The organism is Mycolicibacterium hippocampi (assembly GCF_010723735.1).
GTDB lineage: Bacteria > Actinomycetota > Actinomycetes > Mycobacteriales > Mycobacteriaceae > Mycobacterium > Mycobacterium hippocampi.
Genome location: NZ_BLLB01000002.1, coordinates 3,871,337 through 3,926,122 on the forward strand (window position 1 = coordinate 3,871,337; position 54,786 = coordinate 3,926,122).

62 protein-coding genes and 1 pseudogene (1 of these 63 running past the window's edge) are annotated in these 54,786 nt (G+C 67.2%); 30 read left to right on the plus strand and 33 right to left on the minus strand.

Annotation, left to right across the window (positions count from 1 at the left end; translation table 11 throughout):
- A protein-coding gene (locus G6N53_RS19635) for a hypothetical protein (RefSeq protein WP_163891170.1) crosses the window boundary here: on the plus strand, window positions 1-23 show its 3' end. Its footprint begins 202 nt before the window's first position; the window shows 23 of its 225 coding nt (coding positions 203-225); its start codon lies beyond the left edge, outside the window; its stop codon occupies window positions 21-23.
- A gap of 10 nt (window positions 24-33) precedes the next feature.
- Here G6N53_RS19635 and G6N53_RS19640 read toward each other — a convergent pair whose 3' ends face one another.
- The 3 genes from G6N53_RS19640 to G6N53_RS19650 all read right to left on the minus strand — a co-directional run bounded on the left by G6N53_RS19640 (window position 34) and on the right by G6N53_RS19650 (window position 1,684).
- A complete protein-coding gene (locus tag G6N53_RS19640; RefSeq protein WP_163891171.1) occupies window positions 34-963 on the minus strand; it encodes an alpha/beta fold hydrolase in 930 nt (309 codons plus the stop codon).
- Between the two features lie 108 nt (window positions 964-1,071).
- Window positions 1,072-1,431 (minus strand): hypothetical protein, encoded by a 360-nt coding sequence (locus tag G6N53_RS19645; RefSeq protein ID WP_163891172.1) that lies wholly within the window; start codon window positions 1,429-1,431, stop codon window positions 1,072-1,074.
- A 4-nt stretch (window positions 1,432-1,435) separates the two neighbouring features.
- Window positions 1,436-1,684, minus strand: coding sequence for a hypothetical protein (locus G6N53_RS19650; protein ID WP_163891173.1), 249 nt, complete (start codon window positions 1,682-1,684; stop codon window positions 1,436-1,438).
- Window positions 1,685-1,834: 150 nt separating this feature from the next.
- Between G6N53_RS19650 and G6N53_RS19655 the strand changes: the two genes are divergently transcribed.
- Window positions 1,835-2,335, plus strand: coding sequence for a hypothetical protein (locus G6N53_RS19655; protein WP_163891174.1), 501 nt, complete (start codon window positions 1,835-1,837; stop codon window positions 2,333-2,335).
- 20 nt (window positions 2,336-2,355) lie between these two features.
- On the opposite strand, the gene yaaA is transcribed toward G6N53_RS19655, so the two are convergent.
- The 6 genes from yaaA to G6N53_RS19685 all read right to left on the minus strand — a co-directional run bounded on the left by yaaA (window position 2,356) and on the right by G6N53_RS19685 (window position 8,314).
- On the minus strand, window positions 2,356-3,102 hold the full coding sequence (yaaA, locus tag G6N53_RS19660) for a peroxide stress protein YaaA (RefSeq protein ID WP_163891176.1): 747 nt from the start codon (window positions 3,100-3,102) through the stop codon (window positions 2,356-2,358).
- A 42-nt stretch (window positions 3,103-3,144) separates the two neighbouring features.
- Window positions 3,145-3,708, minus strand: coding sequence for an NlpC/P60 family protein (locus G6N53_RS19665; protein ID WP_163891178.1), 564 nt, complete (start codon window positions 3,706-3,708; stop codon window positions 3,145-3,147).
- A gap of 268 nt (window positions 3,709-3,976) precedes the next feature.
- Window positions 3,977-5,113, minus strand: coding sequence for an alkaline phosphatase family protein (locus G6N53_RS19670; protein ID WP_163891180.1), 1,137 nt, complete (start codon window positions 5,111-5,113; stop codon window positions 3,977-3,979).
- Window positions 5,114-5,115: 2 nt separating this feature from the next.
- Window positions 5,116-5,556 carry a response regulator gene (locus tag G6N53_RS19675; RefSeq protein ID WP_163891182.1) on the minus strand — a complete coding sequence of 147 codons (441 nt, stop codon included), beginning with the start codon at window positions 5,554-5,556 and terminating at the stop codon, window positions 5,116-5,118.
- Window positions 5,553-7,145 carry a sensor histidine kinase gene (locus G6N53_RS19680; protein WP_163891184.1) on the minus strand — a complete coding sequence of 531 codons (1,593 nt, stop codon included), beginning with the start codon at window positions 7,143-7,145 and terminating at the stop codon, window positions 5,553-5,555. The genes G6N53_RS19675 and G6N53_RS19680 overlap by 4 nt, the downstream gene beginning before the upstream one ends.
- Complete coding sequence (locus G6N53_RS19685; RefSeq protein ID WP_163891187.1) at window positions 7,142-8,314, minus strand: PP2C family protein-serine/threonine phosphatase; 1,173 nt, start codon at window positions 8,312-8,314, stop codon at window positions 7,142-7,144. Before G6N53_RS19685 ends, G6N53_RS19680 begins: the two co-directional genes overlap by 4 nt.
- Window positions 8,315-8,564: 250 nt before the next feature.
- Here G6N53_RS19685 and G6N53_RS19690 point away from each other — a divergent pair, with 250 nt between their 5' ends.
- The 3 genes from G6N53_RS19690 (at window position 8,565) to G6N53_RS19700 (ending at window position 10,936) form a co-directional block, all read left to right on the plus strand.
- Entirely contained in the window at window positions 8,565-9,770 is a 1,206-nt protein-coding gene (locus G6N53_RS19690; RefSeq protein WP_163891188.1) for an acyltransferase family protein, read from the plus strand.
- Between the two features lie 63 nt (window positions 9,771-9,833).
- A complete protein-coding gene (locus G6N53_RS19695; RefSeq protein ID WP_163891190.1) occupies window positions 9,834-10,523 on the plus strand; it encodes an Rv0518 family GDSL lipase in 690 nt (229 codons plus the stop codon).
- A 119-nt stretch (window positions 10,524-10,642) separates the two neighbouring features.
- Window positions 10,643-10,936, plus strand: a complete 294-nt coding sequence (locus G6N53_RS19700) for a Dabb family protein (protein WP_163891192.1) — start codon at window positions 10,643-10,645, stop codon at window positions 10,934-10,936.
- Window positions 10,937-10,942: 6 nt separating this feature from the next.
- Here the strand turns inward: G6N53_RS19700 and G6N53_RS19705 are convergent, their stop codons facing one another.
- Window positions 10,943-11,680 (minus strand): glutamine amidotransferase, encoded by a 738-nt coding sequence (locus tag G6N53_RS19705; protein ID WP_163891195.1) that lies wholly within the window; start codon window positions 11,678-11,680, stop codon window positions 10,943-10,945.
- 100 nt (window positions 11,681-11,780) lie between these two features.
- Here G6N53_RS19705 and G6N53_RS19710 point away from each other — a divergent pair, with 100 nt between their 5' ends.
- Window positions 11,781-12,722 carry an enolase C-terminal domain-like protein gene (locus G6N53_RS19710; RefSeq protein WP_163891197.1) on the plus strand — a complete coding sequence of 314 codons (942 nt, stop codon included), beginning with the start codon at window positions 11,781-11,783 and terminating at the stop codon, window positions 12,720-12,722.
- 75 nt (window positions 12,723-12,797) lie between these two features.
- Here the strand turns inward: G6N53_RS19710 and aceA are convergent, their stop codons facing one another.
- The 5 genes from aceA to tenA all read right to left on the minus strand — a co-directional run bounded on the left by aceA (window position 12,798) and on the right by tenA (window position 19,097).
- Window positions 12,798-15,095, minus strand: a complete 2,298-nt coding sequence (gene aceA, locus G6N53_RS19715) for an isocitrate lyase ICL2 (RefSeq protein WP_163891199.1) — start codon at window positions 15,093-15,095, stop codon at window positions 12,798-12,800.
- Between the two features lie 60 nt (window positions 15,096-15,155).
- The gene (gene upp, locus G6N53_RS19720; protein ID WP_163891201.1) at window positions 15,156-15,797 is read right to left on the minus strand and encodes a uracil phosphoribosyltransferase; all 642 of its coding nucleotides are present in this window, start codon (window positions 15,795-15,797) and stop codon (window positions 15,156-15,158) included.
- A gap of 16 nt (window positions 15,798-15,813) precedes the next feature.
- On the minus strand, window positions 15,814-17,040 hold the full coding sequence (locus tag G6N53_RS19725) for a URC4/urg3 family protein (RefSeq protein WP_163891203.1): 1,227 nt from the start codon (window positions 17,038-17,040) through the stop codon (window positions 15,814-15,816).
- Window positions 17,037-18,311: a GTP cyclohydrolase II gene (locus tag G6N53_RS19730; protein WP_163891205.1), complete on the minus strand. Its 1,275-nt coding sequence runs from the start codon at window positions 18,309-18,311 to the stop codon at window positions 17,037-17,039. The genes G6N53_RS19725 and G6N53_RS19730 overlap by 4 nt, the downstream gene beginning before the upstream one ends.
- A 78-nt stretch (window positions 18,312-18,389) precedes the next feature.
- Window positions 18,390-19,097: a thiaminase II gene (gene tenA, locus G6N53_RS19735; protein WP_205390418.1), complete on the minus strand. Its 708-nt coding sequence runs from the start codon at window positions 19,095-19,097 to the stop codon at window positions 18,390-18,392.
- 87 nt (window positions 19,098-19,184) lie between these two features.
- On the opposite strand from tenA, the gene G6N53_RS19740 reads away from it, so the two are divergent.
- From G6N53_RS19740 to G6N53_RS19755, 4 genes are all read left to right on the plus strand, one after another.
- Window positions 19,185-19,886, plus strand: a complete 702-nt coding sequence (locus G6N53_RS19740) for a DUF899 domain-containing protein (RefSeq protein WP_163891209.1) — start codon at window positions 19,185-19,187, stop codon at window positions 19,884-19,886.
- A 51-nt stretch (window positions 19,887-19,937) separates the two neighbouring features.
- Window positions 19,938-20,435, plus strand: coding sequence for a thiol peroxidase (gene tpx / locus G6N53_RS19745; RefSeq protein ID WP_163891211.1), 498 nt, complete (start codon window positions 19,938-19,940; stop codon window positions 20,433-20,435).
- 195 nt (window positions 20,436-20,630) lie between these two features.
- Window positions 20,631-21,284, plus strand: a complete 654-nt coding sequence (gene ripD / locus G6N53_RS19750) for an NlpC/P60 family peptidoglycan-binding protein RipD (protein WP_163891213.1) — start codon at window positions 20,631-20,633, stop codon at window positions 21,282-21,284.
- A gap of 98 nt (window positions 21,285-21,382) precedes the next feature.
- Window positions 21,383-23,203, plus strand: coding sequence for a fatty acyl-AMP ligase (locus G6N53_RS19755; protein WP_163891215.1), 1,821 nt, complete (start codon window positions 21,383-21,385; stop codon window positions 23,201-23,203).
- A gap of 5 nt (window positions 23,204-23,208) precedes the next feature.
- Here the strand turns inward: G6N53_RS19755 and G6N53_RS19760 are convergent, their stop codons facing one another.
- Together G6N53_RS19760 and G6N53_RS19765 are read right to left on the minus strand one after the other, a co-directional pair.
- Entirely contained in the window at window positions 23,209-23,916 is a 708-nt protein-coding gene (locus G6N53_RS19760) for a CPBP family intramembrane glutamic endopeptidase (protein WP_237166578.1), read from the minus strand.
- Window positions 23,917-23,934: 18 nt separating this feature from the next.
- Window positions 23,935-24,540 carry a YdcF family protein gene (locus G6N53_RS19765; protein ID WP_163891217.1) on the minus strand — a complete coding sequence of 202 codons (606 nt, stop codon included), beginning with the start codon at window positions 24,538-24,540 and terminating at the stop codon, window positions 23,935-23,937.
- Between the two features lie 122 nt (window positions 24,541-24,662).
- Here G6N53_RS19765 and G6N53_RS19770 point away from each other — a divergent pair, with 122 nt between their 5' ends.
- Both G6N53_RS19770 and G6N53_RS19775 read left to right on the plus strand, forming a co-directional pair.
- The gene (locus G6N53_RS19770; RefSeq protein WP_163891219.1) at window positions 24,663-25,163 is read left to right on the plus strand and encodes a hypothetical protein; all 501 of its coding nucleotides are present in this window, start codon (window positions 24,663-24,665) and stop codon (window positions 25,161-25,163) included.
- A 242-nt stretch (window positions 25,164-25,405) separates the two neighbouring features.
- Window positions 25,406-26,812 carry a hypothetical protein gene (locus G6N53_RS19775; RefSeq protein ID WP_163891221.1) on the plus strand — a complete coding sequence of 469 codons (1,407 nt, stop codon included), beginning with the start codon at window positions 25,406-25,408 and terminating at the stop codon, window positions 26,810-26,812.
- A gap of 9 nt (window positions 26,813-26,821) precedes the next feature.
- Here G6N53_RS19775 and G6N53_RS19780 read toward each other — a convergent pair whose 3' ends face one another.
- Window positions 26,822-27,574, minus strand: a complete 753-nt coding sequence (locus G6N53_RS19780) for an alpha/beta hydrolase family protein (protein WP_163891222.1) — start codon at window positions 27,572-27,574, stop codon at window positions 26,822-26,824.
- A gap of 126 nt (window positions 27,575-27,700) precedes the next feature.
- Between G6N53_RS19780 and G6N53_RS19785 the strand changes: the two genes are divergently transcribed.
- A complete protein-coding gene (locus tag G6N53_RS19785) occupies window positions 27,701-28,582 on the plus strand; it encodes a TIGR03854 family LLM class F420-dependent oxidoreductase (protein WP_163891223.1) in 882 nt (293 codons plus the stop codon).
- Between the two features lie 29 nt (window positions 28,583-28,611).
- On the opposite strand, the gene G6N53_RS19790 is transcribed toward G6N53_RS19785, so the two are convergent.
- Complete coding sequence (locus G6N53_RS19790; RefSeq protein ID WP_163891224.1) at window positions 28,612-30,156, minus strand: class I adenylate-forming enzyme family protein; 1,545 nt, start codon at window positions 30,154-30,156, stop codon at window positions 28,612-28,614.
- Between the two features lie 33 nt (window positions 30,157-30,189).
- Window positions 30,190-30,762, minus strand: a complete 573-nt coding sequence (locus G6N53_RS19795; protein ID WP_163891225.1) for a class I SAM-dependent methyltransferase — start codon at window positions 30,760-30,762, stop codon at window positions 30,190-30,192.
- Window positions 30,763-30,875: 113 nt separating this feature from the next.
- Here G6N53_RS19795 and G6N53_RS19800 point away from each other — a divergent pair, with 113 nt between their 5' ends.
- Window positions 30,876-31,514: a maleylpyruvate isomerase family mycothiol-dependent enzyme gene (locus tag G6N53_RS19800; RefSeq protein ID WP_163891227.1), complete on the plus strand. Its 639-nt coding sequence runs from the start codon at window positions 30,876-30,878 to the stop codon at window positions 31,512-31,514.
- Window positions 31,515-31,536: 22 nt separating this feature from the next.
- Here the strand turns inward: G6N53_RS19800 and G6N53_RS19805 are convergent, their stop codons facing one another.
- Window positions 31,537-32,484 (minus strand): aminoglycoside phosphotransferase family protein, encoded by a 948-nt coding sequence (locus G6N53_RS19805; RefSeq protein WP_163891230.1) that lies wholly within the window; start codon window positions 32,482-32,484, stop codon window positions 31,537-31,539.
- A gap of 82 nt (window positions 32,485-32,566) precedes the next feature.
- Here G6N53_RS19805 and G6N53_RS19810 point away from each other — a divergent pair, with 82 nt between their 5' ends.
- Window positions 32,567-33,934, plus strand: a complete 1,368-nt coding sequence (locus G6N53_RS19810; RefSeq protein ID WP_163891232.1) for an NAD(P)/FAD-dependent oxidoreductase — start codon at window positions 32,567-32,569, stop codon at window positions 33,932-33,934.
- An 18-nt stretch (window positions 33,935-33,952) separates the two neighbouring features.
- Complete coding sequence (locus G6N53_RS19815; protein WP_163891234.1) at window positions 33,953-34,186, plus strand: hypothetical protein; 234 nt, start codon at window positions 33,953-33,955, stop codon at window positions 34,184-34,186.
- Between the two features lie 63 nt (window positions 34,187-34,249).
- On the opposite strand, the gene G6N53_RS19820 is transcribed toward G6N53_RS19815, so the two are convergent.
- Window positions 34,250-35,200 (minus strand): esterase family protein, encoded by a 951-nt coding sequence (locus tag G6N53_RS19820; RefSeq protein WP_371870842.1) that lies wholly within the window; start codon window positions 35,198-35,200, stop codon window positions 34,250-34,252.
- A gap of 250 nt (window positions 35,201-35,450) precedes the next feature.
- The gene (locus G6N53_RS19825; RefSeq protein ID WP_163891238.1) at window positions 35,451-35,816 is read right to left on the minus strand and encodes an Hsp15 family ribosome-associated heat shock protein; all 366 of its coding nucleotides are present in this window, start codon (window positions 35,814-35,816) and stop codon (window positions 35,451-35,453) included.
- Between the two features lie 77 nt (window positions 35,817-35,893).
- Between G6N53_RS19825 and G6N53_RS19830 the strand changes: the two genes are divergently transcribed.
- The 4 genes from G6N53_RS19830 (at window position 35,894) to G6N53_RS19845 (ending at window position 38,791) form a co-directional block, all read left to right on the plus strand.
- Complete coding sequence (locus G6N53_RS19830) at window positions 35,894-36,208, plus strand: ArsR/SmtB family transcription factor (protein ID WP_163891241.1); 315 nt, start codon at window positions 35,894-35,896, stop codon at window positions 36,206-36,208.
- Complete coding sequence (locus G6N53_RS19835; protein ID WP_163891243.1) at window positions 36,177-36,566, plus strand: VOC family protein; 390 nt, start codon at window positions 36,177-36,179, stop codon at window positions 36,564-36,566. The genes G6N53_RS19830 and G6N53_RS19835 overlap by 32 nt, the downstream gene beginning before the upstream one ends.
- Before the next feature lie 200 nt (window positions 36,567-36,766).
- Complete coding sequence (locus G6N53_RS19840) at window positions 36,767-37,267, plus strand: gluconokinase (RefSeq protein WP_163891245.1); 501 nt, start codon at window positions 36,767-36,769, stop codon at window positions 37,265-37,267.
- Window positions 37,268-37,351: 84 nt separating this feature from the next.
- Window positions 37,352-38,791: a GntP family permease gene (locus tag G6N53_RS19845; RefSeq protein ID WP_163891247.1), complete on the plus strand. Its 1,440-nt coding sequence runs from the start codon at window positions 37,352-37,354 to the stop codon at window positions 38,789-38,791.
- A 137-nt stretch (window positions 38,792-38,928) separates the two neighbouring features.
- Here G6N53_RS19845 and G6N53_RS19855 read toward each other — a convergent pair whose 3' ends face one another.
- Window positions 38,929-39,750 carry a formate/nitrite transporter family protein gene (locus tag G6N53_RS19855; RefSeq protein ID WP_163891249.1) on the minus strand — a complete coding sequence of 274 codons (822 nt, stop codon included), beginning with the start codon at window positions 39,748-39,750 and terminating at the stop codon, window positions 38,929-38,931.
- A gap of 95 nt (window positions 39,751-39,845) precedes the next feature.
- Between G6N53_RS19855 and G6N53_RS19860 the strand changes: the two genes are divergently transcribed.
- The 3 genes from G6N53_RS19860 to G6N53_RS19870 are packed head-to-tail and all read left to right on the plus strand — an operon-like array spanning window position 39,846 to window position 41,054.
- The gene (locus tag G6N53_RS19860) at window positions 39,846-40,190 is read left to right on the plus strand and encodes an ArsR/SmtB family transcription factor (protein ID WP_163891251.1); all 345 of its coding nucleotides are present in this window, start codon (window positions 39,846-39,848) and stop codon (window positions 40,188-40,190) included.
- Window positions 40,168-40,536: a DUF1801 domain-containing protein gene (locus tag G6N53_RS19865; RefSeq protein WP_163891253.1), complete on the plus strand. Its 369-nt coding sequence runs from the start codon at window positions 40,168-40,170 to the stop codon at window positions 40,534-40,536. The genes G6N53_RS19860 and G6N53_RS19865 overlap by 23 nt, the downstream gene beginning before the upstream one ends.
- A gap of 20 nt (window positions 40,537-40,556) precedes the next feature.
- Complete coding sequence (locus G6N53_RS19870) at window positions 40,557-41,054, plus strand: SRPBCC family protein (RefSeq protein WP_163891254.1); 498 nt, start codon at window positions 40,557-40,559, stop codon at window positions 41,052-41,054.
- 31 nt (window positions 41,055-41,085) lie between these two features.
- Here the strand turns inward: G6N53_RS19870 and G6N53_RS19875 are convergent, their stop codons facing one another.
- From G6N53_RS19875 to G6N53_RS19895, 5 genes are all read right to left on the minus strand, one after another.
- Window positions 41,086-41,727, minus strand: a complete 642-nt coding sequence (locus G6N53_RS19875) for an FKBP-type peptidyl-prolyl cis-trans isomerase (protein WP_205390419.1) — start codon at window positions 41,725-41,727, stop codon at window positions 41,086-41,088.
- Window positions 41,728-41,752: 25 nt separating this feature from the next.
- A complete protein-coding gene (locus G6N53_RS19880) occupies window positions 41,753-42,547 on the minus strand; it encodes an EamA family transporter (RefSeq protein ID WP_371870843.1) in 795 nt (264 codons plus the stop codon).
- Window positions 42,548-42,633: 86 nt separating this feature from the next.
- On the minus strand, window positions 42,634-43,608 hold the full coding sequence (locus tag G6N53_RS19885) for a helix-turn-helix domain-containing protein (protein WP_163891256.1): 975 nt from the start codon (window positions 43,606-43,608) through the stop codon (window positions 42,634-42,636).
- A gap of 90 nt (window positions 43,609-43,698) precedes the next feature.
- Window positions 43,699-44,190, minus strand: a complete 492-nt coding sequence (locus G6N53_RS19890) for a DinB family protein (protein WP_163891258.1) — start codon at window positions 44,188-44,190, stop codon at window positions 43,699-43,701.
- Window positions 44,191-44,228: 38 nt separating this feature from the next.
- Window positions 44,229-46,046 carry a serine/threonine-protein kinase gene (locus G6N53_RS19895; protein WP_163891260.1) on the minus strand — a complete coding sequence of 606 codons (1,818 nt, stop codon included), beginning with the start codon at window positions 46,044-46,046 and terminating at the stop codon, window positions 44,229-44,231.
- A 263-nt stretch (window positions 46,047-46,309) separates the two neighbouring features.
- On the opposite strand from G6N53_RS19895, the gene G6N53_RS19900 reads away from it, so the two are divergent.
- Window positions 46,310-47,383 (plus strand): M42 family metallopeptidase, encoded by a 1,074-nt coding sequence (locus G6N53_RS19900; RefSeq protein ID WP_163891262.1) that lies wholly within the window; start codon window positions 46,310-46,312, stop codon window positions 47,381-47,383.
- A 179-nt stretch (window positions 47,384-47,562) separates the two neighbouring features.
- Here the strand turns inward: G6N53_RS19900 and G6N53_RS19905 are convergent, their stop codons facing one another.
- Window positions 47,563-48,171 (minus strand): TetR/AcrR family transcriptional regulator, encoded by a 609-nt coding sequence (locus tag G6N53_RS19905; RefSeq protein WP_163891264.1) that lies wholly within the window; start codon window positions 48,169-48,171, stop codon window positions 47,563-47,565.
- A gap of 88 nt (window positions 48,172-48,259) precedes the next feature.
- Here G6N53_RS19905 and G6N53_RS19910 point away from each other — a divergent pair, with 88 nt between their 5' ends.
- From G6N53_RS19910 to G6N53_RS19920, 3 genes are all read left to right on the plus strand, one after another.
- Complete coding sequence (locus tag G6N53_RS19910; RefSeq protein WP_237166579.1) at window positions 48,260-49,204, plus strand: aldo/keto reductase; 945 nt, start codon at window positions 48,260-48,262, stop codon at window positions 49,202-49,204.
- A gap of 77 nt (window positions 49,205-49,281) precedes the next feature.
- Window positions 49,282-49,545: a hypothetical protein gene (locus G6N53_RS19915; protein ID WP_163891266.1), complete on the plus strand. Its 264-nt coding sequence runs from the start codon at window positions 49,282-49,284 to the stop codon at window positions 49,543-49,545.
- On the plus strand, window positions 49,542-49,925 hold the full coding sequence (locus G6N53_RS19920; RefSeq protein ID WP_237166580.1) for a type II toxin-antitoxin system VapC family toxin: 384 nt from the start codon (window positions 49,542-49,544) through the stop codon (window positions 49,923-49,925). Before G6N53_RS19915 ends, G6N53_RS19920 begins: the two co-directional genes overlap by 4 nt.
- 63 nt (window positions 49,926-49,988) lie before the next feature.
- Here G6N53_RS19920 and G6N53_RS19925 read toward each other — a convergent pair whose 3' ends face one another.
- A complete protein-coding gene (locus G6N53_RS19925) occupies window positions 49,989-50,798 on the minus strand; it encodes an LLM class F420-dependent oxidoreductase (protein WP_163891268.1) in 810 nt (269 codons plus the stop codon).
- A 216-nt stretch (window positions 50,799-51,014) separates the two neighbouring features.
- On the opposite strand from G6N53_RS19925, the pseudogene G6N53_RS19930 reads away from it, so the two are divergent.
- Window positions 51,015-51,858 (plus strand): annotated as a pseudogene (locus G6N53_RS19930) (epoxide hydrolase family protein).
- A gap of 241 nt (window positions 51,859-52,099) precedes the next feature.
- On the opposite strand, the gene G6N53_RS19935 reads toward G6N53_RS19930, so the two are convergent.
- Together G6N53_RS19935 and G6N53_RS19940 are read right to left on the minus strand one after the other, a co-directional pair.
- Window positions 52,100-52,951, minus strand: a complete 852-nt coding sequence (locus tag G6N53_RS19935; RefSeq protein ID WP_163891270.1) for a virginiamycin B lyase family protein — start codon at window positions 52,949-52,951, stop codon at window positions 52,100-52,102.
- Window positions 52,952-53,353: 402 nt separating this feature from the next.
- On the minus strand, window positions 53,354-53,590 hold the full coding sequence (locus G6N53_RS19940) for a hypothetical protein (protein ID WP_163891272.1): 237 nt from the start codon (window positions 53,588-53,590) through the stop codon (window positions 53,354-53,356).
- 354 nt (window positions 53,591-53,944) lie between these two features.
- On the opposite strand from G6N53_RS19940, the gene G6N53_RS19945 reads away from it, so the two are divergent.
- The gene (locus G6N53_RS19945; protein WP_163891274.1) at window positions 53,945-54,181 is read left to right on the plus strand and encodes a type II toxin-antitoxin system Phd/YefM family antitoxin; all 237 of its coding nucleotides are present in this window, start codon (window positions 53,945-53,947) and stop codon (window positions 54,179-54,181) included.
- 20 nt (window positions 54,182-54,201) lie between these two features.
- Window positions 54,202-54,600, plus strand: a complete 399-nt coding sequence (locus tag G6N53_RS19950; protein ID WP_163891276.1) for a type II toxin-antitoxin system VapC family toxin — start codon at window positions 54,202-54,204, stop codon at window positions 54,598-54,600.
- Window positions 54,601-54,786: the final 186 nt, after the last annotated feature.

Genomic DNA, 54,786 nt, shown 5'->3' on the forward strand with positions numbered 1-54,786 from the left:
TGCGCGGCTGGTTGAAGCGCTGACGAACGTCGGTCACCTGCGGGCGTCGGTGCCCTCGAAGGCGTCCCACATCTCGTTCATGGTGGTCATGATCGCCTCGGCTTCGCCCAGCCCACCCAGGTGACTCTCGCCGGGCAGCGGGTAGAGCTCGGCATCCGGCAGCATCGCGACCACATGCTGGCCGTGGGAGTACGGCACGATGTGGTCGCAGTCGCCGTGCCACCAACGCACCGGGACCTTGACCTCGTCCAGGCGGAACCCCCAGTCGCGGGCGAACACCACGACGTCGGCGAACGGTGCGGACAGTTGTTTGCGGCTGCCGTTGAGCAGGTCGTCGAGGAACATCGCCTTGAACTCCGGCCTCACCAGTAACCGGCGGTCGCCCTCCGGGGAGATGCTGGCGTACAGGTACAGGGCAGGTTCGGCGATCGGCTTGATCAGCCGGATCATTCCGGTGGCGACGATGCTCAGCGGCGTCCCGGCCTTCTCGAGCACCGGGGCCACCGGAAGGCCGACGTTGCCCATCAGCCCGCCGCCGATGCCGTCGCTGCCCCGGGTCGGCGCGACACCGCCGAGCACCCCGACGGCGACCACCCGCTCGGGCATGGCGGCCGCGCAGCCCAGCGTGTACGGACCGCCCCCGGACAAGCCGATGATCTCCATCTTGTCGATACCCAGGGTGTCGGCGATGGTGCGCAGGTCGTCGGCGAAGTCGATGACGCTCGCGTACTCGTGCGGTGTCGACGAGCCGATGCCGGGTCGGTCGACACCGATCAACCGGATGCGGTTGTGCTCGGCGTAGAGGCGCGCCTCGACGGGGATCTGCCGGCGCGCGCCGGGGGTACCGTGCAGCCAGAAGATCGCCCTGCCCTGGGGGTCACCGAACTCGGCGAAGCCGATGCGACGGTCGGAGCCGACGGCGACATTGCCCTCGAGCTTGGGACGGGCGATCTCGACAGACATGAGCAAAGTGTCCCACGCGGGCGTCCGCAGCCGATTCGCTACGGCGACAATGGACGCTCGGTGCGGGGTATCCATGACGCGTTCCTGCGGCCGGCGGGAGCCGGCAACTCAGCCGACGGCCGCGCCGTACCCGATAGCGCCGACGAACAGCACCATGGCGCACACCACCAGGGTGCCGACGGCGACCGGCCACCCGGTCTTGCGTGAGGCCAGCAGCACGATCGTCAACACCATGCCGGTCAGCCCGATGCCGGCCGCGGCGAGAAGCGACAGGAACACCGCGTTGACCGCGCCGTCCACACTGCACGTCGCGGGCGGGCAGTGGTCCAGGAACGCCAGCGAGAACAGTCCGAAGAACGCGGCCGCGGCGCCCAGCAACACCGTCAGCGTCAACGCGGCGATGGAGACCGCCAGGTCCACACCCGACCGTGGCGGCCGAGTGGGTGGTGGGTAGCCGGGGTGCACCACGACGTCAGACCTCCCGGGAGTGCAGCGCTTCGGGGGGCACTTCGTGGTCACGGCGTCCTGCGTGCACTGCCGAGTCGACGATCGCGAGAGCGATCAGGATGTCTGCGGTGGTGATGAACAGACCCCACCAGTACATCCACCGCAGGGTGGGGTCGGGCTGGGCGGTGAAGTACACGATCAGAAAGATCGGGCCGACGATCCCGAACACCAACGTCATCGCCTGGATACGCAGATACAGCCGAAGTGTGGACATCAACAGAAGTGTCGTGGCAGCAACCGCGCACGTCAACGCTTCGCGGAAGCGCTCGCGGCGTCCCGGGTGAACGCTGTTTGATGAGACGACCTAACCTTATCGTCGGCGTCAATTGCAGACCCGTTGAACCCGACGAACGGATTTTGACACATGCCCCGAATCATGCGCTTCACCCGCGCGGCCGCGGCGATGGTGATCGCGGTGTCGGCGTTTGCCGGCGGAATCGGTGTCTCCGCTGCGTCGGCCGACGCAGCGGAGACCTTCCTGCCGTTCTCCCAGGCCCTGCGGCGGTGTGACTTCAGCGAGATGCAGTACGTCGGCGGCACCGGTTACGCACGGGCGACCGCGCAGGTGCGCACCGACGGCGCGGACGTTGTCGCTGACGTCCAGATCGCCACCGGCAGACCCGACACCCGCTACGAGGTGCGGCTGATTCAGGCACCCCGCACGTCGGCGGTGCCCTGCAATGCCGGGGACACCGGGGTGACCGGCGGCGTGATGATCACTGACGACGCAGGCGGCGCGCGCATCACGCTGCGCGGACCCACCATGTCGGGGGCCACCGGCGCCTGGTTGATGATCACCCGGCCCAGCGCCCACTCACAGATTCCGGCCGAGTTCTACACCACCGACACGATCGCGGCATTCTGAGGCAGCTGCCGGCCGATAGGTCAGGCAGGCACGAGGACGGTCAAGTGATCACCGCGCCGCTGCACGCGCATCTCGGCACGACGGGCCACCGCCGCCACGGCGGCCGCGTCCGCCGGCTCGGATCGGCTCGCCGACAACGCACGGGCCAGCCGGCCCTTGTGCGACTTGTTGAAATGACTCACCACGGTGCGCCGCCCGTCGGCATGCTCGGCGACCACCTCGACGGTCACCGCACCGGGCACCGCGGCCAGGGCGGCGTAGGAACCCGAGCGCAGGTCGACGACCAATTCGTGTTCGGCGATCGCATCCAGGACCGGTTCGAGCGAGGGTCGCCAACGAGCGGCGAGCGTCGGCCGTCCGGGCAGCCGCGAGTTCGCCGAGAGCCGGTAGGCCGGGATCCGATCGTCGGCGCGCACCAGCCCGAACAGTGCCGAGACCACGGCCAGTCGCGACCGTGACCGGGCAGCCGCGGCGCCCCGCAGCGAGCCGACGTCCAGGGCGTCGTAGAGCACGCCCGTGTAGCGGTCGATCGCCGGCATCGTCGGCGCCGTGCGCAGCGCCGCGTTGCGGTCGATCTCGGCATCCTGGCGGGCCGAGACGCCCAGTGCCCGCCTGCTCGCGTCCCGATCCGCCGCCAGCGCGACCAGTTCACCGACCAACTCGGCGCGCAGCGGACGCAGGGCGGGCGAACTCAGCGTGTCCAGCGACAGGGCCGGGCCGTCTCCGCCGTCTCGTTTGGTCTCCGACGGGGGCAGCAACACGATCACGGGTCAGACGCTAGTGCGTGCCGGCCGCGGCCCCGACGCCAGTCAGACCGGGGCGCCGGGAGGTGGCGGAGGGACTTCCTCGCCCATCAGCACGACGGGTCCCGCCGGAGCCGGCGGCGGGGGCGGGGGTCCTCCCATCGGTGGCGGTGGCGGTGGCGGTGGTCCCATCGGCGGTGGCGGGGGCGGGGGCGCCATCGGCGGTGCCAGCACGGGGTCGGCGGCAGGCGGCTCGTTGGCCGGCATCGGCAGGAACATGTGGTTCGTGAACTGGTCCTGGTAGGCACCACCTCCACCGACCTTCACCCCGCCGCCTTCCCCGGAGGACACCGGGGTGCCGTCGGGGAGTGTCACGGCGGTGTGCCCGCTGTTCCAGCCGACCACCAGCGCGCCCGGCTGTGACCCGTGCTGGAAGCCGCGGGCCAGCAGCGCGCTCTCGATGTTGCCGGTGTGGAATCGGTCTCCGTAGACGGGTCTGCCTGTCGCGGCGTTGGTCACCCACGACACCAGGCCGGAGCAGTCGGTGCCCGCCGGGCTGTCACCACCGGTGACGTACGGCGTGCCCGACACCTGGTTGACAAGCGTCAAGAGTGTTGCGAGAGCAAACATGCGACGGGACATTAACAGTGGGTCTCTAAAACGACCAAAATCTGTGATGGCATTCACAATTGGCCTGACTATGCCGCGTGACTCACGAAAACCGTTGTGCAGAGACCTCATTGGCCTGCTGCGCCCACCAGCGTCACAAGACAGTCAAAACGATTGTTCAGCAATATTTTTCGAGACATTCGGCAGTGGCTGAGCGCGAGACGTCAGCGCGCCGGAGCAGTGTTCACCACGCTGCGCGCGGTGGTCGATTGCACGACGTCAGCCCAGTTCAGCGTCGGGCAAGCAGCAGCGGAATCAGCTGTTCGGCGGCGGTGAGTGACCCGTGCTGCCCAATCAGCGAAGATTCGATCGGCTCAGCGGTGCGTCGCAACACCCCCGCCGAACCCCGGGCGGCAACCACCACATCGCCGATGCGGGGGCGGACGTCGTCGGCGATCCGGTCGCCGAACCATCCGGCGGCCACGGCTTCATCACGGCTCACGACCCAGGCACGGTCGCCGAGTAGCTCGCGCCAGATGGTCAGCACATCCTCGATGGCGCCGCTGCACGTGTAGAGGTGGCGGGCCCGCACCTCCCCGCCGATTGCCTCCACGCCCTCGCGCAGCGATTCGGTCGCGTCGATATCGACCACGTCGGCTTCGTTGAGCGACACCATGCCGTGATCGGCGACCACCGCGAGCAAGCCGCCCCTGGGCAGGTTCTCGACGATGGACTCCACCAGCCTGTCGACCTGCCGCAGTTGCATTCGCCAGGCCGATGACCCGGGCCCGTGGAGGTGGCCCACCAGATCGAGGTCGGCGTGATAGCCGTAGCAGAAGCCACCGTCGGCGATCGCGGCCGCCACGGTGGCGGCCAGATCCCCCAGAGCGTGTACGCCGAGGTAGCGGCCACCGCGCAACACCGCGCGGGTCAGCCCCGATCCGGTGAACTGGGCCCCGGAGACCACGCTGACCGCAACGCCCGCGGCGGCGGCCCGCTCGAACACCGTCGATCGGGGTTGCACCGCTTCGGGAGGCAGTCGATCACGCAGATCCTCACCCCAGGGGTGCGGCCGCCAGCGCAGCGCATTGACGACCCCCACGTCGGGCAGCCGGAACGTCATGCCGACCATTCCGTGCTCACCCGATCGGCATGCCGTCCCCACCGAGGCCAACCCTGCCGCCGTGGTGGACGGAAAGCCGACCTGCAGCGTGGGCCCACGCAGACCGGCGAGCACCGGGGCGTCGGCGGCATAGGTGTCCAGAAGCTCCGCGCCCAGCCCGTCGATGAGCAACACGCACGCTCCGCCGACGTCGCCGGCCAGCGGGATGCGCGGCTCGAAATCGGCGACACCCATGGCGGCCAGCACCGAGGGCACCACATCGGCCAGATGGGGGACTGCGGGGTCGGGGTGCGGCAGTTGCATCGTCAGAACTGCGGCAGCCGAACCACCTGCACGAAGAACTCGTCGATCTGGCGCACCGCGTTCATGAACTGGTCGAGGTCGACCGGCTTGGTCACGTAGGCGTTGGCGTGCAGCTTGTAGCTGCGCAGGATGTCCTCCTCGGCCGACGACGTGGTCAGCACCACCACCGGGATATGACTGAGATCCGGGTCGGACTTGATCTGTTCGAGCAACTGGCGTCCGTCGTACTTCGGCAGGTTGAGATCGAGCAGAACCAGGTCCGGGCGGGGGGCGCCCTCGTAGACGCCGCGCCGGTAGAGGAAGTCCAACCCCTCCTCGCCGTCGTGGGCGACGTGCAGATTGTTCTTGATCTTGTTGTGTTCGAAGGCTTCCCTCGTGATCAGTTCGTCTCCCGGGTCGTCCTCGATCAGCAGGACGTCGATGGCGCGCTCGGCCTGTGTCATGTCGGTGTTCCTTCCAGTACAGGGGTCTCGGTGTCAGCTACTGCAACAGGCAGGTTGAAGCGGAAGCGGGTGCCCTCGGTGTAGGAGGTGTCTATCCAGATGGTCCCGCCGTGGTGCTCCACGATCTTCTTGCAGAGCGCCAGGCCGATCCCGGTGCCGCTGTAGGCGTCGCGGCCGTGCAGGCGTTGGAAGATGACGAAGACCTTGTCGACGAACTCGGGCGGAATCCCGATCCCGTTGTCGGTCAACGAGAACGACCAGTGCCGGCCATCCTCTCCGGTGTCGTCACGGCATTCGATGACGATGCGAGGTGCCGCGTCCTCGCGGCGGAACTTCATGGCGTTGCCGATGAGGTTCTGCCACAGCATCGCCATCAGCGTGGGATCGCCCTTGATCGTCGGCAGACCGTCCGGCGGACGTTCGATCACCGCGCTCGTCTCCTCGACGGCGGTGGAGAGGTTCGACAGTGCGTCGTCCAACGTGGTGTTCAGGTCGACGTCGGTCTCGGTGGAGTTGAGCCGGCCGACCCGCGAGAAGGTGAGCAGGTCGTTGATCAGCACCTGCATCCGCTTGGCCCCGTCGACCGCGAAATCGATGTACTCGATGCCGCGCTCGTCGAGCTGGTCGCCGTAGCGCTTCTCGAGCAGCTGGCAGAACGACGTGACCTTGCGCAGCGGTTCCTGCAGATCGTGTGAGGCGACGTAGGCGAACTGCTCCAGCTCGGCGTTGGAGCGCCGGAGCTCGTCGGCCTGGACATCCAGCGCCTCGGTTGCCGCCTGCGATGCCTCGAGTTCCTCGACGATCTGCTCGCGCATCTCGTCCACGTCGAGGGCGATACCCCGGATGTCCCTGGGTCCCATCGGGTTGATGGGTTCGTTGAAGTTCCCGCGTGCGATGCGCCGGCACGACGCCGCCAGGGCGTCCAGCGGTCGGACCACCGCCTGGCGCAGCAACACGGCCAGCAGCACCATCGTCACCGCGAACGCGCCGAGCATCGCCACCAGCACACCGTTACGCCAGGAGCGGATCTGTTCGAGCTCGGCGATACCGTCGTTGCGGGCCTGCTCGAGGTGATCGTTCTGGACGTCGAAAAGCGCCCGCAGCCGGTCGAATTCAACCTTGCCGAGCGCGCTGGACTCATCGGCGATGACGTTGACGTCACCCGACCGGACGGCACCGATGAGCGGCTCGGCGAAGGACGCGCGCCAGGAACCGGAGGCCTGCTCGATGGCGTCGAGATCCTCGAGTAGGTCCGGACGGTCCTGCTCGAGTATCCGGATGTCCGCCGACGCCTGCTGCTCGATCAGCCGGCCCCCGTCGTACGGGGTCAGGAACTGCGGGTCGGCGGTGATGAGGTACCCGCGTACCGCCGTCTCCTGATCGCGCAGCGCGCCCTGCAGTTGGTAGGCCGCGACCCGTGCGGGTTGGATGTTCTCGATGAGCTGCCCGGACACCTGGTCGGTGCGGTTCAGCAGCACCGCCACGGTGATCCCGCCGACGAGCACCACCAGACCCATCACCGACAGCACCAGGTACTGCCAGCCCTGAACGGTCAGCTGCGCTGCCCGCAGCCGGCGCCGCGAGCTCATCGCCGCACCCGTTCGACCCGCACCACCGCGATGTCGTCGGCGATGCCCCCGCTCGACTGCGCCTGCTCCTCGACGGCATCGATCAACGCGTCGACGAACGCGCGGCCGGGCAGCGCCGCCAACGATCTGGCCAGCTCGAGCAGCCCCGCTTCACCGAGCCGTTCGTTGCCCCGCCCGACGTGCCCCTCGAACAAGCCGTCGGTGAGCAGTACCAGACCTTTGCCCTCGGGCAGATCCACCTGCTGGGGGCTCCAGTCGCCGGCGTGCAGACCCAGCGCCGGACCGCCCGCCGGCTCTACCCACTCCACGGTGCCCCCGCCGTGCAGCAGCATGCCGGGATGACCGGCACGCACCGCAGTGAGCAGCGTGCCCTCCGGCGGAATCGCCAGACTGAGCACTGTCGCGAAGATCCCCTTCCCTGCGCGTTCGGCCCGCAGCATCCGCTCCAGCTGCCGCATCCGGTCTGCACCCCGCAGTCCGGCGAAAGTCAGTGCGCGCCAAGCAATGCGCAACGCGACCCCGAGCGCCGCTTCATCCGCTCCGTGACCGGCCACGTCGCCGATCATCACGTGCACGGTGCGGTCCGGAGTTTGCACGAAATCGTAGAAATCGCCTCCCAGCAGGGCGTTCTCCCGGCTCGGACGGTACTGGGTGACGATCTCGACGCCGGGACTGTCCAGCAGCAGAGGGGAGGGGAGCAGGCCGCGCTCCAGCCGGGCGTTCTCCCTGGCCCGCAGCTGACTGGCGTGCAGGTCGACTGCGGTCAGCTCGGCGCGCTTGCGCTCGATGGCATAGCGCACGGCACGGCGCAACGCCTCGGGGTCGACCCGACCCTTGACCAGATAGTCCTGGGCGCCCGACGCCACCGCCGAAACACCGACGTGCTCGTCGTTGAGGCCCGTCAACACGACGACCGGGACCGTCGCGTCCTGTTTGGAGATGCGGGTCAGCCCGTCGATCCCGTCGGCGTCGTGCAGATGCAGATCCAGCAGGATGCAGTCGGGCCGGGCACGGGCGATCTCCTGCTCGGCCTTGGCCATCGATTCTGCCCAGACCACCCGGGTGTCGAAGCCCGCGTCGGCGACCAGTTCCTCGACCAGGATGGCGTCCGCGCGATCGTCCTCCACCAAAAGCAGCGACAGCTCTTCGCCGTCATCAGGCACGCGCATGCGCTCCCGAATCCCCCATGGCACGCAGTCGCGGCGCGCACCAACACCCTCGATTGACAATTTCCCGAGAATACCCTGGGCGGCGGGCCTCGTCGGCAACACCTCGACGCGGCGTTGCGGACCGCCGCGGCGACGGTGCCGCTGGTAACCTCCGACCGGTTGCCGTTCGGGATCGGGGGACGCGGCCCTGCGCCTTTTCCACGACCGACGAGCATCGACGACACCGCAGAATCCTGATGAAAAGAGTCGTGTGCGCACCGGTGAGATCAAGGCTTTGTCCGGCCTTCGCATCGTCGCCGCCCTCTGGGTCGTCCTTTTTCACTTCCGGCCGCTGCTGGCCCAGGCGTCGCCGTCGGTCAGCAGCGCGTTGGCACCGGTGCTCAACGCCGGCGCGCAGGGGGTCGACCTGTTTTTCATCCTCAGCGGGTTTGTCCTGACCTGGAACTACCTCGACCGGATGGGGCAGGCCTGGTCCACCCGCGCGACCCTGCGATTCCTCTGGCTCCGGCTGGCACGCGTGTGGCCGGTGTATCTGGTGACGATGCATCTCGCGGCGGCCTGGATCATCTTCACGCTCTACGTCGGCCACGTGCCCGCCGAGCCCCAGGTCGTCGACCAGCTCAACGCGATCAGCTGGATCCGGCAGGTGCTGTTGGTCCAGCTCTGGTTTCAGCCCTACTTCGACGGCTCGAGTTGGGATGGTCCGGCATGGTCGATCAGCGCAGAGTGGTTGGCCTACCTGCTGTTCGGCGCGCTGGTGCTGGTCATCTTCCGGATCGCGTCGGCTACCCGGGCACGGGGACTGCTGTGGCTCGCGATCGCCGCCTCGCTGCCTCCGGTGCTGCTGCTGCTGGCCAGCGGCGTGTTCTACACCCCGTGGAGCTGGCTACCGCGGATCGTCATGCAGTTCACCGCGGGTGCCCTGGCCTGTGCGGCGGTGCGCAAGCTCCAGTTGTCCCACCGGGCCCGGCAGGCGTCCGGGCTGGCGGCGCTGGTGCTCGGGGGTGCCATCGTCGGCGGGCTGTACCTGCTGGACGCCCACCCGCCCGCCTCGATCTACGACGCCGGCGGCCTCGTCGATGTGCTGTTCGTTCCGCTGGTCGTCACGATGGCGATCGGCGTGGGCACCCTTCCGGCGCTGTTGTCCACTCCGATCGTTGTGTACCTGGGCCACATCTCGTTCAGCCTTTACATGGTCCACGAGCTCGTGCACACCGCGTGGAACTGGGCCGTGATGCAGTTCGAGATCACGCTGACGCCCAGTTGGTCGGCCAAGATCGTGGTGCTCGGGTTGATCGCTGTTGCCGGCATCGGCGCGGCGTTGCTCTATCACCTGGTCGAGGAGCCGGCACGCCGGTGGATGCGGCGCATGGTCGACACCGAGGCGCCGCAGCAGAAGCCGGCCTTGGACCCGCCGCAGAACCGGCTGCAGTCGGTCGCGGCCCGCGCCGGCTGACGCTGTCGGGCGCAAGCGGCGCGTCACCGCTGTAGCCGGCCCGCGCGACCCTACGCTGTTCCGGTGAGTCGACTGTTGACTTTTGCGATCGCCGTGGCTGTCTCCTTCGGCGCCCTCACCGCGCATGTCCCCGAGGTGCGGCATCACGATGTGCGGCTCACAGATTTCGCCGTCAACCGGATCGCGGTGATCGGCGACTCCTACACCGCCGGCGGCGACGAGGGTGGGGTCGGCGCCAACGGGTGGACGACGCAGGTGTGGCGGGCACTGACCCGCTACGGCATCGCGGTGACGCCGACCGTGGCCGCCGAAGGTGGCGCCGGATACTGCACTCGCGGCAACCGCGGCAGCGTCTTCGAGGATCTGACTGTCAGAGCAGTCAAACCGACCGACGCGCTCGTCGTGTTCTTCGGATCGCGCAACGACGTCGACGTCGACCCGACCCGGCTGTCGATCACGATGTACGGCACGTTGCAGATGGCTCGCCAGATCGCGCGTTCGGCGAAATTCCTGGTGATCGGGCCGCCCTGGCCGACAGCCGATCCGCCCCCGACGATCACGCGGATTCGTGACGTACTCGGCTACCAGTCGGAACTGGCCGGGGCGACGTTCGTCGACCCGATCTCCGCGCGCTGGTTCGTCGACCGGCCCGGGCTGATCGGCGCCGACGGCGTGCACCCCACCGACGCCGGGCACGCCTACATGGCCGAGAAGCTCGCACCGCTGATCAGCGCCGCGCTCAACCCGTACTGAGTGCGGCGGTCATCGACTCTGCGTCCCGGGCGGGGATCTCTCTGACTTTCTCGCCCTGAATGCAGTCTGAACGAATAGGAAAGGGCGCCCCCTCCACGGTGCGCTGTTAGGGTGCCCGGATGATCCGAAATGTGGTTCTCGCCAAGCTGAAGACGGGCTACGACGTCGCCGAGGTCGAGCAGATCCAGCACGGCCTGCGCAACCTGAACTGCCCGGGAACCGTGCGGTACACGGTGGGAAGCGATGCCGGTTTGCGGGAGGGCAATTGGGATTTCGTGATCGTGGCCGACTTCGAGGACGCCGCCTCCTACCAGGGCTACGACGAGGACGCCGAGCACAACCGGTTGCGTTCGCGACTGGCGCCGTTCATCGACCAGGTGGCCCGCGCCCAGTTCGAAATCCCCGCCTCCTGACGGCGCTCAACGCGAATAGCGTTGCACAAAGGTCCGCAGGATTGCCATGGGATGTGCGACATCCCGTTGGCGTGCAGCGTCTTTGAGCGACTCCGCGGTCTCGGGCGCGAAGTATCCGTGGTTCTTGTAGACGTCGATGCGGGTGCAGATGCCCTCGACGTCGAGTTCGGGATGGAACTGGGTGGCGTAGACGTTGCGGCCGACGCGGAACGCCTGGACGGGGCAGGCGGCGGACGTTGCGAGGCGCACGGTGTGGGGCGGAAGCGAAGACGCCGCCTCCTTGTGGCCGCCGAAGGCGTCGAAGACGTCCGGTAGATCTGCGAACAGCGGATCGTCGCGGCCTTCGGCAGTGATCTGCACCGTGACGGGCCCCACCGGCTCGGGGTGCGACCGGTCCACGACGGCACCGATGGCGGTGCCCACCGTCCCCACGCCGTAACAGCATCCGAGGAAAGGAAAGTCGCGGCTGATGACGTCGGCGAGCAGCTCCGCCAACTCCGCCTCGACACGCTGCTGGGTGGGCGACTTCGCACCCGGTTCGTCACTGACGTTGTACGGCCCGCCGCCGAGGATGATGCCCGACCACTGCGACAGGTCGACCTCACCCAGCAGGGTGTGGGTGAGCCGGATCCGATGCATGCCGCCCTCGTCGAGGCCGGCGAATCGCATCATCGCCCGGTATTCGTCGTCGGCGGCTTCGTCCTCGCCGCGGATCGAGAGCAACAGGAACGGGGCGTCGGCCACGGCGTAAAGGGTAGCCGGGGCGTTATCGCAGCGGCGGCGTCCGGCCGATCGGCACGGCGCTCACCCGACCAGGCCGCCTACCCGCTAGCTTTGGCGGTCAGTGAGAACACTCATCGACTTCGACGACGCACCCGTGTTCGCCATCCCGGCTGCCGGAGGCGCGCGCGGGGGCGTGCTGGTCGAGGGGCCGCAGGGGTGGGGCGAGTTCAGCCCACCCGCCGACAGCGACAACGCGCTGGCCGCCCGCTGGCTGACCGCGGCGATGGAACCCAGCACCGTCGGATGGCCCGATGCGATCCGGGGGCGCGTCCCGGTCGCCGTGGCGATCCCCGAGGTTGATCCGGCCACCGCGGCTCGACTGGCCGGCGCCGGAGGTGTCGGCTGCGCCCGGGTCAGCGTCGGCGCGACGCGCGACTCACGCGGCGCGGACGCCGACCGGGTGTCCGCGGTACGCGACGCGCAGGGCGGCGCCGCGGTGCGCTGTGTGGTCGAGGCGGCCGAGGCCGACGCGGTGATCGCGGTCATCACCCTGCTCGACAAGGCCGCGGGCGGACTCGAGATGGTGGAACTCAACGGCTGCAGCGTCGAGATCGCCGCGGCCGTCAGGCGCGGCGTCGACGTGCCGGTCGCCGTGGACGCGATGTTGTTGAGCGAAGCGGGGCCACAGGCCGATGCCGCCGACATCGCGGTACTGCGCTGCGGGTCGCTCGGGGGAGTGCGCCGTGCGCTTCGCCGCGCGGAAGCGCTCGGACTGCCGTGTGTGGTGAACCTCGCCGGGCTGACGAGCATCGGCATGGCCGGCGATGTCGCCCTCGCCGCGGTGCTGCCCGACCTGCCGTTCGCGTGCGGGCCCGCGGCGGTGTCACCAGCCGACGGTGACGTCGTCGCCGAGGCCCGGTCCCTGGTGCCCGCCGACGGGTATCTTCCCGCGGCCCCCTCTCCCGCGGCGCCGGACCCGGTGCGGCTGGCCCGCTACACGGTCACCGACCCGGCCACGATCGGCCGCTGGCGCGATCTGCTGCGCCGCGCGGCCGCCGCCTGAACTTCGCCGGAACGGTATTCCGGGCGGCGCTTTCTCGAGATTTTGCACGCGGAATACCGTTCCGGCGAGAGGTGCTCAGTCCTGCTTGCTGATCAGCCTGCGCAGGGCTTCCCGGTCGGGAGCGAGCAGTTCCTCGATCCGGTCCTTGTTCACGTCGGCGACGATGATCTCGCCCACCTCCTGATAGACGTCACTGAAGATGCCGTGGGACTTCATCTTCTCGGTCTGATAGATGTTGTCCTCGGTCGGCGTGACGTAGTAGACGATCTCGGCTTTGAACCGATGGATCAGCCACAGATGGATCACATCCATCAACCGCTTCTGCCGCAGCTGTTCGGCGAAGGTGTTCTGGTCGCGCACCGTCAGGATGCTGCGTCCGTGCCGATCCTTGATCGGATCGACCACCACGTTGGCCAGCGGCTCGTCGCCGTCGCCGTAGATACCCAGGTCCAGCACATCCGAGCCGGCACGCCGCGGCCGCAGCTGCACACTGAGCTTCTCGGGAAGCTGGTTGTGCTCGCTCCACAGCGCCAGCCACTCCTCCAGCAGCTTCTTGGGCACCTCGGTCTGCACCAGATGCTGGTGCTGCGTCGAACCCTTGCCCATGGACTTCGTCGTCGCGGTCCGCCCGGACGAGGCGGCCAGCGCGGCGTCGCTGCGTGGCCCGCCGACCAGGGTTTGTGGTGTGCGATAGGGGGATTCGACGAGTCGCATCTTGCGCTGCAGCCGTGCCAGGGCGAGCATGCCCTCCTGGCGAAGCGAGGTGGCGAACTCCTCGGAGGCGACACCGTCGACCTGATGTCCGCCGTAGGTGATGAAGTTGAAGACGAACCCCATCTTGCCCAGTTCCTCGGGGAACGCCCGCATCTCCTCGTCTGTCATGCCAGTGGTGTCCCAGTTGAACGACGGCGACAGGTTGTAGGCGAGCATCTGATCGGGGTAGACCGCATGCACCGCGTCGGCGAACTGCTTGGCATCGGCCAGGTCCGCGGTCTTGGTCTCCATCCACAGGATGTCGGCGAACGGGGCGGCGGCCAGTGACTTGGCGATGGCGTAGGGGATCCCGCCACGCACCTGGTAGTAACCCTCGGGGGTCTTGACGCGCTCGCAGTCCCACGCCACATCGGCACCCAGTTCCCTGGCCTTCTCCCTGGCCGAGGCCAGCGGCGCGCGCTGGGCGAACTCGCGCCATTCCGCGACGCTCATGTCCGCCGGTTCGCCCTCGCGGTCCCGGAACTCGAGAAGGTCGGCCACCGCGCCGCCGTAGGTGTTGAGCCCGGCGTCTTCCTCCCAGGCATCGACGAAGCTCGACTCCACCTTGTCGAACACGGCGTCGACGGTCGATGTCGACGAGTCCGCGCCGTCCTGCCACGCAGCGGCGGCCTCGTCGATCTGCAGCAGCAACCCCTGGCGTTCCAGCCAGGCTTCGGCAGCGGCGTACTCGCTGTCGGGCAGCGCGTAGAGCAGGTGACCGTTGAGCTCGGTCATCCCCTTGTCGTGGAAGCGCCGCATCATGGCCAGGAAGCAGGACCGGTAGGCGGGGATCTTCAGATTGGTGGCGCCGAGCAGGAAGGGCTGGTCGCGTTCATCTGAGCGGCTGTCGATCAGGTTCGCCGCCTCGGCGTCGGTGCGCGCGACGATGATGCCCGGCACCCGCATCACGTCCAACTGGAACCGGGCGGTGTTGAGCCGCTTGATCTGCTCGTCGGAGGGCACCAGCACCTTGCCGCCCTGATGGCCGCATTTCTTGGTGCCGGGACGCTGGTCCTCGATGTGGTACCCCGGCACGCCCGCCTCGACGAAGCGGCGGATCAGGTTGCGCACGTGCGGATCACCGCCGTGGCCGGTGTCGGCGTCGGCGATGATGAACGGTCGATAGTCATAGGCGGGGGTTGCCCTGCGCTGCTCCTCCGTCATTCTCAGCCGCAGGTACTGCTGGTTGCGGTCGGCGGTCAACAGCGCGCGCACCAGGCCCGCGGCCTCCTCGGGCACCTGGCTCAGCGGATAGCTGGCGAGGTCGGGTCCCGGATCCTCGCTGATCGAACCCTTGGCCGAGGTCGCCCAGCCGCCGAGGTAGATACCTTCGATGCCCATCCGCTTCATCACCACGGCCTGGCCGGGGGAGTACGGTCCGAACGTGGTGATGCTCTTGCCGCGAGAGAACAGCTCCCGCAGGTGGGGGTAGAACTCCGTGGCCGCCTCCCGGGCGATCGCGTAGTCGGCCGGGATCGTGCCCCGCTGCTCGGCGACCTGCCGGGCCGTGTAGAGCCGGGTGATGCCTTCGAAGCGCGGGCTGTCGAAATAGCTCTGCGTTTCGGCGACATCCTGCTCGAACGGCGTCTGGGGCTGGAGGTCAGCTTCGATGATGGCCATGACGCAACCCTACGGCTCGAGGTTGGCGGGTGGGAACGATTCGGGCTTGGACGCCGGGTGTTATTTGGTGCCGAAGATGCGATCGCCGGCGTCCCCTAGCCCGGGCAGGATGTAGCCGTGCTCATCGAGTTCCCGGTCGATCGCCGCAGTGTAGATCGGCACGCCGGGATGAGCCTCGGCCATCGCGGCGATTCCCTCCGGGCAGGTCAGCAGGCAGACGAACTTGATGGACTTGGGACCGTGCTCGGCCAGCCGGTCCACCGCCGCCACCGCGGAGTGTCCGGTCGCCAGCATCGGATCGACGACGATCACATCGCGCTCCCGCAGCTCGCCGGGCATCTTGAAGTAGTATTCCACCGCGACAAGCGTTTTCGGGTCTCGATAAAGGCCGATATGGCCGACGCGCGCCGACGGCACCACCTCGAGCATGCCGTCGAGGATGCCGGTGCCGGCCCGCAGTATCGACACGAACACCAGCTTCTTGCCGTCGATCACCCGCCCGGTGGTCCGCTCCAGCGGGGTCTCGACCTCGACCTCCTGCGTGGCGATCTCACGCAGCACCTCATAGGCCATGAGCACCGAGACCTCCTGCACCAGCCGGCGAAAAGTGTTGGTGGACACGTCTTTTCGGCGCAACAGAGTGATCTTGTGCTGGATCAGCGGATGCTCGATCAGGTGCACCCCACCTGCGCCCAGAGCCATGTCTCTCCTGCCCGTGTCAGAAAACAGTGCCGTCACTGGCGATGGTCAGCGGTGGAAGCCCGTCCCGCAGACGCTGCGCGGACGCCCGTCCGGCGGCCCACGTGCCGCCTTCGAGAACACAGGCCAGCGGCATTCGCTCGGCGTCGAGTCCCAGCCGGGCGCGCACCAGCGGCGCCAGCTCGTCGAGCAGCGCGACGGTCAGCGCGCGCCATTCGACGACGAGTTCATCTGCCGGGTTCCAGGTGCGCGTGGCGAGGCCGTGGTCACGCAGCGCCAGCACCCCGGTGTCGAGCAGCAGGCCCCCGTTGCGGTACTCGGGCAGGCCGGTCAGGGCTTCGACTCCAGTCACCGTGATTCCGGCCCACACGAACGGTTCGATCAGCGAGTAGGTCAGCCACTGCGACAGTTTGTGCAGCGGTAACCATCCTGCGGTCAGGCCGGGGCCGGAGACGGCCCCGTGACGCCAGCAGTCACCCAGCGCAAGGTCGCCGATGGTGTTGCCGGCCGGCCAGATCGCGGAGAAGTGGGTCAGTAGCAGAGTCAGGATCTGCTGGGCGTCGACGGATCCTTCGGCAGCGTGCAGCGCGTCGAACAGTTCACCGGGCCTGCCCGGGGTGCCGAACACGGCGGGTTGGTTGGCCAACGCGTCACCGAGCCGACGCAACACCTGCACCCGGCCGGCGAGCCCGACCAGCGGGTTGTCCGGCGTCGCCTGCAGTACCTCGGCGAGGCGCTGCTGGGTCAGTGCCCGCAGGGCCGCGGCGTCGACCTGCAGCGGCCGTGCCGGGTCGCTGGAGAATGCGCCGGCGACGAATCCGTGCCAGCTGGCGAGTGCCAGCCCTTCCGAGCGGGCGAACCGCACCCCGACGCCGTCGCGCTCCTCGACGAAACTCCATCCCGCCCCGGCCCCGGCGTCGAGAAGCACGCTGACGACTGCGAGATCGATCAGCGCGCGAGCCCGGTCATGGAGGGCGTGGGACGCGAGCAGCGCGTCGAGCTCGGCACGCCGGTCCACCCCACCGACCTCGAAGTGGCGCCACCTGCTGTGGTACGGGATCTGCAGGTCCGGATAGCGGGCGCGGGTGACGGCGGCGACCGCGTCGGCCGCTTCGTCCAGCGCGGCGTCGCATACCGCGAACCAGCGCGACTCACCCGAGCGGGCCCGCGCCAGCAGCTGACGGGAGCGCGCCCGTACCTCACCGGCGGTTCGCAGCAGCTCGGCGGCGTCGCCGGGCCGGGTCACGCGTCCAGCTCCCTGCCCTTGGCCTTCCTGAGTTCCTCGGCGTCGGGCGTCACGCCGGGGGTGTAGTAGCCGGCCGCGGTCTTCGCATCCATCTCCACCTGGGCGTCGGCGGGGATCAGCGCGTCGGGGATGGACACCCGCTCACCGACCTCGATGCCGGAGCCGGTGATCGCGTCGTACTTCATGTTGCTCATCGAGACCAGGCGGTGGATCCTGCGGATGCCGAGCCAGTGCAGCACGTCCGGCATGAGTTCCTGGAACCGCATGTCCTGGACGCCGGCCACACATTCGGTCCGGGCGAAGTACTGGTCCGCGGTGTCACCGCCGACCTGGCGCTTGCGGGCGTTGTAGACCAGGAACTTCGTCACCTCGCCGAGCGCCCGGCCCTCCTTGCGCGAGTACGCGACCAGTCCGACGCCGCCGCGCTGTGCGCCCTGGATGCACTCCTCGATGGCGTGGGTCAGGTAGGGCCGGCAGGTGCAGATGTCCGAGCCGAACACATCCGAGCCGTTGCACTCGTCATGCACGCGGGCGGTGAGCTCGACCGCCGGATCGGCGAGGCCTCGCGGGTCGCCGAAGATGTAGATGGTCTGCCCGCCGATGGGCGGAAGGAAGACCTCGAGATCCGAGCGGGTCACCAGCTCGGGGTACATTCCGCCGGTCTCTTCGAAAAGCGCTCGGCGCAAATCGGTTTCGCTGCAGCCGAAGCGCCGCGCGACGCCTGGCAGATGCCACACCGGCTCGATGGCGGCCTTGGTCACCTGCGCGGCACCGGTTGAGAGCAGCACCCTCTCGTCGGGACGCAACCGCCCCCGCAGGATCGCGTCGCTGATCTCGGGCAGGATCACCTGGGCCTTGGTGACCGCGATCGTCGGACGGATGTCGATGCCGGCGGCGAGTTCGTCGGCGAAGGCCTCGGCGACCATCGCTCCCCAGGGGTCGAGGCTGACGATCGCCGACGGCTCACCCCACTGCGGATGCGGGCCGAAGACATCGGTCGGTGAGGTGTTCGTCAGGTCGGCGCGGTGGTCCCGCGACAACGAACCGGCCGCGACGGCCAGCGCCCGGTAGACGCCGTATGCGCCGCTGTGGGTTCCGATCACGTTGCGGTGCGAACGATTGGCGGTGGTCCCCACGATCGGGCCGCGCAGCGCGGCCGTGGGCGCACCCCACACGATCTCCGGAGCGGCGGTGCCGGCGCTGTGGGAGGTCAGCCTGATGTGGCCGCCTGCAGCCTTCGAGGGAGGCGATGCGGTCGCGTCTGCGGGCATGGGGCCTGTCGACCTCCTTGCAGGGCGGGAAAGCCGCCAGCATAGCCACTGGCAGCCCGACGCGCCTGCGAGCGCGGGTCAGACCGGCCAGGCCTCGCGGCGGTGGGCGGCGTCGAAGAACATCCACTCGTATCGCGAGGTCGTCACGAAATGCGCGCGCGCCACGGCTTCCTCGGCTGGGGTCAATTCCGGGCCGATCCGGTCGGTCAGGCCCAGCACCTCGGTGACGGTGGTCACGAAGTCCTCGCCGGCGTAGCTGTCGATCCAGAGTTGGTACCGGGGGTCGGTGGAGCCCTTTTCCAGCAGCCGGACGCCCACCTCCGCGTAGATCCAGTAGCAGGGGAGCACCGCCGCCAGACCGTCGGCGAAGCTGCCGCCGTAGGCGGTGGCCAGCAGATAGCTGCTGTAGGCCTGAGTGGCCGGGGTGACCGGTGCGGCGTCGACGGCCTCGATGCTCAGGCCCACCGCCGGAAGTAGTTCGCTGTGCAGCGCGAGTTCGACGTCGAAGACCTCCGCGGCATGGCGGGCGAACATCGCGGTCTCCGACAGCGTCGGCGCTTTCGCCGCGACCACCGCCAGGGTGCGCGCGTACGCCCGGAGATAGTGCACGTCCTGTGCGACGTACTGGGCGAAGGCGTCGGCGGGCAGGCTGCCGTCGGTGAGCCCGGTGACGAACGGGTGGGTGGTGATCGACTCGAACAGCGGCTCGATCTCCGTCCACAGCCGGGTGGACCAGGATCCGGGTTCGGCCGGGCCGATCCGCGGGGCGGAATTCCTCTGAGTCATGCCGAACATCCTCTCAGCGATGAGTTGTCGCCCTACGGTCGGTCAGTACCGGTGAACACAGTGAACCAACCTGCCGGAGGTGCCCAGATGACCGACACGACCGCTCTACCACCCGTGGTGGACGCCCGCAGCTGGCGCGAGGAACTCGACAAACTGCGGGCGCGTGAGAAGGCCGCCACCCGCGAGTTGGACGCCATCGCCGCTGCGCGGCGCCGGCTTCCGATGGTGCAGATGCCGGACTACACGCTGATCGGCGCGCAGGGCCCCGTCCGCCTCGCCGACGTCTTCGAGGGGCGCTCACAGCTCATCGTCTACAACCACATGTGGACCGACGGCGCCGAGTGGCAGTGCGGCGGCTGCACCGGCTACACCTCGCAGTTCACCCGCCTGGACTTCCTGGACAGCTACGACGCCCGGTTTGTCATCGTCACCTCGGGACCGATCGACGAGGCGCTGGCCTACCGCGACAAGGTCGGCAACCAGATGGAGTGGTACTCGTCATCGGAGAGCGCGTTCGCCACCGACGTCGACGCCGCACCCAACACCGGCTTCGCGGTCAACGTGTTCCTGCGCGACGGCGACACGGTGTACCGCACCTGGCATACCAACGGCCGCGGCACCGAGCAGCTCAGCCATACGTTTGCGCTCATCGACATCCTGCCGTGGGGCCGACAGGAGAGCTGGCAGGATTCGCCCGAGGGGTGGCCGCAGCAGCCGACCTACTCGGGGTGGCTGGATTCTCCGGACATCGCCCGCGCCTACGGCAACTCCGCACCACAGAGGACCTGAGCCGCGCGACCCCCGCGCGACGGCGCGGGCCGCGCTTGGCAGACTGTGACCATGGCTCAGATAACCCTGCGCGGAAACGCGATCAACACCGTCGGAGAACTACCCGCTGTCGGATCGCCGGCTCCGGCCTTCACGCTCACGGGCACCGATCTCGGCGCGGTCAGCGGCGAAGAATTCGCCGACAAGCCTCTGCTGCTGAACATCTTCCCATCGGTGGACACCCCCGTCTGCGCGGCGAGCGTGCGCACGTTCAACGAGCGCGCAGCGGCGAGCGGGGTGTCGGTGCTGTGTGTGTCCAAGGATCTGCCGTTCGCGCAGAAGCGGTTCTGCGGCGCCGAGGACATCGAGAACGTCAAAGCGGCGTCGGCGTTCCGCGACAGCTTCGGTGAGGACTACGGGATCACCATCGCCGACGGTCCGATGGCCGGTCTGCTCGCGCGCGCGGTCGTCGTGATCGGCGCCGACGGCAAGGTGTCCTACACCGAACTGGTGCCCGAGATCGGCCAGGAGCCCGACTACGACGCGGCGCTTTCAGCACTCCAGGCGTGAGCCGGGACACACCCTAAACGGCGGCGCGCCGCCATAGGTCACCGTTCGGTTCCGGAACCGCATCTGGTTGGTTCACCGTCCTGCGACGACGTCAAAACCCGCCTACGGGTGGTGTAGAAGTGGTCATAGTGACTGTTGTGAATCATTGAGTCCAGCGCCAGCGGGCGTTGGCGTCCGGAAAGCGATGGAAGTGCAATGCGACGCGTCCGTGTGTTTGTAGTCCTCCTGCTCGGTGTTGCCCTACTGGTGGCGACGCCGGGCCTTGCGACCGCTGACATCACGCGATCGGCGACCAACCAGAAGGCGGTCGAGCTGGTCATCGCCCGCGCGATGTCCCAGCGCGGTGTGCCGTTCGCCTACGGCGGTGGCGGTGCGTCGGGACCGAGCAAGGGCACCGTCACTGTCTCCGAGACTTTTGAAACTCCGGAAAATTCCGAAACTGCCGGGACTTCCGGGACCGATGAGACCCCTCCGGCGGACTCGGCCGCAGCCGATCTGGTGCCCGGGTTGAACCTGCCCGGCGTCACGCCGGACGTCGGAGCGCCCGCCCCGGAACCACGCCGCATCGAGGTCGTCGGCTTCGACGCGTCGGGTCTGATGGTGTATGCCTACGCCGGTGCCGGGGTGAAACTGCCGCGCTCATCGGGTGAGCAGTACAAGGTCGGCCAGAAAGTCGCGCCGGCGGCCGCACTGCCGGGCGACTTGATCTTCTACGGCCCCGAGGGAACTCAGAGCGTCGCGCTGTTCATCGGCAACGGGCAGATGGTCGAGACCACCGACGCCGGGGTGGCCGTCTCATCGGTCCGCACCGACAACATGGCGCCCTACCTGGTGCGCATCATCGCCTGATCGCACCGTCCGCCCAGAGCCCGGGCAGCCGAGATCGTCTGCTGCGCAGGCGGTCAGAGCCGTCCCGCTGGCCGGGCCCCGACGCCTAGACTTCAGGGATGAGTCGCGGTGCAGGTCCTGACATCGTCGCCGGCGAGGGTCTGCTGCAGATCGAGGACTGCCTCGACGCCGACGGTGAGATAGCGCTGCCGCCCGGCGTCACCTTGATCTCCCTGATCGACCGCAACATCGCCAACGTGGGTGACGCGATCGCCTACCGGTACCTGGATTTCACCGGCCCCGGCGACGGCCGGGCGCTCGAGATGACGTGGACCGGACTCGGGGTGCGCATGCGGGCCATCGGTGCCCGAGTTCAGCGTGTGACCTCGCGCGGGGACCGGGTGGCCGTCCTGGCGCCCCAGGGCCTCGACTACGTCGCCGGATTCTTCGGCGCGATCAGAGCCGGCGCCGTCGCCGTGCCCCTGTTCGCCCCCGAACTGCCCGGCCACGCGGAACGACTCGACACGGCGCTGCGGGACGCGCGTCCCTCCGCTGTGCTGTCCACCACGGCCGCACGCGCCGAGGTCGAGGCCTTCCTCGACAACAGGACCACCGACCTGGCTCGGCCGGACGTCATCGTGATCGACGAGATCCCCGACTCCGCGGCCGCCGACTTCCTCCCGACGAGCATCGAGGTCGACGATGTCTCTCACCTGCAGTACACCGGGGGCGCAACACGTCCCCCGGTGGGTGTGGAGATCACCCACCGCGCCGTGGGCACGAACCTGCTGCAGATGATCCTGTCGATCGACCTGGTCGACCGAAACACCCACGGCGTCAGTTGGTTGCCGCTCTACCACGACATGGGACTGTCGATGATCGGGTTCCCGGCGGTCTACGGTGGTCATTCCACGCTGATGTCGCCGACCGCGTTCATCCGCAGACCGCTGCGCTGGATCGAGGCGCTGTCCGCGGGATCGCGGAACGGACGCGTCGTGACCGCCGCACCGAACTTCGCCTACGAATGGGCCGCTGCGCGCGGGGTCCCCGCCGACGGCTCGGGCATCGACCTGAGCAACGTGGTGATGATCGTGGGTTCCGAACCGATCAGCATCGCAGCGATCAGCACGTTCCAGGATGCGTTCGCGCCGTTCGGTCTGCCGCCCAACGCGTTCAAGCCGTCCTACGGACTGGCCGAGGCCACGCTGTTCGTCTCGACCATCGAGCCGGCCGCACAGCCGAAGGTGGTGCACCTCGACCGGCGCCGCCTCGCCGACGGGTGGGCCGTGCGCGTCGAGCATGATCATCCCGGGGCGACGGCCCAGGTGTCGTGCGGTCACGTCGCCCGGTCCCAGCGGTGCGTGATCGTCGACCCGGACACCCGCACCCAGCTGCCGGACGGCCGGGTGGGCGAGATCTGGCTGCAGGGCGACAACGTCGGCCGCGGCTACTGGGGTCGGCCGGAGGACACCGAGCGCACCTTCCGAGCGCAGCTGAGCGCGCAAGGCGACACATCCGACGGTGATGCCGAGACCTGGCTACGGACCGGCGATCTCGGCTTCTTTCTGGATGGGGAGCTGTTCGTCACCGGCCGGATCGCCGACGTCGTCACCGCCGGCGGGCGCAGCCACTATCCGCAGGACATCGAGGCCACCGCCGCCGACGCATCGGCGATCATCCGGCGGGGTTATGCGGCGGCGTTCACCGTGGCCGGGAAGACCGGCCAGACCCTGGTCGTGGTGGCCGAGCGCGCCGCCAACACCGCCCGCGTGGATCCGTCAGCGGCGATCGCGGCGATCAAGGCTGCCGTGCTGCTCGAACACGGGGTACCGGTCGCCGATGTGCGTGTGGTGCCGGCCGGCTCGATTCCGCGGACCACAAGCGGCAAGCTCGCCCGGCGAGCCTGCCGCACCGACTATCTCGCAGGTGCGTTCGGCTGAGCGGTTCAGACCTGGGGTATCTCTCCGGCGAGACCGAGCATCAGGACCAGCCCCGGTAGGAGGTTGGTGACCTGGTGGGCGACGATGCTCGCCGTCAGGTTGTCGGCGTAGAGTCGCGCCAACCCGATCGGGAGGGCCACCACCAGCAGCAGCGGCGCCCTCGACCACTCCAGGTGGGCGATCGCGAAGACCACGGTCGTCACCGCCAGCGCCACCCAGCGTCCCCAACGCCGATCCACCGCACCCCAGAGCAATCCCCGGTAGACGATCTCTTCGCAGAACGGGGCGACGAAGACGACGACGACGAACACGACGACGGCCCACGCCCACGTACTGCGTGTTCCGCCGAACACCTGGCCCGCCGCAGAGTTGGCATCCTCTCCGACGATCCAGACCCACAGCAGCGCCGCGGGCAGGGTGACGAACAACCCGGCGACGCCGAACAGAAGGCCCAAACCCGCGCTGCGCCGCGACCATTGCAGCTTCAGGTCGATCCTCGGCCCGTTCCCGCGCAGTGTGGTGATCAGGATGGCCAGCCCGGCTGCCAGGAGCGTGGGCGTGGCGACGACCAGCACCACCTCCGAGATCGGAAGGCTCCCTTGGCCTCCCAGCAGGAAGGCGAGCGACAGCGACGACGCCAGGAACACAACTTCGACGAGCAGGAAGGCGCCGAGTCCCCAGCGGCGCGGGCGCAATGGCTGTACAGCGTCCACGACAGGGACGTTAACCCACTAGCTGATGGCCACGAACGGGCTGATCACGTCCCGGACGAACTGGGCGATGTTGATGGACGGGTTCTGGTCCGGGAAACTCACCGTCGCCAGGACGTTGCCACCTGCGTCGGCGAAGTTGCCGTCGGCACGGTCCTGATGTGACGACGAGGTCACCAGGATGATTCCCGACGCGCCCGCCTGTTCGGCCAGTGGCACCGAGAATCGGGCGTTCTGCACCGTGCTGTTGGCTCTGTCCTCGACGATGATCCGCTCGCGAGGGGTGCCGTACAGGCGCAGCATCTTGTCCATCTGCCCCGCTTCGGTGTTTCCGTTCCTCGGGTTGCCACCGGTCACGATGATGGGCGCCTGGGGGAAGATCTGGGCAACCGCCAGCCCGGCGAGAACCCGGGTGTGCAGGATCAGGCGCATCGTGCCGTTCGGCTTGAGACCGTAGCCGAGGATGACGATCGCCGGCTTGGAGAAGTCCTTGGCGACCAGCGGCGGGGCGGCGTGAGCGGGTCCCGCCGACACACCTGGCAGCACAAGCGCCGCAGCCAGCACCACGGCGAGGACCACCGCGCGGCCTGCGGCGCCCCGGTGCTTCACAGCTTTTCGTGGAGTCATCGTCAATTTCATCGCCGCGGCGCGCCGAGTCATTACGGTCCGGTCTCAAAGCACCAACAATGCAGTGATCATCGAGGGTCGCCGACCGCGCGATCAGCCACTACGTGATCTCGTGGAACGTGATGGCTTCCTACCGCGCGTTCCCTGCCCGCGTCGTTCTCGCGACGGGTGTCTGCACGGCCCTGCTCACCGTCGCAGCACCCTCGGCGTCCGCTGCACCCCCGTTCGACAGCCAGGGATATCTCAACTCGACGGCACGGTGCAGCGCACCGGACACTGTGGTCGTTTTCGGGAGCACCGCTAGCTCACGGGTGGCGATCTGCGAAAGCGACGACGGTGATTACGAGTACCGGGGGGTGCGGGTGCGCGATGGCGCCAGGTTGATCACGCCGGCCTCACGATCCTCCGACGGCACCTTCACCGCCACCAACGACGGCATCGAGTACATGGTGACGTCGAGCGCTCTGGTCATCAGCGCCGGCACGCGGGTGATCCGTGACGAGGCGATGCTGGACTTCCACCGCGCGGGTACGACCACAGCGCCCAGCGAGGTGACGGCGCCGACCACACCGAGCACGCCGCTGCCGCCACCGCTACCGGCCGAAGAAGGCGCCGGCAGCTGACTGCTGATGTGACCCGCCGATCGCGCTCGGCGTCGCGAATTCGGTAGGTGCAGGCCCGAACGGCCACGAATTGCGTTCCAGAAACCGCGCAACATTTGCTGAAGACGGTACGTGCATTAACTGACGCCCTCGTCAGCAAACTCATTTTGGTGAAGCAATCCGCCGTGCCAGGTAGACAATCGGCCACAATGTCGATACGTTTCGTGCGGGTCGGGGCCAGCACAGCAACATGGAGAAGCCTCATGCCCACAATGGCACATTCCTATTTCACCGCGGGCGTCGCGCTGGTCGGGGCCGGCGTCATATCCGCGGCGCCGGTCGCCACGCCGCAGCCCGATTCGCGGTCGGCAAGCTGGGACGTCAGCTTGGCCGCGGCGACGCAGACTTGCGCAGAGGGGGCCGCGAGCGCCCTGTGCAGTGAACCGGCGGAGCTACCCGGTGCGGCACCCTTCGCCGCCACCGCGGACAGCAGCGGCCTCGTCAACATCCCGGCGAATCTGTTTATAGCCCTGGCGAATACGCCGTTCAACTTCTTCAATGCACTGGGCGAGGGCAACGTGCAACTGGGGTCGGATCCCGAGGGCGAATTCAGCTTTCAACCCACCTACGAGGGCGTCACGCTGACCCAACCCGAGGGCAGCGTCCCGGGCCTGGGCAGGAACCTGCGGTACACCGGCAGTTGGTGGCTCTACAGCCAGACCAACATCCTCGGCACCGACCCCGCCGACCCATCCAGATACCAGGCGATCACCAACATCCTGGTCCCGTTCCCGGCGCTGGCCGTGCCGCTGGGCAACATCTTCGCTGCGATCGCCGCCTCGCAACTGCCGATGCACACCGGGTGCACCGGAACCGGCCCCGGCGCGTGTGACGACCCGGTCGGCATTCTGAGCAAAATGTTCGACCTTCGTAATGTCGCTGCACTGTTTTCGCCAGAGGGATACACCTATCCCGAGACTCGGGCAGGCATCACCTGTAACGAGGATGGGCAGTGCTACGTGAAGGACGAGGACGGACCCGAGGTGCCGTGGTCGGGGCAGACGGTCAAGCTGGACGCGACAGAACCGTTCACCAGCTTCTACGACAGCCTGACCGAGACACCGGATGTGTCCTCGATCCAACCGGTCACCCCCGAGTTGGTCACCGGAAGCCTGGTCAGCCTCGGCAGCGGACTGAACACCGCGTTCAACCCCTTCGTGCTGGGCACCCAGTGCGCGATCTGCGCCCCGTTCGTCCCCAATCCGGACAACGAGCCGGTGCCCGGGCCGGTCTTCGAGGACCCCGACGCCACCGAGCCGGCCACCGCGGCAGCCTCCACGCCGGTGGAGAACACCGCCGCGGTCGAATCGGCGCAAGCCGACGCAGCGACAACCGACATCGACATCGACACTGCCGCTGATGTTGACGCTGATGTCGACGAGGAGCCGGCGAAAACCGGTCCCAGGCACCGCAAGCCCAGCGCCGCGAGCGAAACCGTGAAGCAGGTGCGCAGCAGCATCAGCTCCACGATCTCCAAGGTCACCGACAGCTTCAAGAAGCCGGGCTCCAAGATCGGTCAGTCGGACGACTCCTCGGCCGGGAAGGACAGCGACTCCGCCTCGGATTCGGGTTCGGACAAGAGCGACTCGGATTCGGGCAGCGACGACTGAGTCACCGGGTCACAGGTACGGGTCGGCCCACGCACTGATGATGCGGGCCGCTCGTGCCGCCTGATTCTTCTCGGTGAGCAGGTGGTCGGCACCTTCGAGCGACACGAAACTGCGGGGGTGCCGCGCGGTGCGGAAGATCTCGCTGGCGTTCTCGATGCCCACCGTGTTGTCGGTGGGGGAGTGCATGACAAGAAGCGCCCGCCGCAGGGTGCTGATGCACTCGCGCAGATCGGTGGCGCGGATGTCCTCGATGAAGTGCCGACGCAGGGTGAGCGCCTTGCCGCCGATCAGGAACGGTGCCTGACCCTCGGCCTCGATCCGTTCTACAAGGGCGTCGTAGTTGTGTTCGACGTGCGCGGGTTCGAAGGGCGCCCCGACGGTGACCACGGCAGTGACGCTCGGGCAGCTGTGCGCCGCCGAGATCACCGCCGACCCGCCGAAGGAGTGGCCGACGAGAAGCCGGACCTCACGCCCCGATTCGTTCATGAACCCCACCGCACGGACGGTGTCGGCGACCTTGTGGGAAAACGAACCGTCGCCCCAGTCACCTTCGGAGTCCCCGAGGCCGAGGTTGTCGAAGCGCAGCATGCCGATGCCCTCACTGGCCAGCTGCTTGCAGATCCGGCTCGCCGCCGGCGAGTCCTTGCTGAGGGTGAACCCGTGGGCGAAAACCCCCCATCCCCGAACGTCGCCTTCGGGTGGGTCGATCAGACCGGCACACGTCGGGCCGGTGCTACTGGGGAACGTGAAGCGTTCTGCCACGTGGCCATCCTGTCACCGCCGGGGGCGCCGATGCCATCACCCTCCGCGACCTCGCCGCCGCCGACGGGCACAAAACGACATCCGCACGCGTTGCCCAGGTGCGACAGTCCAAGCCAGGAGGTAGGCGTGAAGGTTCGGTTCGGAGTCAATCTCAGCGCCGATGTCGCCCCCGATCAGCTGCCCGGGTTCGTCGATGAACTCGAGGGGGCCGGCGTCGACTCGCTGTGGTTCTCCGAACTCGTCTACTCGCCGGCGGTGGACCCGTTCGTCGGCATGACGTATGCGTTGGCGCGCACGACGACGCTGAAGGTCGGCACCTCGGTCGCGGTGCTGCCCGGCCGCCACCCGGTGCTGGTCGCCAAACAGTTGGCGTCACTGGCCGCACTCGCACCGAAGCGGGTCCTTCCGGTATTCGGACTGCGCTCGGCGATCCCCACCGAGCGCGACCTGTTCGTCGTCCCGGACGGACAGCGCGCAGCGGTGTTCGACGAGTCACTGGCGTTGCTGCGCACCGTTCTGCGCGACCGCGACGTCACGTTCGACGGACGGTTCTTCACCGTGCGGGACGCCGATATCCTCCCGAAACCAGCTGCACCGGTGGGCATCTGGCTAGGTGGCGCCAGCCCGGCGGCATTCAGGCGGATCGGCCGCTACGGTGACGGCTGGCTGGGCAGCTTCGTCACGCCCGCCGAAGCGCGCCGGGCCCGCCTCGACATCGACGCTGCCGCCGACGCGGCGGGGCGCCGTGTGCCGGCGGATCATTTCGGGATCAATCTGGCTGTGGGAGAGGGCGAATTACCCGCGCCGGTCCTGGCAGCCGTCCGCAAGCGGCGGCCCGATCTCGACCCGACAGAGCTCGTCGCGGCCGACTGGGTGCAGCTGCATCGGCAGATCGACGACTACATCGCCGCGGGTCTGACGAAGTTCGTGATCAGACCGGCCGGACGCATCGGCAGCGAGGCGTTCCTCGAGTCCTTCGTCAGGGAACTGCTTCCTCGACAGAATTGAGTCCGTGGACTGTGCCACGTCTGTGCGGTTCAGCGCAGGTTTTCGGAGACCCACGCGCGCAGCGCCTTTCGGTCGAGTTTGCCGCTGGCGAGCGTCGGGATGTCAGCGCTGGACGCGGTGATCCACCGTGTCGGCACCTTGTAGGAGGACAGCACGTCGCGGCTGCGGCGCGCCAGCGACTCCACGTCGAGGTCGCCGTCGGCGGGCACGAGCACGGCGCACACCTCTTCGCCGCGCTCTGGGTGGTCGACGCCCATCACCACGCACTGCGCCACCTCCTCGAAATCCCCGATGACCGCCTCGACCTCCAATGGGGAGACATTGGCTCCGGATGTCTTGATGAGCTCGCTGGTGCGGCCGACGTAGAACAGTCGGGGGTCACCGGCGTTGCGGTAGACCCGATCTCCGGTGTGGTACCACCCGTCGGCGTCGAACGTCTCACTGCGTTCCCGCTTGTTGTACCCCGCCATCACGCCGATACCGCGGACCAGCAACTCGCCGACCGTTCCGTCGCCGACGGGCATCCCGGTCTCGTCGACGATCTTCATCTCCGTGTAGGCGAATCCGCCGGCGGTCTCGGACATGGTGCGGTGGACGGGGAAGCCGTCGGGGACGTCGGTCATGGCGATGTCCAACGGGCCGTCGCGCAACATCGGCGCGGCAGACAGGTCCCGGCCCGGGAAGCTGGGGTGTTCCCGCATCCGCTGGGTGAACGCCGGCCATCCCACGATCCCGGTAGCTCCCTCCGTTTCAGCGAGGTCGAGCGCGGTTCCGGCGTCGAGTCCGGGCATCACGAGCAGCGTCACGGGTTCGTGTAGTGCGCCGGTGGCGGCAAGCACGCCGCCGATCCAGAAGAACGGCATCGCGCACAGAATCACCGGCGACGACGAGGCTGAGCCGGTGATCGCGCGGATCGCTGCGGGCCACGTCGAGGTCTGTCTGGCCAGTGTGCCGTGGGTGTGCAGCACGCCCTTCGGGTCGGCGGTGGATCCAGAGGTGTGCACCATGATCGCAAGGTCGGCCGGCGAGACCTCGTTCTCGGCAGAAGTGAGGACATGGGCGGGGAGGCGGTCCGCGTCGGTGTCGCTGTGACTGCCCGACCACTGTCGCCGGCTGTCGCCGGTCAGCACGATCCGTCGCAGGAACGGCGCGCGATCCAACTCCAGCCGCTCCGCAGTCTGTCCGGTCAGCTCCGGAAAGGCCGCTTCGAGCCGCTCCGCGACGTCGATGTCGAGCACCCGACTGGGGGCGATCAGCAGGCCGATGTCGGCCAGCCTGACGACCTTGGCGATCTCGGCCGGACGATACATGGTGCTCAACGGCACCGCGACGGCCCCGATCCGCGACACAGCGAGCCACCAGGTCACCCATTCGGCGCCGTTCGGGAAGAACAAGCCCACGCGGGTCCCCTTGCCGACTCCCCGGGCGAGCAACCACCGGGCCAGCTCGGCCGAGCGCCGGTCCGCCGACGAGTAGGTGAGCCGCTCCGTGGGAGTGACCAGGTAGGTGCGGGAGGCGAACTCCCGAACCGCATGCGCGAGCAGCGCCGGTACCGTCAGCGGTGGTTGGTGCACATGCCGATCATCTCCAACCGCCGCCACGGCGTGTCACTCCGGTGTCCGGTCGACCGTCTTTACGGCGCGGGCAAGCAGCCAGGCTCGGCCGTGCGCTTCCTCGCCCGCGATCACGTCCAGACCGGCGAACGCCCGTCGCAGCTCGCCGGCCCTGGCCCGGAAGGATCCCGGTGATGCTCCGACTTCGCTCAGCGCGCTGACCGCGAGCAGGCCACCGGGGGCGATCCGGCCGATGATGGCCTGATCCAGGCGCGCATCGCGAAACATGTTGCAGATCAACACGTCTGCAGGACTCCCCGCGGGAAGACCGTTGTCGAGGTCGCAGACCTGGAAGTGGCACCGGGCGGTCACCCCACATCGTTCGGCCAGCGCGCGGGCGTGCGAGATCGCCACCGCGGATACGTCACAGCCCCAGACCGCCATTCCGCGCTGCGCCAGCCACACGGCGGCTCCGCCGGTTCCGCATGCCAGGTCCAGTGCGCAGCCGGTCGTCGGGAACTCGTCCGCGAACGGCTGGAACACGGCAGGTAGCGCGGGTTCGTCGAGCGTCACCAAGCCGCGGTCGGTGTAGCGCCGGTCCCAGCGGACGCGATCCTCGTCGGACATCGAACCAAGGTTAGGGCTTCCAGGTGAGGGCTCTGCCGCGGCCGGCAGGCGATGACTCCGCCGCGGCGCACGAGTCTGTATGACGAAATGCCCGCAGACGTCAGGAGAGAGTAGTGACCTCGAAAGCCGCAAGTGTGTGGTCGGTCGTGCACGCCGAACGCGCTCAACTGGTTTCCGACCTCCGCACTGTGCGTGCCGAGGCGTGGTCGACGCCGTCGCTGTGTGCGGGATGGACCGTGCACGACGTCCTCGCTCATGTCCTCGACACGGCGAAGACCTCGAGGACGCGCTTCATTCGCCGGATGATTGCCTCGAGGTTCGACTTCGACGGGGACAACGCCGCAGGTGTCGCACGGGAGCGGCGCCCCGATCCAGCCGCCACACTCGACGCCCTGGACGCGGCCGTCGGACTGACACTCACGCCACCGGCCGCCCGCGCAACTCGGCTGGTGGAGGCCATCGTCCACGGCGAGGACATCCGCAGACCGCTGGGGATCGCTGCCGCTTACCCGCCTGCCGCAGTGGCGACGGCGCTGGCGTATCAGGCCAGGACCGCTGTTTCGTTCCACGGCGGACGCGAGAGGGTGCAGGGCTTACGCCTCGTCGCGACGGATACCGGCATCGAGATCGGAGACGGTCCGGAGGTCCGCGGATCCGCCATAGACCTCCTCGTGGTCACCTCCGGGCGCCGGCCGCCGGAGTGCACGCTCGAGGGCCCTGGTGCCGCCCGTCTGCTCGCAGCGACGCGGTGAGCCCTGGTGCCCGGTCGCGTTGTCAGCCGATCATGTCGGTGACCGACGGGCCGACGCGCCACTGCTCCACCACCGGCGTCACCGCGTCCACGAGCAGTGGGAGTTGAGGCGCCATAGCCAGGCACGCAACCGCCGCGAGCAGAGCGGCCGCCTCCGTGACCCGTAATACTCGCTCGTCCACCGGGCGCAGCCCCAGGCGTCGCGCCGCATCGTTGTAGGCGGCCACCGCCTCGGGTCCTGCCATCGCGAGGTCGGACTCGACCGGGCCGGTGGTGACGAGTTCGAAGTCGGACCACAGCTCGCCGTCTGTGGTGCAGATCAGGTTGTGGAAAGGCGCGTCGCCGTGGATAGTCTGCAGGTCAGCCCCAGGGAATGCCTTTGCGGAGGCGGTTCGAGAGGCAAACACCGAAGCAATCAGCGACCATTCCCGTTGGGCCCGTGCATGATCGGCAGGGCTCAGCAGATCGGGTCGGTGTCCGAGTTCACCGAGCCCGTCGGGGATGTAGTCGTTGAACGGTGTCCAGAAGCCGAGATGGCTGCCGTCGTACCCGCGCAACGCGGCGTGCAGACGAGCGGTCGCCTCGAAGCGTCGTTCCACGTCGAGCACGGCATCCGGCACCTCCTCGACGAACTCCCAGAACGTCATCGAGAACCCTTCGCGGCGAACGGGTTCACGCGGAACCAGGGAACTCGGCGCAACCACGGGATGGCCGTGATCGGCCAGCCACCCTGCCACCGCGATCTCCGAGCGCTGCTGGGCGGTCTGCCGCGCGGGAGATTCGAGGTAGGAGCGCGGCAGGACCGTCGGGACGCGAACCACCACGGGAGCCGGGGCGAGATGGACGATCACCGAGAACAGGTCGTAGAGCACCCGGGGTTCGTCCACGGGTAACCCGTAACCGCGGCCGGTTGCCGTCGCGGCTTCCACGGCGCGTGCCGTCCGCGCGGCGATCTCGTCGGGAGTCAACACCGTCCCCAGTCTGACGCCTCCGCCCGGGGTGCGTCGAGCCGATTTCCGCGCACCGTCCGCCACCGGACTACGGTCGGGTGTCATGACGAACCGCCGCATGAGGGTGCTGATCATCGGGGGCGGCTTCGGTGGTCTCTTCTGTGCGCGGCGGCTGGGCGGCACCGACGTCGACGTGACCCTGCTCGACCGGGCCGCCGGTCACCTGTTCCAGCCGCTGCTCTACCAGTGCGCCACCGGGACGCTGAGCATCGGCCAGATCAGCCGCCCGCTGCGCGAGCAGTTCGCCCGACACCGCAACATCACCACACTGCTCGGCGAGGCCATCGAACTCGACGCGGGTTCGCGCCGGGTGACCGCCCGGCGACCCGATGAGACGACCTTCACCATCGACTACGACGTGCTCGTCGTTGCGGTCGGCATGCAGCAGTCCTACTTCGGCAACGCCCACATCGCACGGTGGGCGCCGGGGATGAAGACCCTCGATGACGCGCTGAGCATCCGTCAGCGGCTGTTCACCGCGTTCGAGATCGCCGAGACGCTGCCGCCGGGCGCAGCGCGGGACAGCTGGCTCACCTTCGCCGTCGCCGGCGGTGGTCCCACGGGGGTGGAACTGGCCGGGCAGATCCGGGAGATGGCGACCAGGACGTTGGCCAACGAGTTCCACAGCATCGCCCCCGAGGATGCCAGGGTGGTGTTGTTCGACGGCGGAGACCGGGTGCTGAAGACCTTCGCTCCGGACCTTTCCAGCAAGGCCGCCGGCACTCTGCAACGGCTCGGCGTGGAGTTGTGCCTGGGCGTGCACGTCACCGATGTGGGCCGGGAGGGAGTGACCGTCTCACCGAAGGCCGGCGGCCCGGATGAGGAGTACGCAGCCAGGACCGTGTTGTGGACCGCCGGGGTCGAAGCGGTGCCCTTTGCACGACACGTCGCCGACGTGGTCGGCGCCGAATCCGACCGCTCCGGTCGGATCCACGTCGAACCCGACCTGTCGGTGCCGGGACACCCGGAGATCTTCGTCATCGGCGATCTCGTCGGCCGCGACAAGCTGCCGGGCGTCGCCGAGAACGCGATGCAGGGAGGGCTGCACGTCGCCGCCTGCATCCGGCGCGAGCTCGAGGGAAAAGCCCGCAGGCCGTACCGCTACCGTGACCTGGGCTCCGCGGCGTACATCAGCCGGGGAAACGCCCTGTTGCAGATCGGCCCCATCAAGGTTGCCGGCTTCCCGGGCTGGTTGGCGTGGGGGCTGCTGCACATCGCATTTCTCACCGGTGTCAGCAATCGCATCAGCACCGTCGTCACCTGGTTGGCCACCATCGCGCGCACCAACCGCCGCCACCACCGAGCGTTCATGCTCGGCGACAGCCACACCACCTCCGAGCAGCGCTACACCTGGGCGACATGTGACGACCATCCGTCCCGGCCACAGCCAGGATCGGAGATCGAGAACTAGCGCCGAAGTGCGGCCGTCGTGGGCGGACTCACCGCCGGCGCCCTCGGTTTCGGCGCCGCCACCGCCACTGCGCAACCCGGCTGGACACCGCCGCCGGTGCCGCCTGCCGGTCCGGACACCGGACAGCCGCCGGCGTGGGCACCGCCGCAACCAGTGCCGCCGCTGTGGGCCCAGGGCCACCCCCAGGTCTGGGACGAGGGTTGGCAGCAATGGGGCGTGTGGATGAACGGCGTGTTCATCCCGACGTACTGATCACGTCCGAACGGCGACCACCGCAGAACTTCCGGATCTGCGGTGGTCGACTCGTTTCGGGCCTCAGACGCCCAGCGCGCGCTGGATGTCCGGCTTCATCGCGTTGAGCTGCGAACCCCAATACCCCCAGCCGTGGGTGCCGTTGGCGGGGAAGTTGAAGACGCCGTTGCTGCCACCGGCCGCCTCGTACCGGCGCTGGAACGCCTGGTTGCTGTCCTGCGTGATGCCCTCGAGCACCTGGCCGGGGATGTCGCCGCCGCCACCGAGGTCACCGGGTCGGCCGTTACCCGTGTACACCCAGATGCGGGTGCCGTTGGCCACCAACCGGCCCGCCTGCACCGTCGGGTCGTTGCGTTGCCACGCCGGGCCGCCGCCGGGACCCCACATCGCGGTGGCGTCGAAGCCGCCTGCGTCACGCATCGCGAAACCGACCAGGGTGGGCCAGATGCCTTCGGACAGGTTGAGGAAACCCGACAGCGAAGCCGCGTAACGGAATTGGTTCGGGTGGTACGCGGCCAGGATCAGCGCCGAGCTCCCCGACATCGACAGACCGACGACGGCGTTGCCGCTGGGGGAGATGCCCTTGTTGGCAGCCAGGTAGGCGGGCAGCTCGGAGGTCAGGAAGGTCTCCCACTGGTAGTTGTAGGTGCCGCCGTTACCGACAGCCGGACGTTGCCAGTTGGTGTAGAAGCTCGACATGCCGCCGACGGGCATCACCACCGACAGACCCGACTCGAAATAGTTCTCGAACGCCGCGGTCTCGATATCCCAGCCGCTGTTGTCGTCTCGGGCGCGCAGGCCGTCGAGCAGATACACCGCCTTGGGGCCGCCGCCCTGGAACCTGACGGGGATGTCGCGGCCCATGGCCGCCGACGGCACCATCAGTGTCTCCACCGGCAGACCCGGCCGAGAGTAGGCGCCCGCGGTGGCCGGGGTGCCTGCGACGGTGAGCAACCCCGCCAGCAGTAGAGCTGCAAGCGCGCCGGCCTGCAGCCGACGGCCCAAATTGAGCATGAATTTCATTTGATTTGTTGCCGTTCTCTCTGGACGCGCACGACAGCGCGTACCTCACGAAAAGGTCTGCGGTCAGCGCAGGTTCACTGGATCGGATGCCACTGCTTCGCATCCACCGCATCGCGAGCGGCCACCGCAGGAGCGGGGTGCCACCAGTTAGTTCGTCATGTGACGATTTGCCGTTACGGCGAATCGGCGCCGGGCGGGGCTGGTCACTTCTACGTAAGAATTGCCGCTGCCGCAAGCGCACTCACTGCTGCGCCGCTCGCCACTTGTCCAGCATGCGGCGGTCCCGTTTGGTGGGCCTGCCGGCGCCGCGGTCCCGGACCGCCAGCGGCACCTGGGGAGTGGCGGCCGGCGCGGGGGATCGGTCGAGATAGCAGGTCACGGCATCGGCTGCGCCGACCCGCTTCTGGATCACCCGCACCACCTCGACGATGCGCGTCCTGTCGCCCAACCGGGCGCGCACCTCGTCACCAGGGGATACCGTGGCGGCGGGCTTGGCGGGTCGATCGTTGATCCGCACGTGGCCGCCTCGGCACGCCGCCGCGGCGTCCGGCCTGGTCTTGGTCAGGCGGACGGCCCACAACCACCGGTCCACGCGGGTCGACTCCATGACATCCATCATGGACCGCCACGCGGCCGCGTCACACCGTTGACAGGCAAGCACACACTTGCATATCGTGGGTTGGCGTGGGTGACGTCTTCAAGGCACTGGCCGACCCCACGCGCCGCACCATCCTCGACGAGCTGACAGACCGCAACGGGCAGACGCTCTTCGAGATCTGCGCGCGGCTGGCGACCAAGCACGGTCTGGGTTCGTCGCGGCAGGCGGTCTCGCAGCACCTCGACGTCCTGGAGGCGGCGGGGCTGGTCGAGACGCGTCGCGAGGGCCGCTACAAGTTCCACTACATCAACACCACACCGCTCGAACCGATCGTGGCGCGGTGGCTCGAACAGCCGGGGAAGGATGACCATGAGAATCAATCTGACAAGCGTGTTCGTTGACGACCAGGACAAGGCGCTGCGCTTCTACACCGAGACACTCGGGTTTGCGCCGAAGCACGACATCCCGATGGGCCAGCACCGTTGGATCACCGTCGTATCCCCGGAGGATCCGGACGGCACCGAACTCGTCCTCGAACCCGATGAACACCCCGCAGCCAAGCCGTTCAAAGAGGCGCTGATCGCCGACGGCATCCCGTTCACCTCGTTTGCCGTCGCCGACGTGGCCGGAGAGTACGAGCGACTGCAGGGATGCGGGGTGAACTTCACTCAGGAACCGACGCCCATGGGGCCGGTCACCACCGCCGTGCTCGACGACACCTGCGGCAACCTGATCCAGATCGCGCAACACAACGGCTGAGGACCGCCCGGCAGGGATGAATCCGCACCAGGTGGGTACTTACGCCTCAGCACGAACACGTCGCTGATGTGGCGGCAACACATCGTGTCTTTACGGTTCCGCACGCTCAAAAACCTGCCTATTCAATGGAGATCTTGCATTCGTATGCTTTTTAAGCCATTCTGGGTGTGACTTCAAACACGATCAAGTAGGTGGAGGGGATGGCATCACCCATCGTTGTCATGGGCGTCTCGGGTTCCGGCAAGTCGACCGTAGGCGCGGCGTTGGCTCAGCGCCTGCGGGTTCCATTCGCCGACGCCGATGACTTCCATCCGCCCGCCAATGTCGCCAAGATGTCGGCCGGTGAACCGCTCGACGACGATGACCGCCATCCATGGCTGGACGCGATCGGACAGTGGTTGGCCGATCACCCCGATGGGGGAGTCATGAGCTGTTCGGCCCTCAAGCGCAAGTACCGTGACCAACTCCGAGGGCACTGCGCGGCGATCGAGTTCCTGCACCTGTCCGGCACGACCGAGGTCATCGGCAGGCGACAAGCCAGCCGTCCCGGGCACTTCATGCCGGCCTCGTTGCTCGAGTCACAGTTCAAAACCCTCGAGCCCCTGGAATCCGACGAACAGGGCATCGACATCGACGTCGATCAGAACATCGATGCCATCGTCGAGACCTACATCGCCGCAAGCGAACAGCCGGACCGATGAACCATCGGGTGCGCTGGACGATGCGCAGACTTCACGGTCGTGACACGCCCGGAACCTGCCGGGCACTGACAGTTCGGAGGCCTCGTGGAAGCAATTGACCCGGCATACGGCACGACCACCCTGCTACTGATCGCCGCGGCGGCAGTCGCCGTGCTGCTGTTCCTCATCATCAAGGTGAACATGCATGCGTTCGTGGCACTCGTGCTGGTGAGCGTTCTCACCGCGCTGGCCGCCGGCATTCCTGTGGCGGACGTGCCGAGCGCCATATCGTTCGGTTTCTCCAACACGCTCGGCTCGGTGGCGCTGCTTGTCGGCTTCGGCGTCATGATCGGCCGGCTCCTCGAGCTCACCGGCGGCGCCCAGGTCCTCGCCGACACCCTCATCGGTCGGTTCGGGGAGAAGCGGGCGCCGTTCGCGCTCGGCGTCGCTGCGCTGCTCTTCGGTTTCCCGATCTTCTTCGACGCAGGCCTGGTCGTCTTCCTGCCGATCATCATGACGGTCGCCCGCCGCTTCGGCGGCTCACTGCTGCTCTTCGCGCTGCCCGCCGCCGGGGCGTTCGCCGCCATGCACGCGATGGTGCCGCCGCACCCAGGGCCGGTCGCGGCCGCCGAAGCGTTCGGCGCGAACATCGGTCTCACCCTGCTGATCGGCGCACCCGTCGCCGTCCTCTCGTGGTACGTCGGCGCCTATCTCGTCTCGCAGGCGATCGGGCGCCGGATTCACGTCGACGTGCCCGCATCGCTGTTCGGGGAGATGAACGGCGGCCGCGACGAGACCACCGACAGTGACGGCGCCGGCGGGGGAGTCCCGGCCACCGGAGACACCATGACCCGGACGGCCCCGGCATTCGCGACCGTCCTCGGCATCCTGCTGCTGCCGTTCGTGTTGATCTCCTTCAACACCGTGCTCGACACCCTGATGAGCGCGGGCGTGATCGAGGAAGGCACCACCTGGGCGGAGTACCTGAAGCTGCTGGGCAACACCAGTGTGGCACTGCTCATCACGGTCATCGTGGCCACCTTCGTGCTGGGGTTGCGGGGCGGACGCTCGATGGCTGACGTCGGCACCATCTTCGACAAGGCGCTCGGGCCGATCTGCGCGATCATCCTGATCACCGGTGCCGGCGGTATGTTCGGTGGCGTGCTGCGACTCAGCGGTATCGGCAACGCTCTGAGCGGCTCGCTGTCGGGGCTCGGGATGTCGCTGATCGTTCAGGCATTCATCATCTCGACGATCCTGCGGGTGGCGCAGGGCTCGGCCACCGTCGCGCTCACCACGACGGCGGGCCTGATCAGTGCCGCCGCGATCGAAGCCGACCTCAGCAACGTGCAGCTGACGCTGCTGGTGATCGCCATCGCCGCCGGCGCGACCGTGCTCTCCCACGTGAACGACTCGGGCTTCTGGCTGGTCAGCCGGTTCTTCAACATGGACGTGAAAACCACATTGAAGACCTGGACGGTGATGGAGACGACGCTCGGGCTGACCGCGTTCCTGATCGCCCTGGGATTGTGGATGGTGTTCTGACCCGACGTCGGTGACGGGTCACGGTGACGATCTGGGTCGCGGTCGTCGCCGTTGCCAGAGCGCCGCTGGTCAGCCGCTCCTGGTTGTCGCGCACCGCTTCGATCGCCGAGTTGCCGAGGCTGTCGATCTGCTCGCTGTCATCGTTCAGCGTCGGCTTCGCTGCGCTCTTCCTGCAGCCGGTCCTTGCTGCGCACCAGACGAAGAAGCGTCACCAGGATCAGGCCGCCTGCGATATTGCCGGCCAGGGTGTAGCCGAACCAACCCAGCCAATCGAGGTAGCCGAATGGAGCATGGCCGGTGATGAATGCGCCGAAAATCAGCAATGAGTCGAGGATCGAGTGGAACATCTCCAATCCTGCGAGCAGGAACGCCCCCGCGACGGCCGCGGCGATCTTCCCCGGCACCGAGTCGGTCCCGTGCTGCATGCGAGTCATCAGCGTGATCACCATCCCGCCGAGCAGTGCCAGCGAGATGGTCTCCATCGAGATCGGGGCGGTGGCGAAGTGTGACGCCGACTCCACCGTCTGCGCGTGCAGCTTGGGGAACCCCGCCATGATCAGCCACATGATGACCCAGCCGCCCGCCAGGTTGGCCGCGAGTGTGCCGCCCCACAGCTTGAACAGCTGCCGGACACTGGCGCGTTTGGCGGCGACGGTGGTGACCGGGACGAGGAAGCCCTCGGTGAACAATTCGCTGCGGCCGAGGAGAAGGGCGAGGAATCCGATCGAGAACGCCAGACCCGCGAGAAGCTGATTGCCCGTGGCTTGAAGGACCGCCAGATAGGCGAGCACGCCCATCGCCACCTCTGTGCCGCCGAAGAAGCCGGTCACCAGCACTTCGTGCCAGCTGCGGTGCAGGCGCTGGGTGCCTTCGCTGATCGTCCTGTTGAACGTCTCCTCGAGTTCGTCCTCGATCGGGCTGTCGGAATCGCCGAGTTGGCGCTGGCTGGTTTCACTCACGCCACGGAGTACCCGAACTTCGCCAGAAGATGCCGACCCGCGAGGTAGATGACGTATTCCTTGACAGGAATATATCAGCGCCCTACGTTGACTGGATGCAGGCGACGGTGTTCGAGGCATTGGGGGAACCGAGTCGTCTGAGGATCGTCGAGCTGTTGCGCGCCGGACCTCAGTCTGTCGGTGACATCGCCGAGACCCTCGGGATCCGCCAGCCTCAGGTCAGCAAACACCTTCGGGTGCTGAATGAATCGGGGCTGGTCACCGGCGAAGCGCTGGCCCGGCGACGGATATATCACCTCGAGGCCGCGCCGTTCGAGGAGATCGGTCGCTGGGTCGAGTCATTCGAACGGCTTTGGGAGATCCGCTTCGATTCGTTGGGCCGTTATCTCGATTCCATCAAACATGAAGGGACACAGGATGAGTCAAAAGAAGACCGTTGACCGCAAGTCTGACGAGGATGTCGTGCGCGACAAGATCGCCGAACTACCGGCGTTCCGCGACATCGCGTCGCGGCTGCACGAGGTCATCATGAAGGCTGCCCCCGATCTGAAGCCGCGGCTGTGGTACGGCATGCCCGGGTACGCGAAAAGCAAGAGCAGCCCGGTGATTTGCTTCTTCCGCGTCGATGCCGACGACTACGTGTCGTTCGGCCTGACCGAGAAGGCCACACTCGCACCCGACGAGGGCGCCTCGCACAAGTTGATCGGATCTGCTTGGTATTTGACCGAAATCGACGATCCCACCGAAGCCCGGATCGCGGAGATCGTCACCCGATCCGCCGGCTGATCCAACAACCCGAGGACATCATGATCCTGCAACTGTTCAAGAAGACCAAGAGTCTCGACTTCGAACGCTCATACCGCGCGCCGGTCGAAACCGTCTGGCGCGCATGGACGCAGCCGGAAATGCTCCGGCAGTGGTGGGGCCCCGAGAATACCGTCGTGCCCCAATGTGACATCGACCTCCGCGTCGGCGGTCAGCTCTACGTCGTCATGGAGGCCGGCGCGGCCATGGGCAAGTACCAAGGTACGCGCTGGCCCATGGAAGGGACCTTCACCCGCATCGAAGAGAACTCGCGGCTGACATACGACGCCCGCTCGTGGACAGAGGGGGAGGAGGAGGGGTCGACGATCCACCACACCAACGACGTCACCCTGATCCAGCGCGACGAGATGACCACCGTGCACCTCCACATCTCGGTCAGCAAGATCGGGCCCAAGGCGAAGATGGCCGCGTTCGGCATGAAATGGGGCTACAAACAGCAACTCGACAAGCTCGAGAACCATCTGGCGCAGCAGTCATGAGCGGCCCGTAGGCCGGCCGGGATCACCGGGTTCAGTTTGCGGCGTCGAGGATCTTGATCGCGAACACGAGGGTGTCACCCGGGGCAATTCCGGCGCCGGGTTGGCCCTCCGGGTAGCCGTCGGCCGAGGTCATCGCCACACCCACGGTGGAACCGACCGTCTGCCCGGCGATGGCCTTCTGGAAGCCCGGCACCACTCCGTCGAGCGGGAATTCCACGGGAGGGCCGCCCTGATAGCTGGTGTCGAACACCGACCCGTCACGGCCGTTGACGCCCATGTAGCAGACCGCGACCGTCGCCGTGTCCGCAACGACCGGCCCGTCACCGGCCTGCAGGGTGTGCACCTGGGTCTCAGCCACGCTGAACGGTGCGGTCACGTCGATGAGGGGTGCAGCCGTATCCGTCGAGCCGGTGACCGCGACGCTGCCGGTGGCGCCGGGCAGGGTCCACTCCGGCGCTCCGGCCTGCTCCGGCGCCGTCGCCGGGCACGCGCTGCCGACGGCCGCCGGCGTCTCGGAGATCGGAGGCGGGAAGTACTCCGCCGACGGCGTGCCCGGCGCTGACGTGTCTGTCGGCGACGCGCTCGATTCGGAACCACATGCGGCGAGGGTCAGCACGAGGGAAGCGGCACACGCCACGACGGCGATCGAGGGGGACACACGGGGAGAGTTCACAGTCCGCCAGGCTACAGCCGCGACCTCAGCCCACCTCCAGTGGCACGGCCATCTCCCGTCCACCACCACGCGCTGCTCCGATGCCGGCCGCAACCACGGCGGCGATCCCCAGAATGCCGGCGACATCCGGCAATTGATCGAGCAGCAGAAACCCCACGAGCAGGGCGAAAGCGGGCTCAAGGCTCATCAGGGTGCCGAACGCCGCGGTGGTCAACCGACGCAACGCCAAGAGCTCCAGGACGTACGGCACCACCGGCAGCAGGATCGCCATGCCGAGCCCGAACAGCAGTAGCTCCGGAGTGATCCGCTCGAAGACCGACGTGCTCACGAAGAAGCTGGAGACCACCCCGGCGATCGGCATCGACACCGCCAGCCCGTTGACGCCGGCGACCTCATCTCCGACACGCTGGGTGAGCAGGATGTAGATCGCCCAGCAGATGCCGGCTGACACCGCGAGGAAGGCGCCTTTGGCGTCGATGCCGCCGCTGAACGGCTGGCTCAGCAGCACCACACCGACCGCAGCCAGCCCGGGCCACACCAGCCGCTGCGGTCCTCGGCCGTGGAGCACCGCAACAGCCAGTGGCCCAAGGAATTCCAGGGCGGTGGCGGTACCGAGGGCAAGCCGGTCCAGCGACGCCATGAACAGCAGCGAGATCGCCGCGGTAACGCATCCCAGCACGATGCACATCCCGAAGGTGCGCAGCGTGAACGCCGAGGCCAGCCGCAGCCAGGCTGTCCCATCGGATCCGATTCGGTCGATGAGGCCGATGGCCACGACCATGGCCATCGTGACGCCGCTGCGGGCGTGCTCTGCACTCACATGTGCATTGAAGTGACCGATATTGGTCGTGTCAGCGGATTACCGCGGACCGACACCGCCATCGCGGGTGACCACCGAGAACGCACCTATTGGTTCAGGGTGCTTTCGGGCGCGCGCCCATAGGTCTTGTAGTAGTCGGCCCGGAATCGGGCGAGGTTCCAGAAACCCCACCGACGGGCGACACCGGCCACGCTGTCCATCCCAGGGTCGGCCGCCTCGAGATCGCGGTGGACGTAGGTCAACCGCACCTTCTGGAGGTACTGGGTCGGTGAGCACTCCCGGTGCCTGGCGAACATCGTTTCCAGTGCACCTGTGGAGACACGCGCTGCGCCGGCGATGTCGGCCGGCGAGATGTCGTTGTGGACATTGTCGTCGATGAATGTGCTGGCACGGCAAAGCGCGTCGGGATTGTCGCCGTCTCCCACCGACCCCGGCGGCTCTACTGCCGTATGGGGGAACGCCGCGAGCATGCTGGCGGCCAGATACCGGGTGACGCCGCTGGAGACAAGGCTCTCCTGCGCGGCGAACGGGTTGCCCAGCAGACCATGGCGAATGTGGTCGATGACATCGACGAGATGTCGGTTGGCTGCCGCGGTCACCGGTGTGGAATCAGTCAGCGACACCGGCGCAGCATCCGGGTCACCGCCCGCGACCTCTGCCAGTACTCGCCGTGGAACGTTGATCAGGTGGTAGCGCGCGTGTCGACACCGCCCGAGCAGCGGACGTCCCGCGACGGTGCCGAAGGCAACGACCGCACCGGTTCCATGGCTGTGTGCCGGGCCCCGCGACGGGGTCTCCTCGAGCACACCCGAATGCACTCTGCACAGCAAAATGTTCTCCGGTCCGGCCATTTCGTAGCTCATGTCGTAGCTGTACTCGGAGTCGTCGATGCTCAGCGCACCGACATCGCTGCGCCACACCCGGGTCCGGGTCATGCCACCGGGAACCGACTTCTCGATGCGGATGGCCCCGAAAGCAGCGGCGATCTGCGCTTCGGCCTGGTCCAGGTCATCTGCGCTGATCAGGCATCTGCCGGCCGGCGGCTCAGGCATCTCCGGCATGAGTCTCACCTACCTAGGACCTCTCAATGCGTTGCACTTGCCACTTTACGACCCTTCATGCCCGATGCTGGCAACTTCTGCGACACGGTCTCAGCGACCGGTGGTCCCATCGGTGAGTTCCCGCAGGATGTCCATGTGCCCGGCATGGCGGCCGGTCTCTTCGATCATGTGGGTGAGCGCCCACCGCATGGACGGTGGCTGACCGCTGCGCGTGGGCCGCGCACAGGGTTCGTCGAGATCTGAGTGACTGACGATGACGTCGTTGGCTTCGGCCGTCACGCGTCGGTACTCCTCGATCAGCGAATCGACCGGCCTGTCGGCCGCAGCGTGGAAAGTCGCCGGCCAATCGCTGACTTGTTCTCCGAGGAATGTGAATCGTTCGACGTTGATCAGATGATTGACCAGACCGAGGAGGTTGGTGCCGGAAGGGACCCCCGGCTGGCGCACATCCGGCTCCGGCACGCCATCAACCTTGCGGATGACAGAATCCCGGAGGTAGTCCAGGAAACCCAGCAACACCTGTCGTTCCCCTCCGCCGGTTGCCGGTGGAGGTCTGTCGCTTCGTCGCCGCGGCGTAGCCATGCGATGACATTAGCGTCGACGTCGTCAACGCATCCTGCTCAGTTGGCGGCTTCGACGGTGATCTCGGAGATCTCCGTCCGACTCTGCCCGTCGAGGGTTCCCAACTTCGGAATCCACACCAGAACGTACGAGGTGGTGGTGCGGTCGTCGACGACGATCCGGTTCTCGCCGGGCTGGACCGGCGTCGCAGGTGACAACTCGGTTGTGTCGGAAAGACTTCCGGGATTCGACGAGTCCGCGGAGCGGATCTGCACGTCCGTCCCGGTGCTTTCCAGCTCAAAGGTCACAGCACCTATCTCGGTGGGCTCGGGCAACTGCAGAATCAGACCCACGCCCTCTTTGAAGACGGGAAAGGGTGTCGCGTCGACATAGGTGTCGCTGCGCCACGCCGTGCCGGCGTCGCCGTCGATGGCCAGTTCGGCTTCCGCCGGATTGTCCGGGGAACCACCGGGGGAGAAGACGGTCGCACTCACCGGGGTGACGATCGGGCCGGGACCGGATCGTCCTGACAACAACCCGAATCCGTCGGTCACCACTGCCGCCAGCGCGACCGCCACCACGGCGACGACGGCCACGACCATGGCGGCGAGGCGCGCACGGCGCGGGGGTACGCGCGCTGCGTCGGCCGACGTGACTTCCATAGAGCGCGCCTTCGGACGGCGCGGGGCGCCGACCGAATGGTTCTGGACGGACTCTCCGAGCAGGGTGTCGCCGTCGAACATGCCATGGACCTCGACGACATCACCGTCGGCGAGGCGCCCGGTGATCGACGTCCCGCGCAGTTCGACCGGCACTGTGGAGTCCAGCTGGCCGGTGGCTCCGTATTGCTCGACCTCGAAGGACCAAACCTCCTGGTCGTCGTCGGCTCCTGCCTGCTTCTTGCGCACGTTGCGCGCCGCACCGTAGACGGCCATCCTGGTCAGTCGCCTGGTGCGGGGCGGCGAATCCTTATCGAGATCGCGGGCGACGTCGAACTCGGCAGTGTGCACCACCGTGTCGGACGGCTGATCCACCCCACCCGGCTCGCCGGCGAAAGCGCGCGCGAAGGCGCTGCAGGTGGGGTAGCGCTTGTCGGGATCCTTCGCCAGCGCCTTGTCCATCACGGCGTCCAGCCACGCCAGGTCGGGCCGGCGGGTCGACAGCTTCGGGGGCGGGGTTTTGAGGTGATTGCCGACAACGACCACGCGGTTGGCGTGGGAGAACAGCGGCACGCCGGTGAGCAGGTGATATGCGGTAGCTGCCAGGGCGTACTGATCCACGCGGCCATCGATGGAATTGCTGACCAGTTGTTCGGGGGCGGCGTAGTTGACGGTGCCGATCGCGACGTTGACGTCGGTGAGGCCGTTCACGTCGTCAGCCCCGCGGGCGATGCCGAAGTCGGTGAGCAGGATGCGCCGCCGGGCGCCGGCCGACGAGTTCGCGACCAGGATGTTTCCCGGCTTCACGTCGCGGTGAAGCAGGCGGCGTTCGTGTGCGAAGTCCAGGGCGTCGGCCACGGCCGTGACGATCTCCGAGACGCCTTCGTACGGCATTCCCGACGGGTAGCGCTCGGTCAGCAGTTGGCCGGCGTCGGTGCCCTCCACATAGTCCATGGAGATCCACAAGTGCCCGTCGAACTCGCCACGGTCATGGACGCCGACGATGTGCGGGTGAAACAGCGTCGCCGCCAGCTCCGCCTCGCGGACGAAGCGGGCAGGGAAGTCCCCGTCGCCGGTAGCGTCCAGCGACAGGATCTTCAGCGCGTCCAGTCGGGGAAGGCGGGGATGCCGAGCGAGGTAGACCTCGCCCATGCCGCCGGTGCCGAGCAGCCGCTGAATGGTGTAACCAGCGAAAATATCGCCGTCTTCATACGGCATGAGTCAAAGCCTACAAAAGACCCGTGGTCGGACCGCTGCTGTCGTCGGGAGTCCCCGCGGCACTCCATCGCGCCGAAAGTCGACCGAAGGAGCTCCGGCGTGCTGATTCCGAAAACTGAGTGATCAAAAAATGAGTGATTCGGAAGCAGAGGAGGGCAGCCGACGGGTTCACACCAACACGCGGGGGTACGCATTGGGCGTCATCAGATGCGAACGCCGCAAACCGTCGGACCCGGAGTACCCCGTCAACGCAAGGAAAACAGATGCCTGAAGCCAGCCGAGGAGACATCTCACACCGTGAGTTGCTACAGGAATTGTTGTGGGCCTACGGGCCCTGCGGTCAAGAAGAGTCCGTTCGTGAAATCTGCCGCCGCGAGCTGACACCGGTCGCCGACGAGGTTTGGACGGACCCAGCAGGCAACCTGGTGGCAATGCTGCGGGGCGGGGACGATGCGCCTGCAGTGCGGGTGATGGCGCACATGGACGAGTTGTCGATGATCGTCAAGCGGGTCGAGCCGGACGGTTCCCTACGTGTCGCGCCGCTGGGGACGATGTACCCGGGGAACTTCGGCCTGGGGCCGGTCGCCATCCTCGGTGACGAGCAGATGATGACAGGGGTCTTGGCGCTCGGCTCCGAGCACACGACCAAGGAGAGCATGCGCATCTGGGAGACGAAACCCGACCAGGGCGACAGGTCCTTGGATTGGATGCACGTCTACGTGTTCACCGGCCGTACCACCGACGAGCTCAGCTCGGCAGGAATACATCCGGGCACCCGCATCTGCGTGGACCGCAGCAAGCGCACATTGGTTGACGTTGGCGACTACCGGGGCTGCTATTTCATGGACGACCGCGCGTCTGTCACCGCAGCACTTGAAGCAGCGAAGGTGCTGCGTCGACGCGGCCGGCAGCCCGCAGGAGACGTCTATTTCGTTTTCACGACGAGCGAGGAGGTCGGTGCGCTCGGCGGAGGTTACGCGAGCCGGACGCTGCCGGGGGACCTCACCCTGGCACTCGAGGTAGGCCCCACGGAAGCGGAGTACACGACCACCGTGTCGGGCGGCCCCATCGTCGCCTACAGCGATGCGCTGGCTCTCTACGACAAGGAGGTCAGTGACCGATTGATGGCTTGCGCCACCGAACTCGGCCTCACGCCACAGGCGGCGGTACTGGGCGCGTTCGAGTCCGACGCGTCACACGCGATGGCAATCGGGTCGTCACCGCGAACAGCACTGTTGTGCTTACCGACTTTGAGCACTCATGGCTACGAAGTCATCGCCGCTTCAGCGATTTCGTCCATGACTGCGGTGCTGGTTGAATTCCTCCTACACCGTTGACCGCCGCGGCGCCAAAGGTGTCAGCTGAACTGTGCGCCAATTACGTTCCTGTGCAGCGTCTCTCGTCATCGTCAAGCCACGGCCACGGGAAATCCGGCTCCAAGAGAGTCGGGCTTCTGAGCTCCGACCAAAAGTGGCGGCGTCGATGCAGCCTCCGCGACGGCGGCAACGGCATGGGCTCAGGGTGGGCGCAGGGCGTCCAGGACGAGGCTGAGTAGGCGGTCGGTCTGGGTGGTGTCGGCATGGGCGGGCATCAGCGCCCCGCTGACCAGAAGGATCACGTCTGTGGCCGGCACGTCGGCGCGGAGGGAGCCGTCGTCGATCCCGGCATCCAGGATCGGAGAGATTGCGGCCGCCATCCGTTCGCGCGCACCTTGGATGTCGCGCGTTCCGGCGTCCTCCAACGGCGTGATGCGGAGGGCGTCGAGCATGCCGTGCTTGGTCGTTACGAGCCTGGCGAAGTGGTTCAGCCATTCTTTGAGCGCCTGCTTTGGCGGCAGCCTCTCCAGCAGCGTGCCGGCCTGGCCGAGCAGGTCTTCGACCTGGGCGTCGTATGCGGCCAAAACGAGCTTTTCGCGGGTGGGAAAGTGGCGGTAGAGGGTGCCGATACCGACGCCGGCCTGGCGGGCCACGGCTTCGAGGGAGAAGGAGTCGCCTCCGTCGGCCAAGGCCGCGCGGGCGGCGTCGAGGAGTGCCTCTCGGTTGCGTTCAGCGTCCGCTCGGCGGCGTCGCGGCGACCGCGCCGATGTGGAGGCGGACGTCGTCGGAGGTTGCTGACCATCATCCATAGCGGAGGCCCCTCCGGTTGTGACATCATGGCGTTAACGGAGGCTTCTCCGGTTTGAGTGCCATGATCTCACGAGCAGGAGCGGCCAAGTGCCCGACATCACCCCACACGACTTCACCCCGCCGGCGCGCCCGGGCGGCTCCTGGACCCTGGCGGAATTCGAGGTTGCGCGCGTCGGATACGGAACCATGCAGCTGCCACGTGTGACCGACCCTGATGTAGCCCGCCAGATACTGCGTCGAGCCTACGAGTTGGGCGTGAACCACTTCGACACCGCGCATTTCTACGGCGGCGGCATCGCGAACCGCTACCTCGCCGACACCGTGGGATGCCAGCCTGACGTAGTGGTCGTCACCAAGGTCGGCGCGCGCCCGGCCCGCCGCGGTCCGATGCCGCTCATGCCCGCTCAGCGGCCCGAGCAGCTGCGTATGCAGGTGCACGACAACCTCCGGAGCCTCAGAGCAGAGCGCCTGGACGTGGTCAACATGCGTCGGATCCCACCCGGGTCGTTCCCTCTGTCACCGAATCAGAGGGTGAAGTTCGACGACCAGATGGCCGAAATGGTCGCCCTGCGCGCCGAGGGCCTGGTTGGGCAAATCGGCTTGAGCACCGTCAGCGCTGCCGAGTTACGCACCGCATTACCCACCGGGATCGCATGCGTGCAGAACCAATACAGCCTGACTTCCCGCAAGCAGACCCCCGTCTTGAAATTGGCCCGGGCGGGGGGCATCGCCTGGGTTCCGTACTTCCCGCTGGGCGGCGCCATGCCCGGGTCGGCGAAGGCCACCCACGAGCCCGTCGTACGGCAGATCGGGCAGGAGGTAGGTGCCACCCCCGCCCAGGTGGGTCTTTCCTGGCTGCTGCACCACGCGCCGAACGCGCTGCTCATCCCCGGCACGAGCTCGATCTCGCACCTGGAGCAAAACGTCGCCGCAGGCTCCGTCGCACTCAACGGTGATCAGATGGCCCGCCTGGACGCAATCAGCCCTGCCGCCGGGGTGCGCGGGTTCCTCAACCGCCTGCGCCGACCATGAAAAGGCTGCGGGCAGCCGGTCGGTTCAGATCTCCCGACAGGTGTATCACTATTTGCTTAGGTGGTACACTCGCGGCTGTGCCCACAGCGCGTCCCCGCTATCAGGTGACTGAAACGCCCGAGGTTGCCCGCGCCTTGGACCGAGCCGCCACACGCTGGCCCGGCGAGCCTCGCTCGAAGTTGCTTGTGCGGTTGGTCGAGGCGGGAGCCCACCTCCTGGAGAATGCTGAGCAGGCCGAGAGCCTGACCCACCGCACCGCGGTGCTAGCCAGCGCCGGGCGATACGCCGAGGCATTCAGCCCTGACTATCTGACCGACCTGAGGGCGGACTGGCCCGCGTGATCGCGCTGGACGCGAGCGTTCTCATCGCGCATTTGAATCCTGCCGATCCGCATCATGAGGCGGCCACCGATATCCTCCTGGCCGGCACGCCGGGAGAGATGCTGGCACACACGATCACTCTGGCGGAAGTACTGGTCGGCGGCGTTCGGATAGGACAGGGTGTGTCGATGCGTGACGACCTTCGCGCCGCGGGCATCGCTGTGGCACCACACGACGACGAAGAACCGCTCCGGCTCGCCGAACTCCGCGCCAGCAGCGGGCTGAAATTGCCGGACTGTTGCGTCCTCGACGTCGCGATTCGACATCAGGCAAGCCTTGCAACCTTTGACAAGGCTCTCGCCGCAGTAGCTGCAAAACGGGGTGTGCCTACCCGATCGTGAGAGTGCGCGAGGTGTCACCGGCCACGTCGATCGCGGACCGTGAAACTCGCGGATTGGTCGTGGTCATCCGTTGTCCCGCCAGGTGATCACGTGCTTGAGAGACGTGAGGTCGTATCCGTCGTCAGCGGTGAGTTCGGTCTGGAACAGCGTGACACCTACCTCGCGGAAGGCATCGGCGCTGTCCGCGTTCTCCCACAACGTCGAGCGTTCGATATCAGCGCCGTTGCGGCCGAACGTCGCTGCCAGCTCGTCGACGCGGTCGCTGGATCTGCGGAACGCGTCGAGTTCCTGAAATGCGTGCCAGATGTCGGCGTGCCGGGCAATAGCGGGCAGCGAGCGTTTGGGCCCCGTGCCGCCGATGAGGATCGGCAGCTTGCGCACGGGCGGCGGAATCAGTGCGGCGAGCCGTTTCTCGATGCGGATCAGGCTCTCGTCGAACAGATCGAAGCGGGAGCCGAAGGTACCGAAGTCGTAACCGTAAGTTGTGTAGTCTTTTTCGTACCATCCGGCGCCGAGGCCCAAGATGAGCCGGCCGCCGCTGATGTGGTCGACGGTGCGTGCCATGTCGGCGAGCAGGTCCGCGTTGCGGTACCCGACACCGGTCACGAGGAGCCCGATCTCGGCGTGTGAGGTGATCTCACCCCACGACGCGAGCGCAGTCCAGCCTTCGAAGTTGGCGACGTCGGGCTGCTCGTCGAACATGACGGGCTTGCCGTCGACGATGGCCTTCATCGCCGGGCGGTGGAAGTGGTCGTAGCCGAAAATGACGTCGACGCCGAGGTCGTCTGCGGCCAGCACGGCGTCGCGCCACGTGCGGTAGTCGGGTGTGCCGCCTGGTTGGATCTGCACGGCGACGCGAACGGGACGGGACATGAATGCTCCTGGGACGGGGGAAAAGACGACTCCTGAGCCAAGTTCATCGGCAGAGAGTTTTATTCCGGATCGGCTCGGACCACTGCCGGCGGCGCCGTCTCGCCAGCGTTCGGCCAGAGCAGCGCACGGGGCCCTGGATGGCGCAGGTATGGATGACGTGAGGGCTGGCGCATGTTAGAACCGCCTTAGACGGTGCAGCAATATCCGGGAGGTCTCATGGCCCGTCTAAACAACGACGTGCATCGATTTGAAGCCCACACAAGTGACGCCGACCTCGACGATCTGCGGGCGCGACTGACCGCCGCACGGCTACCGGAAGCCGAGACGGTCTATCAGGCCGCGCCTGACCCGCGCCGATGGGATCAAGGCGTACCTCTCGCCGATCTCATCGAGGTCGTGAATTACTGGCGGACCGGCTACGACTGGCGGTCGTTCGAGGAACGCCTCAATCGGATCGGCCAGTTCCGCACGGCCATTGATGATTTGAGAATCCACTTCCTGCACCGCCGGTCCGCGCGTACGGACGCCACTCCTCTGATCTTGACGCACGGCTGGCCAGGCAGCATTGCCGAGTTTATCGATGTGGTCGACGAACTGGCAGATCCAAGTGATGCGGAAGCGCCGGCGTTCCACGTCGTGGTTCCGTCGCTGGCAGGCTTCGGTTTCAGCGACAAGCCGATCACCACTGCAAGTTCGCCGAGTGGACAGATACCGAAGACACTCCGTTCGAGACGGTTTCCAGAGACCCCGCATTCTTGACAATGTGACCCTGTATTGGTTGACGCGCAGCGACGCTTCGGCGGCCCGCATCTACTACGAAAGCCACGGCGGCATCAACGCGTACGACCCTGAACTTCTGGTCGACGTACCGGCAGCAATCAGCGTCTATCCTCGCGACATCGAGAAGTGTCCGCGCCTGTGGGCGCAGGCGCGGTACCGACAAATCGTGCGATGGCGCTCACCCGAAACCGGTGGACATTTCCCGTCGCTCGAAGTCCCCGAGTACTTCGTCGAGGATCTGCAAGAAGGCCTCGCTGCAGTCCTGGCTGCCAATCGGTGAACAGGAGCGATGCTGCGCATACCACCGGTGAGACATCCGACGCACGAGCCCCGTCTTGGTCAGCTGCTTGAGCAACCCCCGACGGACGCGGTCTGCAGCAGGCCCTGTGCCGGGCCCAATCGGACCAGCTCGACCGCGGAGGACACACCGTCATTTCCGCAGTCCATGAGGATTTGGGCTTCCCGTACACGCGGCCCACCGATGGAGATCTCGAGCCCTCATCGATCGAGAACCGGGACACCTAGTTGGTGGGCAGGCGCAAGACGTACCCCGCCTCGAGGGCGACCCACAGCGCGCCGTCGGCTGCCACGGCCAGTCCATGGGGCTCGCTGCCTGCGGGAAGGTCGATGATCGTGACATCGCCATCGGCATTGACACGCGCCAGCTGGGCGGTTTCCCAGAGGCTGACCCAGACCCCATCCGCCTGATCGGCTACTACCGCGTGGGGCTTGCCCGGCAGGTCGAGTTCCTGAATCGCTTCGTTCAGTGGGATGCGGCCGAGCTTGCTCGCGCGAACTTCGGTGAACCACAACGCATCGTCGTGCGTCGCGGCGATGCCGACGGGCCCGGCCGTTGGGGTCGGGGTCTGCCGGATGCTCACTGTTCCTGCCATGTCCAGCCGCCCGATGGCGCTGCTCTGGTTGAGGGTGAACCACATCGCCCCGTCGGGGCCCGCGGTGATCATCGACGGGCCACCACCGGGGACAGCCACGACGTCTACCTCGTCGCCAGCACCGATTCGGCTCACCGTGCCAGATGCCATCGTGGTGAACCACAGTGCGTCGTCAGGTCCTATACAGAGCCCGAATGGAGCACTGCCGTCGGGCAACTCGATGTCGCGCTGGGCACCGTCCACCGCGATGCGCCCGATCCGGTCATCACCGTTGCGGGTGAACCACAGGGCGCCGTCAGGCGCGGCGACGATGAGCGAAGGCTTGCTCTGCGGGTGCACAGGGAACACGTCGAGTCCGCCGCCCGGCCCGATGCGTGCGATCTCCCCGGAGTGAACAAGCGTCACCCACACGGCGCCGTCCGCTCCCACCGCAAGCGCGTAGGGTCCGCCGGGCACACGGATATCGAGGGCCCGGCTCACTCCACGACGGTACTTCACGCCGTCGCCTGGACAGTCTGGCGTGAAGCACTGGCACAGTGCCACGGCCGACACGGCAGCAGAAATGACAACTGTCCGGGTCCGCCGTTCCGATTCTGAACCTGCCGAGCAACGTGAGTGGGTCGCACTGGCTTGACCCGCTGCGACCACGTGCGAGTGGCCTCCGTCGAACGACTGGCAGCTCGCCAGGGATGATCAGCCCAGAAGAGATGCACGCCGTTGACCAAGCACTGCGCTTCGTCCTAGACCTGTAATCCCAGCTCTCGGCGTGACACTGCGGTCGAATGAAAACAGTTGGGATGTACCGCGAGACGGCGCAGCCTACTGGTGATCCGCCATACTGACTTCCGTCGCTTTCCTCGCCGCTTAGGGCAGTGAAGCGGACTAGAGTTGACCCAGGGGTCGGCAGACATTGGACAAGGCGTTCCAGTACTCACCGGGCGCACAATTGTCCGCCGGACGTGGCGTCTGGCAGGTGTTGGTGATCGGATCCCAGAACTGTCCGTTGACGCAATTCGGGGGCACAGCCGAACCGATCCCCGCACCGAACAGCGACCCGGCAGCAATGGGAGCGGCCGCAAGAATGCCGATGACCGAACGACGCACAAGATGAATTCGCATATGGGTATTTTGCCCGACGCGCCGGTCCGCATGTCAGGCACCCAGGTGGTTACGCGGAGAAGCCGCGCCAGTCGGTGATCAACGGATTCGAGAGTTGGCCGACGAACGTTCAGGATGACCGTGAATCGAACGTCCGTGACCGAGCTTGTTGTAAACCGTTGTTGTCGAGGCAAATCGGTTCAGGCGACTAGTTGCGGCGCGCGAGGGACGACACCACTTCGAACGTCCGTGATTCATCAACCGGAACCGGCGACTCGTGCTTGTAACACTGCATGGTTCGATCTCTGCATTCGCGCGCAGGCAACTGAAGCTACGTCCCTCGCAACACCGTCTCACCGGTGATACACTCAGCATATGGACACGGTGTCGGTACGTGATCTTCGGAACAACGGGGGAGAAGTCCTACGTCGCGTCGAGCACGGCGAACGCCTGGTCGTTACTCGCGACGGCGCGCCGGTGGCTGAACTCCGGCCCCTGCCCCGATCCAGCGCCGGCCCGGCCGAACTCATTCGCCGCCGCAAGAATCTTCCGCAGGTGGACCCAGATGCGCTCCGGCGCGACATCGACAACCTGATCGACCCGTCGCTGTGACAGAAGCTTTGAGCCAGGGGATGCTGGACACCTCCACGGTGATCCTCCTCGGCCAGATATCCGACCCAACCGAGCTTCCCGACGAATCGGTGATCAGCGCGATAACGCTTGCCGAGCTTTCCGTAGGTCCGCATGTAGCGCACGACGCTGCCGAGCGCAGTGCCCGTCAGCAGCACCTGCAGCAGGCCGAGGCGGACTTTGATGCTCTACCGTTCGATGGTAATTGCGCGAGAACATTTGGCGCCGTGGCGGCGGCACTGCACACATCGGGGCGCAAGCCAGCGACGCGAGCCTATGACGCGCTCATCGCGGCGAGCGCGATCGCGCATGCGTTGCCGCTCTACACATGCAATCCAGCCGACTTCGCACGAATCCCGCGGCTTGAGCTCCGGTCGGTCACCCACCCTCATCATCAGTAGGGAAGGTGCTACTCGCTGCCCTAATATGCAGTAGTTAACTGGTAACCCGCCATATTCGATCCCGCCGTATTCCACCCGATCCGCAGCAGCGCACCAGTGGAGATGCGGTACGGAGAAGGCGCTATTGCCGGGACTACTGTCGCGCGATCAGTTGACACGTCTTCACGATTTGGCTCTGACGCAAGT

Coding starts and splice junctions, on each gene's coding strand:
- G6N53_RS19840 (WP_163891245.1), top strand. CDS start 36,767: ATGGCATCACCCATCGTTGTCATGGGCGTCTCGGGTTCCGGCAAGTCG.
- G6N53_RS19890 (WP_163891258.1), bottom strand. CDS start 44,190: ATGGCTACGCCGCGGCGACGAAGCGACAGACCTCCACCGGCAACCGGC.
- G6N53_RS19865 (WP_163891253.1), top strand. CDS start 40,168: ATGAGTCAAAAGAAGACCGTTGACCGCAAGTCTGACGAGGATGTCGTG.
- G6N53_RS19740 (WP_163891209.1), top strand. CDS start 19,185: ATGACCGACACGACCGCTCTACCACCCGTGGTGGACGCCCGCAGCTGG.
- G6N53_RS19895 (WP_163891260.1), bottom strand. CDS start 46,046: ATGCCGTATGAAGACGGCGATATTTTCGCTGGTTACACCATTCAGCGG.
- G6N53_RS19755 (WP_163891215.1), top strand. CDS start 21,383: ATGAGTCGCGGTGCAGGTCCTGACATCGTCGCCGGCGAGGGTCTGCTG.
- G6N53_RS19665 (WP_163891178.1), bottom strand. CDS start 3,708: ATGTTTGCTCTCGCAACACTCTTGACGCTTGTCAACCAGGTGTCGGGC.
- G6N53_RS19900 (WP_163891262.1), top strand. CDS start 46,310: ATGCCTGAAGCCAGCCGAGGAGACATCTCACACCGTGAGTTGCTACAG.
- G6N53_RS19905 (WP_163891264.1), bottom strand. CDS start 48,171: ATGGATGATGGTCAGCAACCTCCGACGACGTCCGCCTCCACATCGGCG.
- G6N53_RS19680 (WP_163891184.1), bottom strand. CDS start 7,145: ATGAGCTCGCGGCGCCGGCTGCGGGCAGCGCAGCTGACCGTTCAGGGC.
- G6N53_RS19730 (WP_163891205.1), bottom strand. CDS start 18,311: ATGCCCGCAGACGCGACCGCATCGCCTCCCTCGAAGGCTGCAGGCGGC.
- G6N53_RS19860 (WP_163891251.1), top strand. CDS start 39,846: ATGCAGGCGACGGTGTTCGAGGCATTGGGGGAACCGAGTCGTCTGAGG.
- G6N53_RS19650 (WP_163891173.1), bottom strand. CDS start 1,684: ATGTCCACACTTCGGCTGTATCTGCGTATCCAGGCGATGACGTTGGTG.
- G6N53_RS19940 (WP_163891272.1), bottom strand. CDS start 53,590: ATGCGAATTCATCTTGTGCGTCGTTCGGTCATCGGCATTCTTGCGGCC.
- G6N53_RS19765 (WP_163891217.1), bottom strand. CDS start 24,540: ATGACTCCACGAAAAGCTGTGAAGCACCGGGGCGCCGCAGGCCGCGCG.
- upp (WP_163891201.1), bottom strand. CDS start 15,797: ATGGCTCTGGGCGCAGGTGGGGTGCACCTGATCGAGCATCCGCTGATC.
- G6N53_RS19835 (WP_163891243.1), top strand. CDS start 36,177: ATGAGAATCAATCTGACAAGCGTGTTCGTTGACGACCAGGACAAGGCG.
- G6N53_RS19925 (WP_163891268.1), bottom strand. CDS start 50,798: ATGTCCCGTCCCGTTCGCGTCGCCGTGCAGATCCAACCAGGCGGCACA.
- G6N53_RS19770 (WP_163891219.1), top strand. CDS start 24,663: ATGGCTTCCTACCGCGCGTTCCCTGCCCGCGTCGTTCTCGCGACGGGT.
- G6N53_RS19670 (WP_163891180.1), bottom strand. CDS start 5,113: ATGCAACTGCCGCACCCCGACCCCGCAGTCCCCCATCTGGCCGATGTG.
- G6N53_RS19870 (WP_163891254.1), top strand. CDS start 40,557: ATGATCCTGCAACTGTTCAAGAAGACCAAGAGTCTCGACTTCGAACGC.
- G6N53_RS19700 (WP_163891192.1), top strand. CDS start 10,643: ATGATCCGAAATGTGGTTCTCGCCAAGCTGAAGACGGGCTACGACGTC.
- G6N53_RS19820 (WP_371870842.1), bottom strand. CDS start 35,200: ATGCTCAATTTGGGCCGTCGGCTGCAGGCCGGCGCGCTTGCAGCTCTA.
- aceA (WP_163891199.1), bottom strand. CDS start 15,095: ATGGCCATCATCGAAGCTGACCTCCAGCCCCAGACGCCGTTCGAGCAG.
- G6N53_RS19810 (WP_163891232.1), top strand. CDS start 32,567: ATGACGAACCGCCGCATGAGGGTGCTGATCATCGGGGGCGGCTTCGGT.
- tenA (WP_205390418.1), bottom strand. CDS start 19,097: ATGACTCAGAGGAATTCCGCCCCGCGGATCGGCCCGGCCGAACCCGGA.
- G6N53_RS19950 (WP_163891276.1), top strand. CDS start 54,202: ATGCTGGACACCTCCACGGTGATCCTCCTCGGCCAGATATCCGACCCA.
- G6N53_RS19640 (WP_163891171.1), bottom strand. CDS start 963: ATGTCTGTCGAGATCGCCCGTCCCAAGCTCGAGGGCAATGTCGCCGTC.
- G6N53_RS19795 (WP_163891225.1), bottom strand. CDS start 30,762: ATGTCCGACGAGGATCGCGTCCGCTGGGACCGGCGCTACACCGACCGC.
- G6N53_RS19775 (WP_163891221.1), top strand. CDS start 25,406: ATGCCCACAATGGCACATTCCTATTTCACCGCGGGCGTCGCGCTGGTC.
- G6N53_RS19675 (WP_163891182.1), bottom strand. CDS start 5,556: ATGACACAGGCCGAGCGCGCCATCGACGTCCTGCTGATCGAGGACGAC.
- G6N53_RS19825 (WP_163891238.1), bottom strand. CDS start 35,816: ATGGAGTCGACCCGCGTGGACCGGTGGTTGTGGGCCGTCCGCCTGACC.
- G6N53_RS19685 (WP_163891187.1), bottom strand. CDS start 8,314: ATGCGCGTGCCTGATGACGGCGAAGAGCTGTCGCTGCTTTTGGTGGAG.
- ripD (WP_163891213.1), top strand. CDS start 20,631: ATGCGACGCGTCCGTGTGTTTGTAGTCCTCCTGCTCGGTGTTGCCCTA.
- tpx (WP_163891211.1), top strand. CDS start 19,938: ATGGCTCAGATAACCCTGCGCGGAAACGCGATCAACACCGTCGGAGAA.
- G6N53_RS19945 (WP_163891274.1), top strand. CDS start 53,945: ATGGACACGGTGTCGGTACGTGATCTTCGGAACAACGGGGGAGAAGTC.
- G6N53_RS19655 (WP_163891174.1), top strand. CDS start 1,835: ATGCCCCGAATCATGCGCTTCACCCGCGCGGCCGCGGCGATGGTGATC.
- G6N53_RS19885 (WP_163891256.1), bottom strand. CDS start 43,608: ATGCCGGAGATGCCTGAGCCGCCGGCCGGCAGATGCCTGATCAGCGCA.